This is a genomic window from Pseudomonas sp. NPDC089422 (assembly GCF_044749405.1).
Taxonomy (GTDB): Bacteria; Pseudomonadota; Gammaproteobacteria; order Pseudomonadales; family Pseudomonadaceae; genus Aquipseudomonas.
Window position 1 is genome coordinate 227,251 of the sequence record NZ_JBIVHW010000003.1, and the last position, 56,019, is coordinate 283,269.

The 56,019-nt window shown below is 63.1% G+C and carries 57 protein-coding genes and 1 tRNA gene (2 of these 58 cut by a window edge); 46 read left to right on the forward strand and 12 right to left on the reverse strand.

All coding sequences use genetic code 11. The features are described 5' to 3' along the window. The 10 genes from cyoA to ACIPZ8_RS07205 all read left to right on the forward strand — a co-directional run. On the forward strand, nt 1-169 hold the final stretch of the coding sequence (gene cyoA / locus ACIPZ8_RS07160) for a ubiquinol oxidase subunit II (RefSeq protein ID WP_103445643.1). 767 nt of this gene lie to the left of the window's left edge; only the last 169 of its 936 coding nucleotides appear in the window; the start codon falls outside the window, past its left edge; its stop codon occupies nt 167-169. Between the two features lie 3 nt (nt 170-172). Further along, complete coding sequence (gene cyoB / locus ACIPZ8_RS07165; RefSeq protein WP_027920309.1) at nt 173-2,191, forward strand: cytochrome o ubiquinol oxidase subunit I; 2,019 nt, start codon at nt 173-175, stop codon at nt 2,189-2,191. A gap of 3 nt (nt 2,192-2,194) precedes the next feature. Beyond that, complete coding sequence (cyoC, locus tag ACIPZ8_RS07170) at nt 2,195-2,818, forward strand: cytochrome o ubiquinol oxidase subunit III (RefSeq protein ID WP_027920308.1); 624 nt, start codon at nt 2,195-2,197, stop codon at nt 2,816-2,818. Continuing rightward, nucleotides 2,818-3,150, forward strand: coding sequence for a cytochrome o ubiquinol oxidase subunit IV (gene cyoD, locus ACIPZ8_RS07175; RefSeq protein WP_400720927.1), 333 nt, complete (start codon nt 2,818-2,820; stop codon nt 3,148-3,150). Before cyoC ends, cyoD begins: the two co-directional genes overlap by 1 nt. Before the next feature lie 11 nt (nt 3,151-3,161). Then, complete coding sequence (gene cyoE, locus ACIPZ8_RS07180) at nt 3,162-4,049, forward strand: heme o synthase (protein WP_261942729.1); 888 nt, start codon at nt 3,162-3,164, stop codon at nt 4,047-4,049. 235 nt (nt 4,050-4,284) lie between these two features. Next, nucleotides 4,285-5,493, forward strand: a complete 1,209-nt coding sequence (alaC, locus tag ACIPZ8_RS07185) for an alanine transaminase (RefSeq protein WP_400720930.1) — start codon at nt 4,285-4,287, stop codon at nt 5,491-5,493. A gap of 151 nt (nt 5,494-5,644) precedes the next feature. Next, nucleotides 5,645-6,028: a YkgJ family cysteine cluster protein gene (locus ACIPZ8_RS07190; protein WP_261942732.1), complete on the forward strand. Its 384-nt coding sequence runs from the start codon at nt 5,645-5,647 to the stop codon at nt 6,026-6,028. A 406-nt stretch (nt 6,029-6,434) separates the two neighbouring features. After that, complete coding sequence (locus tag ACIPZ8_RS07195) at nt 6,435-6,998, forward strand: GNAT family N-acetyltransferase (RefSeq protein ID WP_294330841.1); 564 nt, start codon at nt 6,435-6,437, stop codon at nt 6,996-6,998. Continuing rightward, the gene (locus tag ACIPZ8_RS07200) at nt 6,995-7,552 is read left to right on the forward strand and encodes a hypothetical protein (protein ID WP_400720937.1); all 558 of its coding nucleotides are present in this window, start codon (nt 6,995-6,997) and stop codon (nt 7,550-7,552) included. The genes ACIPZ8_RS07195 and ACIPZ8_RS07200 overlap by 4 nt, the downstream gene beginning before the upstream one ends. Before the next feature lie 11 nt (nt 7,553-7,563). Next, nucleotides 7,564-7,944, forward strand: a complete 381-nt coding sequence (locus ACIPZ8_RS07205) for a lysozyme inhibitor LprI family protein (protein ID WP_400720940.1) — start codon at nt 7,564-7,566, stop codon at nt 7,942-7,944. 2 nt (nt 7,945-7,946) lie between these two features. Here the strand turns inward: ACIPZ8_RS07205 and mnmH are convergent, their stop codons facing one another. Further along, the gene (mnmH, locus tag ACIPZ8_RS07210) at nt 7,947-9,068 is read right to left on the reverse strand and encodes a tRNA 2-selenouridine(34) synthase MnmH (protein ID WP_400720943.1); all 1,122 of its coding nucleotides are present in this window, start codon (nt 9,066-9,068) and stop codon (nt 7,947-7,949) included. Further along, entirely contained in the window at nt 9,068-10,102 is a 1,035-nt protein-coding gene (gene selD, locus ACIPZ8_RS07215; protein WP_400720946.1) for a selenide, water dikinase SelD, read from the reverse strand. The genes mnmH and selD overlap by 1 nt, the downstream gene beginning before the upstream one ends. 125 nt (nt 10,103-10,227) lie before the next feature. Between selD and ACIPZ8_RS07220 the strand changes: the two genes are divergently transcribed. The 4 genes from ACIPZ8_RS07220 to phnE are packed head-to-tail and all read left to right on the forward strand — an operon-like array spanning nt 10,228 to nt 13,461. Then, nucleotides 10,228-11,082: a putative selenate ABC transporter substrate-binding protein gene (locus tag ACIPZ8_RS07220; RefSeq protein ID WP_400720949.1), complete on the forward strand. Its 855-nt coding sequence runs from the start codon at nt 10,228-10,230 to the stop codon at nt 11,080-11,082. After that, nucleotides 11,079-11,876: a phosphonate ABC transporter ATP-binding protein gene (locus ACIPZ8_RS07225; RefSeq protein WP_400720951.1), complete on the forward strand. Its 798-nt coding sequence runs from the start codon at nt 11,079-11,081 to the stop codon at nt 11,874-11,876. The genes ACIPZ8_RS07220 and ACIPZ8_RS07225 overlap by 4 nt, the downstream gene beginning before the upstream one ends. Further along, a complete protein-coding gene (locus ACIPZ8_RS07230; protein WP_400720954.1) occupies nt 11,870-12,697 on the forward strand; it encodes a PhnE/PtxC family ABC transporter permease in 828 nt (275 codons plus the stop codon). The genes ACIPZ8_RS07225 and ACIPZ8_RS07230 overlap by 7 nt, the downstream gene beginning before the upstream one ends. Next, complete coding sequence (phnE, locus tag ACIPZ8_RS07235; RefSeq protein ID WP_400720956.1) at nt 12,694-13,461, forward strand: phosphonate ABC transporter, permease protein PhnE; 768 nt, start codon at nt 12,694-12,696, stop codon at nt 13,459-13,461. Before ACIPZ8_RS07230 ends, phnE begins: the two co-directional genes overlap by 4 nt. A 29-nt stretch (nt 13,462-13,490) precedes the next feature. On the opposite strand, the gene ACIPZ8_RS07240 is transcribed toward phnE, so the two are convergent. From ACIPZ8_RS07240 to ACIPZ8_RS07255, 4 genes are all read right to left on the reverse strand, one after another. Next, nucleotides 13,491-14,381 (reverse strand): bestrophin family protein, encoded by an 891-nt coding sequence (locus ACIPZ8_RS07240; RefSeq protein ID WP_400720958.1) that lies wholly within the window; start codon nt 14,379-14,381, stop codon nt 13,491-13,493. Between the two features lie 80 nt (nt 14,382-14,461). After that, entirely contained in the window at nt 14,462-14,941 is a 480-nt protein-coding gene (locus ACIPZ8_RS07245; RefSeq protein WP_400720961.1) for a GNAT family N-acetyltransferase, read from the reverse strand. 80 nt (nt 14,942-15,021) lie between these two features. After that, the gene (locus ACIPZ8_RS07250; protein WP_400721557.1) at nt 15,022-15,669 is read right to left on the reverse strand and encodes a trypsin-like peptidase domain-containing protein; all 648 of its coding nucleotides are present in this window, start codon (nt 15,667-15,669) and stop codon (nt 15,022-15,024) included. Nucleotides 15,670-16,039: 370 nt separating this feature from the next. Beyond that, a tRNA-Leu gene (locus ACIPZ8_RS07255) sits at nt 16,040-16,124 on the reverse strand. Nucleotides 16,125-16,232: 108 nt separating this feature from the next. On the opposite strand from ACIPZ8_RS07255, the gene queA reads away from it, so the two are divergent. From queA to ACIPZ8_RS07285, 6 genes are all read left to right on the forward strand, one after another. After that, the gene (gene queA, locus ACIPZ8_RS07260) at nt 16,233-17,282 is read left to right on the forward strand and encodes a tRNA preQ1(34) S-adenosylmethionine ribosyltransferase-isomerase QueA (RefSeq protein WP_103445630.1); all 1,050 of its coding nucleotides are present in this window, start codon (nt 16,233-16,235) and stop codon (nt 17,280-17,282) included. 14 nt (nt 17,283-17,296) lie between these two features. Beyond that, entirely contained in the window at nt 17,297-18,412 is a 1,116-nt protein-coding gene (tgt, locus tag ACIPZ8_RS07265) for a tRNA guanosine(34) transglycosylase Tgt (protein WP_178120086.1), read from the forward strand. Nucleotides 18,413-18,454: 42 nt separating this feature from the next. Then, nucleotides 18,455-18,790: a preprotein translocase subunit YajC gene (yajC, locus tag ACIPZ8_RS07270; protein WP_027920288.1), complete on the forward strand. Its 336-nt coding sequence runs from the start codon at nt 18,455-18,457 to the stop codon at nt 18,788-18,790. A gap of 64 nt (nt 18,791-18,854) precedes the next feature. Beyond that, on the forward strand, nt 18,855-20,717 hold the full coding sequence (secD, locus tag ACIPZ8_RS07275; RefSeq protein WP_099814287.1) for a protein translocase subunit SecD: 1,863 nt from the start codon (nt 18,855-18,857) through the stop codon (nt 20,715-20,717). A gap of 10 nt (nt 20,718-20,727) precedes the next feature. Then, nucleotides 20,728-21,636, forward strand: coding sequence for a protein translocase subunit SecF (gene secF / locus ACIPZ8_RS07280; protein ID WP_400720963.1), 909 nt, complete (start codon nt 20,728-20,730; stop codon nt 21,634-21,636). A 118-nt stretch (nt 21,637-21,754) separates the two neighbouring features. Then, entirely contained in the window at nt 21,755-22,297 is a 543-nt protein-coding gene (locus tag ACIPZ8_RS07285; protein ID WP_400720966.1) for a glycine zipper 2TM domain-containing protein, read from the forward strand. A 56-nt stretch (nt 22,298-22,353) separates the two neighbouring features. Here ACIPZ8_RS07285 and suhB read toward each other — a convergent pair whose 3' ends face one another. Continuing rightward, a complete protein-coding gene (suhB, locus tag ACIPZ8_RS07290) occupies nt 22,354-23,172 on the reverse strand; it encodes an inositol-phosphate phosphatase (protein ID WP_016393981.1) in 819 nt (272 codons plus the stop codon). A gap of 151 nt (nt 23,173-23,323) precedes the next feature. Here suhB and trmJ point away from each other — a divergent pair, with 151 nt between their 5' ends. From trmJ to ACIPZ8_RS07395, 21 genes are all read left to right on the forward strand, one after another. After that, a complete protein-coding gene (gene trmJ, locus ACIPZ8_RS07295) occupies nt 23,324-24,094 on the forward strand; it encodes a tRNA (cytosine(32)/uridine(32)-2'-O)-methyltransferase TrmJ (RefSeq protein WP_400720969.1) in 771 nt (256 codons plus the stop codon). Between the two features lie 3 nt (nt 24,095-24,097). Continuing rightward, the gene (gene cysE / locus ACIPZ8_RS07300) at nt 24,098-24,886 is read left to right on the forward strand and encodes a serine O-acetyltransferase (protein ID WP_152956691.1); all 789 of its coding nucleotides are present in this window, start codon (nt 24,098-24,100) and stop codon (nt 24,884-24,886) included. A 179-nt stretch (nt 24,887-25,065) separates the two neighbouring features. Next, on the forward strand, nt 25,066-25,557 hold the full coding sequence (gene iscR, locus ACIPZ8_RS07305) for a Fe-S cluster assembly transcriptional regulator IscR (RefSeq protein ID WP_008092572.1): 492 nt from the start codon (nt 25,066-25,068) through the stop codon (nt 25,555-25,557). A gap of 46 nt (nt 25,558-25,603) precedes the next feature. Continuing rightward, nucleotides 25,604-26,818 carry an IscS subfamily cysteine desulfurase gene (locus ACIPZ8_RS07310; protein WP_027920282.1) on the forward strand — a complete coding sequence of 405 codons (1,215 nt, stop codon included), beginning with the start codon at nt 25,604-25,606 and terminating at the stop codon, nt 26,816-26,818. Between the two features lie 46 nt (nt 26,819-26,864). Further along, the gene (iscU, locus tag ACIPZ8_RS07315; protein WP_007929523.1) at nt 26,865-27,251 is read left to right on the forward strand and encodes a Fe-S cluster assembly scaffold IscU; all 387 of its coding nucleotides are present in this window, start codon (nt 26,865-26,867) and stop codon (nt 27,249-27,251) included. A 35-nt stretch (nt 27,252-27,286) separates the two neighbouring features. After that, nucleotides 27,287-27,610, forward strand: a complete 324-nt coding sequence (gene iscA, locus ACIPZ8_RS07320; protein WP_023630636.1) for an iron-sulfur cluster assembly protein IscA — start codon at nt 27,287-27,289, stop codon at nt 27,608-27,610. 8 nt (nt 27,611-27,618) lie between these two features. Next, on the forward strand, nt 27,619-28,140 hold the full coding sequence (hscB, locus tag ACIPZ8_RS07325; RefSeq protein ID WP_400720974.1) for a co-chaperone HscB: 522 nt from the start codon (nt 27,619-27,621) through the stop codon (nt 28,138-28,140). Between the two features lie 42 nt (nt 28,141-28,182). Then, the gene (hscA, locus tag ACIPZ8_RS07330) at nt 28,183-30,045 is read left to right on the forward strand and encodes a Fe-S protein assembly chaperone HscA (RefSeq protein ID WP_400720977.1); all 1,863 of its coding nucleotides are present in this window, start codon (nt 28,183-28,185) and stop codon (nt 30,043-30,045) included. Nucleotides 30,046-30,048: 3 nt separating this feature from the next. Continuing rightward, nucleotides 30,049-30,390, forward strand: coding sequence for an ISC system 2Fe-2S type ferredoxin (gene fdx / locus ACIPZ8_RS07335; protein WP_054887566.1), 342 nt, complete (start codon nt 30,049-30,051; stop codon nt 30,388-30,390). A 10-nt stretch (nt 30,391-30,400) separates the two neighbouring features. After that, nucleotides 30,401-30,601 carry a Fe-S cluster assembly protein IscX gene (iscX, locus tag ACIPZ8_RS07340; RefSeq protein ID WP_027920277.1) on the forward strand — a complete coding sequence of 67 codons (201 nt, stop codon included), beginning with the start codon at nt 30,401-30,403 and terminating at the stop codon, nt 30,599-30,601. 89 nt (nt 30,602-30,690) lie between these two features. Next, nucleotides 30,691-31,116 (forward strand): nucleoside-diphosphate kinase, encoded by a 426-nt coding sequence (ndk, locus tag ACIPZ8_RS07345; protein ID WP_011532343.1) that lies wholly within the window; start codon nt 30,691-30,693, stop codon nt 31,114-31,116. Nucleotides 31,117-31,144: 28 nt separating this feature from the next. Then, nucleotides 31,145-32,290, forward strand: a complete 1,146-nt coding sequence (gene rlmN / locus ACIPZ8_RS07350) for a 23S rRNA (adenine(2503)-C(2))-methyltransferase RlmN (protein ID WP_054887568.1) — start codon at nt 31,145-31,147, stop codon at nt 32,288-32,290. A gap of 13 nt (nt 32,291-32,303) precedes the next feature. Continuing rightward, entirely contained in the window at nt 32,304-33,065 is a 762-nt protein-coding gene (gene pilW / locus ACIPZ8_RS07355; RefSeq protein ID WP_400720982.1) for a type IV pilus biogenesis/stability protein PilW, read from the forward strand. Beyond that, entirely contained in the window at nt 33,062-34,075 is a 1,014-nt protein-coding gene (locus ACIPZ8_RS07360; RefSeq protein ID WP_400720985.1) for a RodZ domain-containing protein, read from the forward strand. The genes pilW and ACIPZ8_RS07360 overlap by 4 nt, the downstream gene beginning before the upstream one ends. Nucleotides 34,076-34,078: 3 nt before the next feature. Next, complete coding sequence (ispG, locus tag ACIPZ8_RS07365; RefSeq protein WP_110637517.1) at nt 34,079-35,188, forward strand: flavodoxin-dependent (E)-4-hydroxy-3-methylbut-2-enyl-diphosphate synthase; 1,110 nt, start codon at nt 34,079-34,081, stop codon at nt 35,186-35,188. Between the two features lie 24 nt (nt 35,189-35,212). Beyond that, nucleotides 35,213-36,502, forward strand: coding sequence for a histidine--tRNA ligase (gene hisS, locus ACIPZ8_RS07370; RefSeq protein WP_085673698.1), 1,290 nt, complete (start codon nt 35,213-35,215; stop codon nt 36,500-36,502). Nucleotides 36,503-36,541: 39 nt separating this feature from the next. Then, nucleotides 36,542-37,180, forward strand: a complete 639-nt coding sequence (locus ACIPZ8_RS07375; protein WP_085673696.1) for a tetratricopeptide repeat protein — start codon at nt 36,542-36,544, stop codon at nt 37,178-37,180. Beyond that, on the forward strand, nt 37,181-38,323 hold the full coding sequence (gene bamB, locus ACIPZ8_RS07380; RefSeq protein WP_400720990.1) for an outer membrane protein assembly factor BamB: 1,143 nt from the start codon (nt 37,181-37,183) through the stop codon (nt 38,321-38,323). Between the two features lie 116 nt (nt 38,324-38,439). After that, entirely contained in the window at nt 38,440-39,903 is a 1,464-nt protein-coding gene (der, locus tag ACIPZ8_RS07385) for a ribosome biogenesis GTPase Der (RefSeq protein WP_110637516.1), read from the forward strand. A gap of 150 nt (nt 39,904-40,053) precedes the next feature. Next, nucleotides 40,054-41,202 carry a pyridoxal phosphate-dependent aminotransferase gene (locus ACIPZ8_RS07390; RefSeq protein WP_400720994.1) on the forward strand — a complete coding sequence of 383 codons (1,149 nt, stop codon included), beginning with the start codon at nt 40,054-40,056 and terminating at the stop codon, nt 41,200-41,202. After that, nucleotides 41,190-41,981, forward strand: coding sequence for an amidohydrolase (locus ACIPZ8_RS07395; protein ID WP_294330355.1), 792 nt, complete (start codon nt 41,190-41,192; stop codon nt 41,979-41,981). Before ACIPZ8_RS07390 ends, ACIPZ8_RS07395 begins: the two co-directional genes overlap by 13 nt. 83 nt (nt 41,982-42,064) lie before the next feature. Here the strand turns inward: ACIPZ8_RS07395 and ACIPZ8_RS07400 are convergent, their stop codons facing one another. Continuing rightward, complete coding sequence (locus ACIPZ8_RS07400; protein WP_400720998.1) at nt 42,065-44,620, reverse strand: PepSY domain-containing protein; 2,556 nt, start codon at nt 44,618-44,620, stop codon at nt 42,065-42,067. 102 nt (nt 44,621-44,722) lie between these two features. Then, on the reverse strand, nt 44,723-47,032 hold the full coding sequence (locus tag ACIPZ8_RS07405; RefSeq protein ID WP_400721001.1) for a TonB-dependent receptor: 2,310 nt from the start codon (nt 47,030-47,032) through the stop codon (nt 44,723-44,725). Nucleotides 47,033-47,251: 219 nt separating this feature from the next. Here ACIPZ8_RS07405 and ACIPZ8_RS07410 point away from each other — a divergent pair, with 219 nt between their 5' ends. Then, nucleotides 47,252-47,932, forward strand: coding sequence for a Fe2+-dependent dioxygenase (locus tag ACIPZ8_RS07410; protein ID WP_400656175.1), 681 nt, complete (start codon nt 47,252-47,254; stop codon nt 47,930-47,932). 3 nt (nt 47,933-47,935) lie between these two features. Further along, nucleotides 47,936-48,703: a tetratricopeptide repeat protein gene (locus ACIPZ8_RS07415; protein WP_400721004.1), complete on the forward strand. Its 768-nt coding sequence runs from the start codon at nt 47,936-47,938 to the stop codon at nt 48,701-48,703. 28 nt (nt 48,704-48,731) lie between these two features. Here the strand turns inward: ACIPZ8_RS07415 and ACIPZ8_RS07420 are convergent, their stop codons facing one another. Beyond that, entirely contained in the window at nt 48,732-49,895 is a 1,164-nt protein-coding gene (locus tag ACIPZ8_RS07420) for a type III PLP-dependent enzyme (protein WP_025337787.1), read from the reverse strand. Nucleotides 49,896-50,400: 505 nt separating this feature from the next. Here ACIPZ8_RS07420 and ACIPZ8_RS07425 point away from each other — a divergent pair. The 3 genes from ACIPZ8_RS07425 (at nt 50,401) to ACIPZ8_RS07435 (ending at nt 54,406) form a co-directional block, all read left to right on the forward strand. Further along, nucleotides 50,401-50,889 (forward strand): sigma-70 family RNA polymerase sigma factor, encoded by a 489-nt coding sequence (locus ACIPZ8_RS07425; protein WP_400721007.1) that lies wholly within the window; start codon nt 50,401-50,403, stop codon nt 50,887-50,889. A 17-nt stretch (nt 50,890-50,906) separates the two neighbouring features. Further along, entirely contained in the window at nt 50,907-51,869 is a 963-nt protein-coding gene (locus tag ACIPZ8_RS07430; RefSeq protein WP_400721010.1) for a FecR family protein, read from the forward strand. Nucleotides 51,870-51,976: 107 nt separating this feature from the next. Further along, nucleotides 51,977-54,406: a TonB-dependent siderophore receptor gene (locus ACIPZ8_RS07435; protein ID WP_400721013.1), complete on the forward strand. Its 2,430-nt coding sequence runs from the start codon at nt 51,977-51,979 to the stop codon at nt 54,404-54,406. 121 nt (nt 54,407-54,527) lie between these two features. On the opposite strand, the gene ACIPZ8_RS07440 is transcribed toward ACIPZ8_RS07435, so the two are convergent. Continuing rightward, nucleotides 54,528-55,685 (reverse strand): betaine/proline/choline family ABC transporter ATP-binding protein, encoded by a 1,158-nt coding sequence (locus ACIPZ8_RS07440; protein ID WP_400721016.1) that lies wholly within the window; start codon nt 55,683-55,685, stop codon nt 54,528-54,530. Then, a protein-coding gene (locus ACIPZ8_RS07445; protein ID WP_400721018.1) for an ABC transporter permease crosses the window boundary here: on the reverse strand, nt 55,682-56,019 show its 3' portion. The gene runs 316 nt beyond the window's last position; 338 of the gene's 654 nt are visible here — the last part of the coding sequence; its start codon lies beyond the right edge, outside the window; it ends in the stop codon at nt 55,682-55,684. Before ACIPZ8_RS07445 ends, ACIPZ8_RS07440 begins: the two co-directional genes overlap by 4 nt.

Below are 56,019 nucleotides of genomic sequence, written 5' to 3' on the forward strand. Positions count from 1 at the left end.
ATACAACCCAGTCGCGCTGTACAGCGAGGCACCTGCTGAGCTGTTCCAGACCATCGTCGACAAGTACGAAGGTATGAACCGCGGCAAGCCGGTCCACGAAGAAGCAGGCAGCAAAGATCTGGCCACCACCGAGTCGAGTGTGCAACCAGCTGCCGGTGCAGAGGAGTAAGAGATGTTCGGTAAATTAACCCTGGAGGCGATACCCTTCCACGAGCCGATAGTCATGGTGACGCTTGCCATGATCGCGCTCGGGGGTATTGCTGTCGTTGGTGCTATCACCTATTTCCGCAAGTGGACCTACTTGTGGACCGAGTGGCTGACTACTGTCGACCACAAAAAGATCGGCGTGATGTACATCGTCGTCGCGATGGTCATGCTGCTGCGCGGCTTTGCCGACGCCATCATGATGCGTACCCAGCTGGCTGCCGCTACCGGTGGCTCCGAAGGCTACCTGCCGCCTGAACACTATGACCAGATCTTCACCGCTCACGGTGTGATCATGATCATCTTCATGGCGATGCCGTTCTTCACCGGCCTGATGAACCTCGCGGTTCCTCTGCAGATCGGTGCACGTGACGTTGCCTTCCCGTTCCTGAACTCCCTGAGCTTCTACCTGCTGCTGGCAGGCGTGCTGCTGGTCAACATCTCGCTGGGCGTTGGTGAATTCGCCAAGACCGGCTGGGTTGCCTATCCGCCGCTCGCGGGCATTCAGTACAGCCCTGGGGTGGGTGTCGACTACTACATCTGGGCGCTACAGCTCTCAGGCTTGGGTACGACACTGACCGGCGTGAACTTCCTCGTCACCGTGATGAAGATGCGCGCACCTGGCATGAAGCTGATGGACATGCCGATCTTCACCTGGACCTGCACCTGGGCCAACGTGCTGATCGTGGCTTCGTTCCCGATCCTGACCGCTGCACTCGCTCTGCTGACTGTTGACCGTTATCTGGACTTCCACATTTTCACCAACGAGCTTGGTGGGAACCCGATGATGTACGTCAACCTGTTCTGGGCGTGGGGTCACCCTGAGGTTTACATCCTGATCCTGCCGGCCTTCGGCGTGTTCTCGGAAGTGACTTCGACCTTCTCCGGCAAGCGTCTGTTCGGCCACCACTCGATGATCTACGCATCGGGCGCCATCGCCGTCCTGGGCTTCGCTGTATGGCTGCACCACTTCTTCACCATGGGTGCCGGCGCCAGCGTCAACACCTTCTTCGGCCTGGCGACGATGCTGATCTCCATCCCGACCGGTGTGAAGCTGTTCAACTGGCTGTTCACCATGTACCAGGGCCGTGTGCGCTTCACCGCACCGATGCTGTGGACCCTGGGCTTCATGATCACTTTCTCGATCGGTGGCATGACTGGCGTTCTGCTGGCTGTTCCAGGTGCTGACTTCGTACTGCACAACAGCCTGTTCGTAATCGCTCACTTCCACAACGTGATCATTGGTGGTGCGGTATTCGGCTACATCGCCGGCTTCGCCTACTGGTGGCCAAAAGCGTTCGGCTTCAAGCTGAACGAGAAGTGGGGCAAAGCTGCCTTCTGGTTCTGGATCTCCGGCTTCTACGTAGCGTTCATGCCGCTGTACGCCCTGGGCTTCATGGGCATGACCCGTCGTCTGAACCACTCCGACAACCCACTGTGGGAACCCTACCTGTACGTAGCCGTTGTCGGCGCCGTGCTGATCCTGTTCGGTATCGCCTGCCAGCTGATCCAGATCGTCGTTTCGATCCGCGATCGCGAGCAGAACCTGGACGTGACCGGCGACCCATGGGGCGGCCGTACCCTGGAATGGTCGACCTCGTCGCCACCTCCGTTCTACAACTTCGCCCACATGCCAGAGAAAGTTGGCCTGGACTGCTGGAACGAAGCCAAGGAAGCCGGTGTTGCCTACAAGGTGCCGGGCAAGTACGAAGCGATCCACATGCCGAACAACACCGCTACCGGTCTGTTCATGGGTATGTTCCTGACTGTCTTCGGCTTCGCTTTCATCTGGCACATCTGGTGGCTGGTTGGCGCGAGCCTGCTGGCAACCATCGCGGTCTTCGTTCGCCACGCTGCGCGTGACGACCAGGGCTACATGGTTCCGGCCGAAGAAGTGGCGCGCATCGAAGGCGAGCGTCTGAAGGCGCTGGCCAAAGCAGGTGCTCTGCCTGCCGGCGCACGTGTCGAATCGTTTGAACGGGTGTAATCAATGTCCAGTCAAGTAATCCACGGTGGCGCGCATGGTCATGACCATGCTCACGATGACCACCACCACGACTCGGGCCAGATGACCGTCCTCGGTTTCTGGCTGTACCTGATGACCGACTGCATCCTGTTTGCGTCGCTCTTCGCCACCTACGCGGTGCTGTCCGGCAGTTTTGCCGGCGGCCCGTCGGGTCATGACATCTTCCAGCTCGACTTCGTAGCTGTAGAAACGCTGTTCCTGCTGCTGTCCTCGATCACCTTCGGTTTCGCCATGCTGAAGATGTTCGACGGCAAGAAAGCGGGCGTACTGGGCTGGTTGGCTGTGACCTTCCTGTTCGGTGCAGGCTTCATCGCGATGGAAATCTATGAATTCCATCACCTGATCGGCGAGGGCTTCGGCCCGACCCGCAGTGGCTTCCTGTCGGGCTTCTTCGCCCTGGTAGGTACCCACGGTCTGCACGTGACCGCCGGCCTGATCTGGATGGCAATCATGATGTACCAGATCAACAAGCACGGCATCACGCCGACCGCCAAGACCCGCATGAGCTGCCTGAGCCTGTTCTGGCACTTCCTGGACGTGGTCTGGATCTGCGTATTCACCGTCGTCTACCTGCTGGGAGTTCTGTAATGGCTAACGCACACGACACTCATCACGAAGGTAACCACGGCAGCGTCAAGTCGTACATGGTCGGCTTCATCCTGTCGATCATCCTGACCGCGATCCCGTTCGGCCTGGCCATGTCGCCAAGCCTGCCGAAGAACCTGACCGTTCTGATCATCGTGGCCATGGCTGTGATTCAGGTAGTGGTACACCTCGTGTACTTCCTGCACATGGACCGCTCGAAAGAGCAACGTTCCAATGTGTCGACGTTCCTGTTCACCGCGTTGGTAATCGCTCTGCTGGTCGGCCTGTCGCTGTGGATCATGTTCAGCATCCACTTCGAAATGATGGCCAAGTGAGGTAAGACTGCATGTCCGTCAAGCACTTTATCCAAATCACCAAACCGGGGATCATTTTCGGTAACGTGCTTTCCGTGGCAGGCGGTTTCTTCCTTGCCTCGAAGGGCCATGTGGACTTCGCCCTGTTCCTGGCGGTGGTGATCGGTACTTCGCTGGTGGTGGCGTCCGGATGCGTGTTCAACAACTGCATCGACCGTGACATCGACCACAAGATGGAGCGCACCAAGAACCGCGTCATGGTGCAGGGCGGCATGTCGCTGACCCTCGCGCTGGTCTACGCCACCCTCCTCGGGGTGGCGGGCTTCAGCCTGCTGTATGTCCAGGCCAACCCGCTGTCGGCGTTCTGCGCAGCGGTAGGCTTCATCGTCTACGTCGGTTTCTACAGCCTCTGGCTGAAGCGCAAATCGGTGCACGGCACCTTGGTCGGCAGCCTGTCTGGTGCCATGCCTCCGGTGATCGGCTACTGCGCCGTGAGCAACAGCTTCGACCTGGCTGCAGTGACCCTGCTGGTGATGTTCAGCCTGTGGCAGATGCCGCACAGCTTTGCCATCGCGATCTTCCGCTTCAAGGATTACAGCGCTGCCAACATTCCGGTCCTGCCGGTGGCGCGCGGCATCCTCGCGGCGAAGAAGCAGATCGTGCTGTACGTGCTGGCGTTCCTGCTCGCCACCTTGATGCTCACCCTCGGCGGATACGCCGGCCTCGGCTACCTGGCCGTGGCAGCCGCCATGGGCCTGTACTGGCTGTACATGGCCTGGGGTGGCTACAAGGCCGAGGACGACAGCAAGTGGGCCCGCAAGGTGTTCGGCTTCTCCATCCTTACCGTCACTGCCCTGAGCGTGATGATGTCGGTGGACAGCCAGACCGCTGCGGACGTGTTGATGACCTACGCGCGCTGATCGAGGCAAGTGCTTCACTAAAAACCCCGGCCATTTTGCCGGGGTTTTTTTATGGGTGCTCTCCTGTACGGGCCCATAAATATCAGATTTTCAAAAAATTTTTCTGAAAGGCTCTAATAAAACAGGAAATTGTCCTTTACAGCTATCCGGTTTCGGCACTATCTTCTGATTTAGGCCGCCGCAGCGGCCAGCGTCGCTCGGACGGTTCCGGGCGCTTACGTCTCCAGAGGAAACCATGGCCAATCCAGGTTCGCCGCGCCGCTTCGCGCGCATCGATCGTCTCCCCCCTTACGTCTTCAACATCACTGCCGAGCTCAAGATGGCTGCCCGCCGCCGTGGCGAGGACATCATCGACCTGAGCATGGGCAACCCCGATGGCGCGACCCCGCCGCACATCGTCGAGAAGCTGGTGCAGGTCGCCCAGCGCGATGACACCCATGGTTATTCCACCTCCCGCGGCATTCCACGCCTGCGCCGGGCCATCTCCAACTGGTACAAGGAACGCTACGAGGTCGACATCGACCCGGAAAGCGAAGCCATCGTCACCATCGGCTCGAAAGAGGGCCTGGCGCACCTGATGCTTGGCACCCTCGACCACGGCGACACCGTGCTGGTGCCCAACCCGAGCTACCCGATCCACATCTACGGTGCCGTGATTGCCGGTGCCCAGGTGCGCTCGGTGCCACTGGTGCCGGGGGTGGATTTCTTCAACGAGCTGGAGCGGGCGATCCGCGAATCGATCCCCAAGCCGAAGATGATGATCCTCGGCTTCCCGTCCAACCCCACCGCCCAGTGCGTGGAGCTGGACTTCTTCGAGCGCGTGGTGGCCCTGGCCAAGCAGTACGACGTGCTGGTGGTGCATGACCTGGCCTACGCCGACATCGTCTACGACGGCTGGAAGGCCCCGTCGATCATGCAGGTACCGGGCGCCAAGGACATTGCGGTGGAGTTCTTCACCTTGTCCAAGAGCTACAACATGGCCGGCTGGCGGATCGGCTTCATGGTCGGCAACCCCGAGCTGGTCAGCGCCTTGGCACGGATCAAGAGCTACCACGACTACGGCACCTTCACCCCGCTGCAGGTGGCTGCCATCGCCGCGCTGGAAGGTGACCAGCAGTGTGTACGCGACATCGCCGAGCAGTACCGTCAGCGCCGCAACCTGCTGGTCAAGGGCCTGCATGAGCTGGGCTGGATGGTCGAAAACCCAAAGGCGTCGATGTACGTGTGGGCGAAGATTCCGGAGCAGTATGCGCACCTGGGTTCACTGGAGTTTTCCAAGAAGCTGCTGGCCGAAGCCAAGGTCTGCGTGTCGCCGGGCATCGGTTTTGGCGACTACGGCGACGACCATGTGCGCTTCGCCCTGATCGAGAACCAGGACCGCATTCGCCAGGCGATTCGCGGTGTCCGCCAGATGTTCCGGGCTGACGGGTTGACCCGGAAGTAACGCTTCACCCGGGCCCGCTTTGGCGGGCTCGGGCTTGCCGGATCAACGGCAAACTATTTTTGCATGCCCCCTCTTCTCAGCCGACCCGGCTTCGATTACAAATGGCGCGCGGGCCTAGCCCCGATAACAACAACCCTCCTTCCGTGCCATCATGTCCGAATACAACCCTTGCCTTGACTGCGGCGCCTGCTGCGGGTACTTCCGTGTGTCCTTCTTCTGGGGCGAATGCCAGTCTGCCGGCGGTGTAGTGCCGGATGACCTGGTGGTACAGATCAACCCCACCCGCGTTGCCATGATCGGCACCGATGCCAAGCCTTGCCGCTGCGTGAGCCTGCAAGGCGAGATCGGTACCGAGGTGGCGTGCACCATCTACGCCAATCGTTCCAGCCCGTGCCGCGAGTTCGAGGCGTCGTGGGAGGGTGGGGTACATAACCCCAGCTGTGACGATGCGCGGGCGGCCTATGGGCTGCCGCCGTTGACGCCGCCAGGGGCCAACGAGCCGCATTGGCCGGATGATGGGGCTGAGGTGGCTTGAGCTGGCCGGGGTTGGATCGTGTCAGGGCCGCCAAGTGCTCGCCATGACATTTTCAGCGCCTATGAAATCGAGCGCCGCCCACGCGGCGCATCGCGGATAAATCCGCTCCTACATTTGTTGCAACGTGACCATGCCTGTCAGGCCATGGTTGTCAGCCTAGTTGGCATGACGGGATTTTGAAGGGGGCATTGATGCCGCCTCACATGACTTGAGGCATTCATCAACGCAGGCAACCATGGCCTGTCAGTTTCGGTACGTTGCAACAAATGTAGGAGCGGATTTATCCGCGATGCGCCGCGCGGGCGGCGCTCGGTTTCTGCCCCACCACACATCCCAAGACATACACCCGCAGCCCCCCACATGAAGTTAAACTGTCATCTCCCCAGCAATGGACAGGAGATCCGGCGTGACCCCACCCCGCAGTTTCCCGACTGACCTCTGCCTCGACAGCCCGCGCCTGCAGCTGCGGCCGATGCGCCATGCCGACGCTGCGCAATGGCTGACGATCATGGCCGACCCCGAGGTCATGCGTTACTGGCACCATGCACCCTGGCAAGACCTGGCCGAAGCCGAAAGCGCCCTGGCCGCCGACCGCGAAGCCTACACCAATGGCGACCAGCTCAAGCTGGGCATGTACCGCCGCGACAATGGCGAACTGATCGGCATGGTCCAGCTGTTCAACATCGATGACGTCTCGCGCCGTGGCGAAATCGGCTATTGCCTGGCCAGTGCAGTGCAGGGCAGGGGCTACATGGACGAAGCGTTGACCTGCTTCATCGACTACATCGCCCACACCCTGCACATGCGCCGCCTCGAAGGTGAAATCGACCCACGCAACCAGGGCTCGGCGCGTACCCTCGAGCGCCAGGGCTTCGTCCTCGAAGGCACGCTGCGGGCGCGCTGGTGCGTGGCGGGTGAGCTGACCGACTCGGGCATCTACGGCCTGCTGCTGGAACCGCCGGTCGCATGACTCTGGGCGCCCGCTTATCGGCCTTCTACCTGACTCTGAGCCTTGCCCTGTACCTGCTCAGCCTGGCTTTCGACGGCGCCCAGATGAGCGCAGGCCGGCACATGCCGGCGCTGCAGATGTTCCTGTATGGGCCCTGGGGTATTCCCTTCGGCATGTTCCAGTGGTTTGCCAACCCGCTGTTGGCAGTCGCCATTCTTTGCCATCGACGCTTTCGTCGGCTGGCGTTGTTGCTTGGGCTGGGCGCGTTGTACCTGGCCGCCAGCAGCATTGGCATCGAGCGGCTGCCTGACAACATCAGCTATGAATTCACCCACCGCACCGGTTTCGGCGCGGGCTTCTACCTGTGGCTGGCGGCGATCGCGGTGTTCTGCGTGGGGCAGGCCTGGCAGTGCTGGACCGCGCGCAGCAGTGACGACGTGCCGGGCTGGAACTGGCTGGATGTCGCCCTGATCGCGGCGCTGGCCGTGACCGCCTATGCGGCGACCCAGATGCCATCGCTGCAATTCGAGCCGGGCAAGGTGCTGATGCCGCCGCAGCCTGTACAAACGCTATGAAGGGATTTGCGATGAACAAGCGATACCTGATGCTATTGGCCTTCTTTGCGCCGGTGGTGCTGGCCGACGACAACTCGCCGGCCTACAGCCAGTGCATGGACAATGCCTCCAGTACGGTGGCCATGAGCAGTTGCATCCAGGCAGAGACCCAACTTCAGGACCAGCGCCTGAACCGGGTCTACAAGCAACTGACGAGCAAGCTTGAATCGGGGCCGCAGAAGAGCCTGCGCGATGTGCAGCGGCAGTGGATCGCTTACCGCGATGCCAACTGCAAGTTCCATGTGCAGGCCAGTGGCGGGACCATGGCGCAGCTCGAAGGCGGCATGTGTGTGCTGGACATGACCCGCGAACGAGCGGCGGAGCTGGAGCGCGTGCTCAGCCCAGGGCAGTGAGGTTACCTGAGCCTTGAGGAATGCTTGCTGTGGGCGCGGGCCTTGAGGTACTCGCGCACCTCCACGCCATCCCCGGCAAACTCGATGCGCTCGGCCTTGGCTTCACGCTGGTAGGCGTACATCGGGTCGTAGTATTCCTTGAGCAGCCCTTCGATCCAGCCCCGGTGCAGATCCACCGCGCCACTGCGCAGCTGCTCTTGCAGCGCCTCAGCGAGAATTGCAGACAAGCGCTGGAAGCGCTCTCCGCCAAGACGCTTGTGGATGTTGCCCATGCTTTGCATCATCCGCCCGGCAAACTTCAGGCGTCCGTCTTCTTCGCCATGCACGTCGACGAACTCGGCGCACAGATTGATCACGTAATCGCGCAGGATGCGCTCCACGCGATTGTCGAAACTGTCCTCCAGCCACACCATCGGGTACTGCTGCATGCCCTGGTACAGTGCCAGCGGCACCGAGCAACTGCCGACGATGCGGCCTTCATCTTCCAGCACGAACTGTTCGATGCCACGGGCACGCTTCTTCAGCACGTCGACGGCCAGCTTGTTCTCGAAGTCGATTTGCGCCGGCTGGCCGGTGGCACGCTTGCCGAAGCTGGAGCCGCGGTGGTTGGCGTGGCCTTCAAGGTCGAGCACGTTGTTCAGCTGGTGCAGCACATCGGTCTTGCCGGTGCCGGTGAGGCCGCCGACCAGCACGAAATCGCATTGCTCCACGGCCTGTTGGGTAGTCTCCAGCAGGAAGGTACGCATGGCCTTGTAGCCGCCCTTGATGCGCGGGTAGTCGATGCCGGCCTCGTCGCGCAGCCATTGCTGAACGATCAGCGAGCGCAGGCCGCCACGGGCGCAGTACAGGTAACCATCAGGGTGCGCCTTGGCAAAGCTGGCCCAGGCATGCAGGCGCTCGCGCTTGGTCGCGCCGCTGACCAGCTGGTGGCCGAGGGTGATGGCAGCGGCCTGGCCTTGCTGCTTGTAGCAGGTGCCGACCTTCTGCCGCTCCTGGTCTGTCATCAGCGGCAGGTTGACGGTGCCGGGGAAGGCACCCTTGGCGAATTCGATCGGTGCGCGCATGTCCATCATCGGCGCGTCGTCGAGGAACAGTTGGCGGAAGTCGGTGCAGTCGGGGCGCATCAGTTCACCTCGACCGCATGGCTCTGTCGCTCGACCAGCAGGCCGATGGGCGACAGGTTCAGCCCCAGTTCGCCTGCCACTGCCAGGAACTCGGCCTCGCCTTCAGGGGCCACGGCAACCAGCAGGCCACCACTGGTCTGCGGGTCGCACAGCAGGTGCTTCTGCTCGTCGGTCAAAGCGCCGAGCTTGTGCCCGTAGCTGTCGTAATTGCGCAGTGTGCCGCCAGGAATGCAGCCTTCGGCCAGGTAATGGTCGACGCTTGGCAGGCGCGGCACTGCGGCGTAGTCCAGTTCCGCCGTCAGGCCGCTGCCTTCGGCCAGTTCCACCAGGTGGCCGAGCAGGCCGAAGCCGGTGACATCGGTCATCGCCTTGACCCCATCGAGCTTGCCGAAGCGGCTGCCCGGGGTGTTCAGCGTGCACATCCAGTCGCGCGCCAGGCCCTGGTCCTGCCCGCGCAGCTTGGCCTTCTTCTCGGCGGTGGTGAGGATACCGATGCCCAGTGGCTTGGTCAGGTACAGGCGGCAGCCGGCGGTGGCGGTGTCGTTGCGCTTGAGGTGGCGCTTGCTGACCACGCCAGTGACCGCCAGGCCGAAGATCGGCTCGGGGGCGTCGATGGAGTGGCCGCCGGCCAGCGGGATGCCGGCTTCGGCGCACACGGCGCGGCCGCCGCGGATCACTTCGCGGGCGACTTCCGGTGGCAGCACGTTGACCGGCCAGCCGAGGATGGCGATGGCCATCAGCGGGTCGCCGCCCATGGCGTAGATGTCGCTGATGGCATTGGTGGCGGCGATGCGCCCGAAGTCGTACGGGTCATCGACGATCGGCATGAAGAAGTCGGTGGTCGATACCACCCCGCGCTCGTCATCCAGGGCGTACACGGCGGCGTCGTCACGCGAGGCATTGCCGACCCACAACTTCGGGTCCAGGGCCTGGGCGCCGCTTTCGGCGAGGATCACGTCCAGCACCTTGGGGGAGATCTTGCAGCCACAGCCGGCACCGTGGCTGTACTGGGTCAGGCGAATCGGCTCGCTCATGTGCACCTCAGGGGATCAATTTGTTGCGCGATTGTAGCAAAGCTGGCCTTTGCGCCTGCGACTCTTATAATTCCCATCGTCGGCGCGTGCCGGCACTTTCCCCGCTATTGAACCGGAGAACTCCCATGCTCAAACGCCCCCTGGCGCTCGCCGCCGGCCTCGTGCTGTCCTGCTGTGCCGTAGTCGCCCAGGCTGCCGATACCTTGCGGGTCAGTGCCATCCCTGACGAAGCACCGACCGAACTGCTGCGCAAGTTCGAGCCATTGGGCAAGTACCTGTCCAAGCAACTGGGCATGGACGTGAAGTTCGTTCCGGTCGCCGACTACCCGGCGGTGGTCGAGTCGCTGGCCAGCAACCGCCTGGACATGGCCTGGCTGGGTGGTTTCACCTTCGTTCAGGTACACCTGAAGGACCCGACCGCCACGCCGCTGGTGCAGCGTGAACAGGACGCCCAGTTCACCTCCAAGTTCATCACCGCCAACCCGGCCGTGAAGAGCCTGGCCGACCTCAAGGGCAAGTCGTTCGCCTTCGGTTCGATCTCGTCCACCTCGGGCAGCCTGATGCCGCGCTACTTCATGCTCAAGGAAGACAACATCAAGCCTGAGAGCTACTTCAGCCGTGTGGCCTATTCCGGTGCCCATGACGCGACCGTGGCCTGGGTACAGGCCGGCAAGGTCGATGGCGGCGTGCTCAATGCCAGCGTCTGGCAGAAGCTGGTTGATGCCGGCAAGGTCGACACCAGCAAGGTCAAGGTGTTCGCCACCACGCCGGCCTACTACGACTACAACTGGACCGTGCGCGGCAACATGGACCCGGCGCTGAAAGCGAAAATCAAGAAGGCCTTCCTCGACCTCGACCCGGCCAACCCGGAGCACAAGGCGATCCTCGACCTGCAGGCGGCCAGCCGCTTCATCGAGACCAAGCCTGAAAACTATGCAGGCACCGAGCAAGCCGCACGTGAGGCCGGCCTGCTCAAGTGACTATTCATGTACACGGCGCCGGCCTGCGCCACGGCCAGGTCCGCGCGCTTGATTCGATCAGCCTGAGCATCGCCAAGGGTGAGCGGGTAGCGATCATCGGCCCCTCGGGGGCCGGCAAGTCCAGCCTGCTGCACCTGATGGCCACCGCCGTGCAGCCCAGCAGCGGGCACCTGGAAGTGTTCGGTGAGCAGCCTTGGGCGTTGTCTGCCGGCGCGCGCCAGCGCCTGCGCGCGCGGATTGGCCTGGTGCACCAGGCGCCGCCGCTGCCGCCACGCCAACGGGTGGTGACGGCCGTACTGGCGGGGCGCCTGGGGCAGTGGGGCCTGCTGCGTGGCCTGCTCAATCTGGTGTATCCGACTGATGTGCCCGGCGCGCGCCAGGTCTTGGCCGAGCTGGGCCTGGCCGACAAGCTGTTCGTCCAGTGCGGGCAGTTGTCCGGCGGGCAGTTGCAGCGGGTCGGCATCGCCCGGGCGTTGTATCAGCGCCCGGAAGTGCTGCTGACTGACGAGCCGGTGTCGGCCATGGACCCGGTGCTGGCCGATCACAGCCTGGCATTGCTCAATCGCCATGCCGTGGCCAATGGCGTGACCCTGGTGGCCAGCCTGCATGCGGTGGACCTTGCGCTGGCGCACTTTCCGCGGGTGATCGGTATTCGCGAAGGGCAGGTGGCGTTCGACTGCCCGGCCGAGGCGGTGACCGAGCAATTGCTGGATGCCCTGTACGCCAACGAGCAACTGGGCTCGCCAGCGCAAGCCCAGGGGCCGACCCTGACCGTGCAGATTCCGCGATGCTGAAGGCCGACGCCCGCGACCCGGCTGCGTTGCCGCGTTTGTTGCTGACCTTTCTGGCGTTGGCCGTGCTGTGGCCTGGGCTGCAATTGAGCGAACTGAACCCGGGCGTCTTGCTGCAGGCGGAGAACCGGCAGCAGATTGCCAGCTTCACCAGTGCCTTCTGGCCGCCGGCGCACAGTGCCGAATTCCTCAGGTTGCTGTACGACTCCACCTTGCAGACCTTGGCCGTGGCGACAGCCGGCATGGCCCTGGCGCTGTTGCTGGCGGTCCCGACCAGCCTGCTGGCCAGCCGTGCGCTGTCACTGCGCGCTGCCTCCCGGGGTGGCCGGGCCGGGCCGTGGTCGCGCTTGTTGCGCCTGCCCGTGCGCGGCTTGCTGATTTTTCTGCGCAGCGTGCCGGAGATCGTCTGGGCGCTGCTGTTCGTGCGGGCCGTGGGCCTGGGGCCGACGGCCGGGGTGCTGGCCATCGCCATCACCTACAGCGGCATGCTCGGCAAGGTCTACGCGGAAATCTTCGAATCGGTCGACCAGCGCCCGGCGCATGCCTTGCTGCAGGCCGGCAGTGGGCGGTTGGCGGCGTTCTTCTACGGTATCCTGCCCAGTGCTTCGGCGGAAGTGGTGTCCTACACCGTCTACCGCTGGGAATGTGCCGTGCGCGCCTCGGTGGTGATGGGCTTTGTCGGTGCTGGCGGACTGGGGCAGCAGATCGACCTGTCGATGCGCATGTTCGCCGGGGGCGAGGTGGCGAGCATGCTGCTGGCGTTCCTCGGCCTGGTGCTGCTGGCCGACCTGCTCAGCCGCTTCCTGCGTGGGAGGCTGGCATGAACCGGGTGATCAACCTGCTGGTGATCGTCGCCATCGGGGTGGCGGTGGTGGCGTCGTTCGGTTATCTGGAACTCGACCTGCAGGCCTTGGTGGGTGATGGCGGCCTGGGGCAGATGGGCGAGTATGCCGGCCGCTTCCTGCATCCGGACTTGTCCGGCGAGCACCTGCAGGCGGTAGGGCGGGGTGCCATGGAGACTCTGGCCATGTCCGGGCTGGGCACCTTGCTGGCGATAGTCCTTGGCATGCTGCTGGCCTTGCCGGCGGCAGGGCGCTTCGGTTGGCCGCTACAGTCGCTGGCACGCTTGCTGCTCAATGCCCTGCGGGCCATTCCGGAGTTGGTGTGGGCGGCCTTGACGGTACTGGCGGCGGGCCTGGGGCCCAATGCCGGTACCTTGGCCCTGGCGCTGCACACCTCCGGCGTGTTGGGGCGCTTGTTCGCCGAGGCACTGGAGAATGCGCCGGCAGAGCCTGCCGCGGCCATTCGCCTGCAGGGCGGAGGGCAGGTGGTCGCGTTCTGTTTCGGGACCTTGCCGAACCTGTGGCCGCAGTTGCTCGCTTACAGCCTGTACCGCTGGGAAAACAACATTCGCATGGCCAGTGTGCTGGGGTTTGTCGGGGCAGGGGGCTTGGGGCAGATGCTCTATACCACCCTGAGCCTGTTCCAGGAGGCCCAGGCCAGTACGGTGATCATGGCCATGTTGCTGCTGGTGCTGCTGGTGGATGCGTTCAGTGATGTGTTGCGCCAGCGGTATGTGCGGGCCTGACAGATAGCCGGGGCCGCGAAGCGGCCCCCTTACTGCACCAACTCCCCACACTGCGCTTCCCGCTGCATCGATTCCAGATTCCGCTCGATGGTTTCGCAGATGGTGTCCATCTGGATCTGATGCTCACTGAAGCGAAACGGGCTCTGCAGATCCGTCCCGATCCGCTCGATCGCCAGCAGCATGAACCCCACCACTGTCGATGCCAGCGGCGTGAACCAGCCCAGCGACTCCACCAGCCCCACCGGCACGATCAGGCAGAACAGGGTGATGAACAGCCGTGGGAAGTACACGTAGGGATAGGGCAGCGGCGTATTGGCAATCCGTTCCATGCCACCCTGGGCGTTGGACAGGTCCACCAGTGTCGACTCCAGCCGCGCCAGGCGAATGCTGTCCAGCCGCCCGGCCTGGTATTCCCGTGCCAGCAACGCGGCCGAGCCACTGAGGATATCGTTGGCGAAGTTGTTCGAGCGGTTGCGCCGCTCGAACTCTGCCGGCGGGATGAACGCCATCAGTTCGTCCGGGCAGGCCTCACCCTTCAGATGCGCCGCCAGGCAGTTCACATAGGCGATGTGCCGGCGCAACAAGGTCGCCTTGGCCGGGTTCAGTCCATCTTCGACGTCATCGATCAGCGTCAGCGTCTGCCGGGCGAAGCTGCGCGAACCGTTCACCAGCGCCCCCCACAAGGTCCGCGCTTCCCACCAGCGGTTGTAGGCGCTGCTGTTGCGAAAGCTCACCAGCACCACCAGCGCCGAACCCAGCAAGGTCAGCGGGATCAGCGGCAGGGTGAACTTGCTGTTGAAGAACAGCATGAAGTCGATGGTGACCAGCACGTCCCAGAGCAGCAGCCAGAACAGCGACCAGCCGATGTAGCCGAAGGTCTTGACGATCAGGCGGTATTTGCGGGCGATGACGTCTTTCACACGAGCTGCCTCGAAAAGCCGGGGATGCAGGATGGGACGTCGAGGGGCGTCTATGGTTCGCAGCTGTTCGTCCAAGGGTGTTACTGGACGTGTAGTTTCATCTGTATCAAGGCTACCCGCCTGCCATCCTGAGCCTGCCGCTCCTCGATGCCAAACGGCACGAAGCCAAGCTGTGGATAAAGCACTAAACCCGCGGTGTTGTGGTTGAAGCACGACACCCACACCTCCCGCGCCGCGAACTGCTCACGGGCCAGGTCGATCATGCTCTGCACCAGGTAACGCGCCACGCCCTGACCGCGAGCGGTGGGGGCTACGACCACGTTGCCGAGGGCGCAGATACCGCCGTGCTCGGCCTTGTAGAAATTGGCGAAACCGAGCACCAGGCCGTCGCCTTCGACCACGGTCGAACCGCTGCGTTGGGCGATGGCGTCGCTCAATTGCGCAGGGGTGAGCGGGTAGGTGGCCTTGGGGAACATGTAGAACAGCTCGTCCGGGCCTTGCGGGAAGCAGCAGATGGCCGGGATGTCACTGGAATGAACGGGGCGGTGGACAAGGTGCATGGCAGGTCCTTTTGCGCGAATGTGCTGGGCACATCATCAGTGTCGACCGCAACCGTATCATGTTGGCCCGCAACGGTGGATCAAGGCTTGCTGGCCACTGCCACATAACCCTTGACCGCAGCAGGCGCGCCGTGCGGCTTGCCTTTGTGCGCCAGGTACTGGAAACGCCGCCATTCCTTGTCGATCTCGCTGTACGACATGAACACGCTGACCCGCGCCTTGTCTGCCAGGTCCGGGCGGTTGCGGGCATCGATCCCGTCCTTGGCGATGTAGGCGACATTCATGCCGACCACCTTGCCGTCATCGGCGAACACCGGGCCGCCAGACATGCCTTTGGTGATTGGGCCATCATGAACCGCGTAGAAAACACTCCCCGGCGTGCCTTCGAGACGCACCAGCGAGTCGAGCGTGTGGCCCTTGCCCTGCACCGGCATCATCAAGCTGTTGAAGCCGACCGCAGTCACCGATTCGCCCGGCACGAACTGGCGCCACTGCGGCACTTTGCTGGCCTTGTGCTTGAAAAACACCACGTCTCCCAGGCCCTCATGCACCACGTTGCGCAGGAACGGGGTGTGCTTGGCAGTGACGGCGTAGTCTTCGTTCCACTGGATGGCACTGGCCATCAGCAGCATCGGGACGGGGGCACCGGAAGTAACGACAAAAGCCTGGTCGTAGACGGGGTCTGAAACGTATGCGGTTGGCATTCCATTGCACCCACTCAGCAGCATCATTGCTGCCAGACAGGGCGCGGTTTTGTTCATGGGGCACGCAGTGATGAAGGATGAAGGGGGTGTCACTATGGCCAAGTGACATCACGGCATCAATACTTTTGGCATATCATCGACGAGTGACAGCTTATGGCCATCACTGGGTTGATAGCCAATAGATTCCCTGGATACCTGTAGGGCCCGCGGTCGTTGGGGTGGCGTCAAAAGGTAGGAGGTTTTGGCTTCTCGGGACGAATGAGCTGGGTTGAGCTGCATTGAGCTGGATAGGGCAGATGGCCTCTTCGTGGATGTACCCACTTCCACCGGAGGCAGTAAACGCTGAATGACAGGCACAAAAAAACCGACCATAAGGTCGTTTTTTTCTGGATCTTGGTGCCCCGAGGGAGACTCGAACTCCCACTCCTTTCGAAAACGGATTTTGAATCCGCCGCGTCTACCAATTCCGCCATCAGGGCTTAGGCGCCGCAGTATAGAGAGGTCGTCCAAGCCGGTCAATCGGCTTTCATGGTCAATTTTCACGCATTGGGCTAAACTTCCCGGCCCTGTCGAACCCGAACATCATCATGCGCGTCGCCGATTTTTCTTTCGAACTCCCCGATTCCCTGATCGCCCGCCACCCTCTGGCCGAGCGCCATGGCAGCCGTCTGCTGGTCCTCGATGGGCCGAGCGGGGCGTTGGCGCACAAGCAATTCCCCGATCTGCTCGACTATCTGCGGCCGGGCGACCTGATGGTGTTCAACAACACCCGGGTGATCCCTGCGCGGCTGTTTGGCCAGAAAGCCTCCGGCGGCAAGCTGGAAGTGCTGGTCGAACGTGTGCTCGACAGCCATCGCGTGCTGGCCCATGTGCGTGCCAGCAAGGCGCCGAAGGAAGGCGCAGTGATCCTCATCGATGGCGGTGGCGAAGCCGAAATGGTCGCCCGCCACGACACGTTGTTCGAGCTGCGCTTCACCGAAGAGGTGCTGCCACTGCTCGATCGCGTCGGCCACATGCCGCTGCCGCCGTACATCGACCGCCCCGACGAAGGCGCCGACCGTGAGCGCTACCAGACCGTCTACGCCGAACGCGCCGGTGCAGTTGCTGCGCCGACTGCCGGCCTGCACTTCGACGAAGCGCTGCTGGAGAAGATCGCCGCCAAGGGCGTCGAGCGTGCCTTCGTCACCCTGCACGTGGGCGCCGGCACCTTCCAGCCGGTGCGGGTCGACAAGATCGAAGACCACCACATGCACAAGGAATGGCTCGAAGTGAGCCAGGATGTGGTCGACGCCATCGAGGCCTGCCGCGCCCGTGGCGGCCGGGTGATCGCGGTCGGCACCACCAGCGTGCGCTCGCTGGAGAGCGCGGCGCGCGATGGCGTGCTCAAGGCCTTCAGTGGTGACACCGACATCTTCATCTACCCGGGCCGGCCATTCCACGTGGTCGATTGCCTGGTCACCAACTTCCACCTGCCGGAGTCCACGCTGCTGATGCTGGTCTCGGCCTTCGCCGGTTACCCCGAGACCATGGCTGCCTATGCGGCGGCGGTCGACAACGGTTACCGCTTCTTCAGTTACGGTGATGCCATGTTCATTACCCGCAATCCGGCGCCACGCGGCCCAGAGGATCAAGCATGAGTCGCACCTGTCGAATGTCGTTCGAACTGCTGGCCACCGACGGCAAGGCCCGTCGTGGTCGGCTGACCTTCCCCCGTGGCACGGTCGAGACCCCGGCGTTCATGCCGGTGGGCACCTATGGCACGGTCAAGGGCATGCTGCCGCGCGACATCGAGGCCATTGGCGCCGAGATCATCCTCGGCAACACCTTCCACCTGTGGCTGCGCCCGGGTACCGAGGTGATCAAGAAGCACAACGGCCTGCATGACTTCATGCAGTGGAAAGGCCCTATCCTCACCGATTCCGGTGGTTTCCAGGTATTCAGCCTGGGCGCCATGCGCAAGATCAAGGAGGAGGGCGTCACCTTCGCCTCGCCGGTCGATGGCTCCAAGGTGTTCATGGGCCCGGAAGAGTCCATGCAGGTGCAGCGCGACCTGGGCTCGGACATCGTGATGATCTTCGACGAGTGCACGCCATACCCGGCCGAGCACGACGTGGCGCGTACCTCCATGGAGCTGTCGCTGCGCTGGGCCCAGCGTTCGAAGAATGCCCACGCCGACAACACCGCGGCGCTGTTCGGTATCGTCCAGGGCGGCATGTACCAGGACCTGCGCATGCGCTCGCTGGAAGCCCTGGAAAACATCGGCTTCGACGGCCTGGCCATCGGCGGCCTGTCGGTCGGCGAGCCGAAGCACGAAATGATCAAGGTGCTCGACTACCTGCCGGACCAGATGCCGGCTGACAAACCTCGTTACCTTATGGGGGTAGGCAAACCGGAAGATCTGGTTGAGGGTGTGCGCCGCGGCGTCGACATGTTCGACTGCGTGATGCCCACGCGCAACGCGCGCAACGGCCACCTGTTTGTCGATACAGGGGTGATCAAGATCCGCAACGCGTTCCATCGCCACGATGATTCGCCGCTGGATCCGACCTGTGACTGCTATACCTGCACCAACTTCTCCCGCGCTTATCTGCACCACCTGGACAAGTGCGGCGAAATGCTGAGCAGCATGCTGAATACCATCCACAACTTGCGCCATTACCAGCGCTTGATGGCCGGTTTACGCGAGGCTATTCAACAGGGTAAATTGGCCGCCTTTGTCGACGCCTTCTACGCCAAACGCGGGCTGCCTGTGCCGCCTTTGGACTGACTGTTCGCATCCATTATTAGAAAATTACATTAGGAGTGCCCAATGAGCTTCTTGATCCCCGCCGCTTACGCGGACGCTGCAGCACCTGCCGCTGGCCCAGCCGGCACCGGTTTCGAATGGATTTTCCTGGTCGGTTTCCTGGTCATCTTCTACCTGATGATCTGGCGCCCGCAGTCCAAGCGCGCCAAAGAACAGAAGAACCTGCTGAGCAACTTGCAGAAAGGTGACGAAGTTGTCACCAACGGCGGCATCGCCGGCAAGATCGTCAAGGTTTCCGATGACTTCGTGGTCCTGGAAGTTTCCGACACCGTCGAACTGAAGTTCCAGAAGGGTGCCATCGCGGCCACCCTGCCAAAAGGTACGCTCAAGGCTATCTGAGTTACCGGTTTCATTTTTCCAGTCGGGGCGCGCAAAGCGCCCCGCGCTTTGAACGGGCGGCGTGATGCTGAACAAATACCCTCTGTGGAAATACGCACTGATCCTGGTGGTACTGGCGATCGGTTTCATTTATTCCGCTCCCAACCTCTACCCGGATGATCCGGCGGTGCAGATCAGCGGTGCCAGTTCGGCGCTGCGGGTCAACCAGGCCGACCTCGACCGCGTCAGCAAAGCGCTGGTCGATGCCGGTATCACCGTCAAGGGCGCGAGCCTGGGTGAGAAGGGCAGTGGGCTGATTCGCCTGACCAACCAGGAAGATCAACTGCCAGCCAAGGATGTAGTGCGCAAGGCACTGGGCGATGATTACGTCGTGGCCCTGAACCTGGCCCAGACTACCCCGCAATGGCTGCGCAACCTGGGTGCAAGCCCGATGAAGCTGGGCCTGGACCTGTCCGGTGGTGTGCACTTCCTGTTGGAAGTGGACATGGACAAGGCCATGAGCGCCCGCATGAAAGTCTACGAAGGCGAGGTCAAGACCTTGCTGCGCAAAGAGCGCATCCGCTACCGCAGCCTGCCGCAGCAGGATGGCGGTGTGATGCTGGGCTTCGCTGACGATGCTACCCGCGAACAGGCACGTGCCCTGATCCGCAAGAATTTCAATGATTTCGACCTGACCACCACCGAGCGCAACGAGCTCGCCGTGCTGCGTCTGGCGCTGACCCAGGCGAAAGTCGCCGAGATCCGCGAATACTCGATCAAGCAGAACCTGACCACCGTCCGCAACCGTGTGAACGAGCTGGGCGTGGCCGAGCCGCTGGTGCAGCGCCAGGGCGCCAACCGCATCGTGGTCGAGCTGCCGGGCGTGCAGGACACTGCCGAAGCCAAGCGTATCCTCGGCAAGACTGCCAACCTGGAGTTCCGCTTCGGTGCCGAGCCGGGCGCTTCCAAGGCCACTACCGAAGTCTTCGAGTTCCGTGAAGGCAACCGTTCCGCTGCTGTCGAGCGCGGCCTGATCATTACCGGTGACCAGGTCACCGATGCCCAGGCCAGCTTCGATGAGCACGGCCGCCCACAGGTGAACATCCGCCTGGATGGCCACGGTGGCGAGCTGATGAGCCGTGCGACCCGCAGCAACGTTGGTCGCAGCATGGCGGTGATCTTCATCGAGCAGAAGCCGGTCACCCGCTACGTCAAGCAGACTGTCGATGGCGTCGAGAAGGACGTTGCCGTACAGAGCTTCCAGGAAGAGAAGAAGATCATCAGCCTGGCGACCATCCAGTCGCCGCTGGGCAGCCAGTTCCGCATCACTGGCCTGAACGGCCAGGGTGAGTCGTCGGAACTGGCCCTGCTGCTGCGTGCCGGTGGTCTGGCTGCGCCGATGTACTTCGCCGAAGAACGTACCATTGGCCCGAGCCTGGGTGCCGACAACATCACCAAGGGTATCGATGCGTCGCTGTGGGGCATGTTGTTCGTCTCGCTGTTCATCATCGCCATCTACCGCGGTTTCGGTGTGATCGCCACCGTCGCCCTGGCGGGCAACATGGTCCTGCTGCTGGCGCTGATGTCGCTGCTGGGCGCGACCCTGACCCTGCCGGGTATCGCCGGTATCGTGTTGACCATGGGTATGGCGGTGGACGCCAACGTGCTGATCTTCTCGCGTATCCGCGAAGAGCTGAATGCCGGCATGTCGGTGCAGCGCGCCATCCACGAAGGTTTCAACCGCGCCTATACCGCGATCATCGACGCCAACCTGACCAGCCTGCTGGTCGGCGGCATCCTGTTCGCCATGGGTACCGGCCCGGTCAAGGGCTTCGCGGTCACCATGTCCCTCGGGATTTTCACCTCGATGTTCACCGCCGTCATGGTGACCCGTGCAATGGTCAACCTGACCTGCGGCGGGCGTGACATCAAGAAGCTGTGGGTTTGAGGGAGCTGCGATGAAAACCATCAACTTCATGGGCGTGCGCAATGTCGCGTTCGCCGTTACCGTGCTCCTCACCGTGCTGGCGCTGTTCAGCTGGTGGCAGAAGGGCCTGAACTTCGGCCTGGACTTCACCGGCGGTACGCTGATCGAGCTGACCTACGAGCGCCCGGCCGACCTCAAGGCAGTACGTGCCGAGCTGGTCGATTCCGGCTTCCACGAGGCCGTGGTGCAGAGCTTCGGCGCCACCACCGACCTGCTGGTGCGCATGCCGGGCGATGACCCGCAGCTGGGTGCCAAGGTTGGCGCGGCCCTGCAGAAGGCTGGCGGCGACAACCCGGCCACCCTCAAGCGCGTCGAGTTCGTCGGCCCGCAGGTCGGTGAAGAGCTGCGTGACCAGGGCGGCCTCGGCATGCTCCTGGCACTGGGCGGCATCCTCATCTACCTGGCCTTCCGCTTCCAGTGGAAGTTCGCCGTGGGCGCGATCGTCTCGCTGATCCACGACGTGGTGGTGACCCTGGGTATCCTGTCGTTCTTCCAGATCACCTTCGACCTGACGGTGCTGGCGGCGGTACTGGCGATCATCGGCTACTCGCTGAACGACACCATCGTCGTCTTCGACCGGGTGCGTGAGAACTTCCGCGTAATGCGCAAGGCCTCGCTGATCGAGAACATCAACGTCTCGACCACCCAGACCCTGCTACGCACCATCGCCACCTCGGTTTCGACCTTGCTGGCGATCGCTGCTCTGCTGTTCTTCGGTGGCGATAACCTGTTCGGCTTCTCGCTGGCGCTGTTCATCGGTGTCATGGCCGGTACCTATTCGTCGATCTACATCGCCAACGTGGTACTGATCTGGCTGAACCTGAACAGTGAAGACCTGATTCCGCCTGCGAAAAACGAAGGTGTGGATGACCGTCCTTAAGGATTAGTCCTACGCCGTTCGGCGACCAAAAAGGCGCGAGTGTTGAACTCGCGCCTTTTTTTTTGCTCCAAGGCTTGGAGAAAGCAGGTTAGCCCTGCAGGTACAACAGGAGGTTCATGTGAACAAATCAATGCTCGTAGGCGCTGTGCTGGGTGCTGTCGGTGTTACTGCCGGAGGTGCTGTTGCCACCTACAGCTTGGTGAACAAGGGGCCTGAGTACGCCCAGGTCACCGACGTGCAACCGATCAAGCAACAGGTCAAGACCCCGCGCGAAGTCTGCAAGGATGTCACCGTGACCCGTCAGGCGCCGGTCAAGGACCAGCACCAGATCGCCGGTACCGTGGTCGGTGCCTTGGCGGGCGGCCTGCTGGGTAACCAGATCGGCGGTGGTACTGGCAAGAAGATCGCCACCGTGGCCGGTGCGGTCGGCGGTGGTTATGCCGGCAACAAGGTGCAGGAAGGCATGCAGGAGCGTGACACCTATACCACCACGCAAACCCGCTGCAACACGGTCAACGATATCAGTGAGAAGGTGGTGGGCTACAACGTGACCTATTCCATTGGTGATCAGGTGGGCAAGGTGAAGATGGACCGCGAGCCGGGTTCGACCATTCCTGTGGACAAGAATGGCAAGCTGATCCTCAGCGAAGCCGGGCAGTAAGCGGCAGGCAAAAAAAAGCACCCTGATGGGTGCTTTTTTTTGCCTGCAATCCGCGCTTAGCGCTTCATGTGTTCTGGCAGGTGTGGCTGGATAGCGGTCAGTACGGCCTTGAAGCACTTGATGTTGCCTGCAACGATATGGCCCTTGTCGAGGAAGTCGTGGCCACCGTTGAAGTCGCTCACCAGGCCACCGGCTTCCTGGATCAGCAGCACGCCTGCTGCCATGTCCCACTCGGACAGGCCCGACTCCCAGAAGGCGTCGAAACGGCCGGCAGCCACGTAGGCCAGGTCCAGGCTGGCGGAGCCGGCGCGGCGGATACCGGCGGTCTGGCCAGTCAGGGCGCGGAACATGCCCAGGTAGTTGTCCATGTCAGCCATCTGGTTGTCACGGAACGGGAAGCCGGTGCCCAGCAGGGCGCCGTCCAGGCTGGTGCGCGAGCTGACGCGCAGGCGACGGCCATTGAGCTGGGCGCCACGGCCACGGCTGGCGGTGAATTCTTCCTGGCGAACCGGGTCGACGATCACGGCGTGCTCGAGGCGGCCACGGTATTTGCAGGCGATGCTGACAGCAAAGTGCGGGATGCCACGCAGGAAGTTGGTGGTGCCGTCCAGTGGATCGATGATCCACAGGTAGTCCTTGCCTTCTTCGCCGGTGCCGGCGTGCAGGCCGGTTTCTTCACCTTGAATGGAGTGGTTCGGGTAGGCCTTGCGCAGGGCGTTGACGATGCTCTGCTCGGCGGCGCGATCCACTTCGGAGACGTAGTCCTTGGCCTCTTTCTCGTCGACCTTGATGCTATCCAGGCGTTCGATGGAGCGGAAAATCAGTTCACTGGCGCTGCGAGCGGCGCGCAGGGCGATATTCAGCATAGGCTGCATGGGCGGGTCACCTGGAGATGTTAAAGAAGAAAGCCGAACATTCTAGCAGAAAAGTTTGGCGGCAGAAGTGTCACATTTGCTTTCATGGCGTTACGCTGGTCGGTTCTGTAAGATCGATTTCCCCCCAACCTGCATCTGTGAGCACAACACCTTGCTGCAAAATATTCGTGTTGTTCTGGTCAATACCAGCCACCCCGGCAACATCGGCGGCGCTGCACGTGCCATGAAAAACATGGGCTTGTCGCGTCTGGTGCTGGTGCAGCCAAAAGAGTTCCCGTCCGGTGACGCTACTGCGCGCGCCTCGGGCGCCGACGACATCCTGGCCAATGCCCAGGTGGTCGACAGCCTTGAAGACGCGCTGGTCGGCTGCAGCCTGGTCATGGGCACCAGTGCCCGTGAGCGCAGCATCCCCTGGCCGTTGATCGACCCGCGCGAATGCGGGGCCAAGGCCGTGGAGCACGCCAGCGGCGGTGAAGAGATCGCCCTGGTGTTCGGGCGCGAACACGCCGGCCTGACCAACGAAGAACTGCAGCGATGTCACTTCCACGTGCACATTCCCTCGAACCCCGACTTCAGTTCGCTGAACCTTGCCGCCGCGGTCCAGGTGCTCTCCTACGAGGTGCGCATGGCCTGGCTGGCAGTCGAAGGCGTGCCCTCTAAAGTCGAGAAGTTCGATGCCAACTCGCTGCGCAGCAACGAGCTGGCGACCATGGACGAAATGGAGCTGTTCTATGAACACCTGGAGAAAACCCTGGTGGACATCGGCTTCCTCGACCCTGAGAAGCCCAAGCACCTGATGCCGCGCCTGCGCCGGCTGTACGGGCGCAGCTCGGTCAATCGTTCGGAAATGAGCATTTTGCGCGGCATCCTCACCGAGACCCAGAAGGTTGTCCGGGGCGAGCCGCATAAACGGAAGGACTGACAGATGTTCGAGCGTCTGCGTGAAGATATCCAGAGCGTATTCCATCGTGACCCGGCGGCGCGCAATGCCTTCGAGGTGCTGACCTGCTACCCCGGCATGCACGCCATCTGGCTGCACCGCCTGGGCAACGCCCTGTGGAAGCGCGATTTCAAGTGGCTGGCCCGCCTGGTGTCGAACTTCGGCCGCTGGCTGACCGGTATCGAGATCCATCCCGGCGCGACCATCGGTCGGCGCTTCTTCATCGACCACGGCATGGGCATCGTCATCGGCGAAACCGCCGAGATCGGCGACGATGTCACCCTTTACCAGGGCGTGACCCTGGGCGGCACCAGCTGGAACAAAGGCAAGCGCCATCCGACCCTGGAAAACGGTGTGGTGGTAGGGGCGGGCGCCAAGGTGCTTGGCCCGTTCACGGTCGGTGCCGGAGCCAAGATCGGCTCCAACGCGGTGGTGACCAAGGCGGTGCCGGCCGGCGCCACTGCAGTCGGCATCCCGGGGCGGATCATCGTCAAGAACAGCGAGGACACCGAGCTCGAGGCCAGGCGCAAGGCCATGGCCGAGAAGATCGGCTTCGATGCGTACGGCGTCAGTGGCGACATGCCGGACCCGGTGGCCCGCGCCATCGGTCAGATGCTCGACCACCTGCAGGCCGTCGACGAGCGCCTGGAGGGCATGTGTGGCGCGCTGACCAAGATGGGTAGCGACTATTGTGCCAAGGAGCTGCCGAAGCTGCCGGAGGATGACTTCGCCGTCGAGACCCAGGCTGCCCAGCGCGACACTCAGTCGCATTGATTACGCCGCAGTGAAGTCACTCTGACATATGGGGCGTGTGCTCACGCCCCATTGCTGCTACACTCGCGCCCGCCTCCCAGATGCAAATCCGACTAAAGCAGTAGGTCTAATAGTTGACTTAAATGCTCGGGAATCGCATACTCGCACACATTCCGTAACTCCCGTGGTACCCATTAGCCATGCGACTGACTACCAAAGGCCGATACGCCGTCACTGCCATGCTCGACCTGGCATTGCACGCGCAGCATGGGCCGGTGTCTTTGGCCGACATTTCCGAGCGCCAGGGCATTTCCCTCTCTTATCTGGAACAGCTGTTCGCCAAGCTGCGCCGCAGCAGCCTGGTCTCCAGTGTGCGCGGTCCGGGCGGTGGCTACCAGCTGTCGCGCGGCATGGAAACCATCCAGGTGGCCCAGGTCATCGACGCGGTCAACGAGTCGGTCGACGCCACCCGTTGCCAGGGCCTCGGGGATTGCCATGCCGGTGACACCTGCCTGACCCACCACCTGTGGTGCGACCTCAGCCAGCAGATCCACGAATTCCTCAGCGGCATCAGCCTGGCCGACCTCGTCATGCGCCGTGAGGTGCAGGAAGTCGCCCAGCGCCAGGACCTGCGGCGTGTCGCAGGCCGTACCGCCCAGCTGGACAAGATTGAGACGTCCGCCGTCGACTGACCTTTTAATAGTGACGAGCGACGCCACCGCCTGATAGGAGATACCCATGAAGTTGCCGATCTACCTCGATTACTCCGCTACCACGCCGGTCGACCCTCGCGTCGCCCAGAAGATGGCCGACTGCCTGCTGGTCGACGGCAACTTCGGCAACCCGGCCTCGCGCTCCCACGTCTTCGGCTGGAAAGCCGAAGAAGCGGTCGAGAACGGCCGCCGTCAGGTTGCCGAACTGATCAACGCCGACCCGCGCGAAATCGTCTGGACCAGCGGTGCCACCGAGTCCGACAACCTCGCCCTGAAAGGCGTGGCGCACTTCTATCAGACCAAGGGCAAGCACATCATCACCTCCAAGATCGAGCACAAGGCGGTCCTGGATACCGCTCGCCAGCTCGAGCGTGAAGGTTTCGAAGTCACCTACCTGGAACCGGGCGAAGACGGCATCGTCACCCCGGCCATGGTCGAAGCCGCCCTGCGCGACGACACCATCCTGGTCTCGCTGATGCACGTGAACAACGAAGTCGGCTCGATCAACGACATCGCCGCCATCGGTGAACTGACCCGTTCGCGTGGCGTGCTGTTCCACGTCGACGCCGCCCAGTCGGCCGGCAAGGTCGAAATCGACTTGCAGAAGCTCAAGGTCGACCTGATGTCGTTCTCGGCGCACAAGGTCTACGGCCCTAAAGGTATCGGCGCACTGTACGTCAGCCGCAAGCCGCGCGTACGCCTGGAAGCCATCATTCACGGCGGTGGCCATGAGCGCGGCATGCGTTCGGGCACCCTGCCGACCCACCAGATCGTCGGTATGGGCGAAGCCTTCGCCATCGCCAAGCAGGAAATGGCCGCCGAGAACGTACGCATCAAGGCCCTGAGCGACCGCTTCTTCAAGCAGGTTTCGGACCTCGAAGAGCTGTACGTCAACGGCAGCAAGACTGCCCGCGTGCCGCACAACCTGAACCTGAGCTTCAACTACGTCGAAGGCGAGTCGCTGCTGATGTCCCTGAAGGACATCGCCGTATCGTCCGGTTCGGCCTGTACCTCCGCTTCGCTCGAGCCGTCGTATGTACTGCGCGCTCTGGGCCGCAACGACGAGCTGGCGCACAGCTCGATCCGCTTCTCCTTCGGCCGCTTCACCACCGAAGAAGAAGTCGACTACGCCGCGCAGCAAGTCTGCATGGCTGTCAACAAACTGCGTGAGCTGTCGCCGCTGTGGGACATGTACAAAGACGGCGTTGACATCTCCAAGATCGAGTGGGCCGCCCACTAAGCAGTCGCCGGCAAGAGCGGCTCCCTGATGAGGAAGGAATTGCACCATGGCATACAGTGAAAAGGTCATCGACCACTACGAAAACCCACGCAACGTCGGCAAGATGAACGCCGAGGACCCGGATGTCGGTACCGGCATGGTCGGCGCTCCAGCGTGCGGTGACGTGATGCGTCTGCAGATCAAGGTCAACGAGCAAGGCATCATCGAAGACGCCAAGTTCAAGACTTACGGCTGCGGTTCGGCCATCGCTTCCAGCTCCCTCGCCACCGAGTGGATGAAGGGCAAGACCCTGGACGAAGCCGAAACCATCAAGAACACCCAGCTGGCGGAAGAACTGGCGTTGCCGCCAGTGAAGATCCACTGCTCGGTACTCGCCGAAGATGCCATCAAGGCAGCCGTTCGCGACTACAAGCAGAAGAAAGGCTTGATCTAAGCCGCCCGTTGCAAGGTAAGACTCAAGGAGTTCCGATGGCTATCAGCATGACAGAAGCCGCCGCCAACCACATTCGCCGCTCCCTCGACGGGCGCGGCAAGGGTGAGGGCATTCGCCTGGGCGTGCGCACCACCGGCTGCTCGGGCCTGGCCTACGTGCTGGAGTTCGTCGACGAGCTGGCCGCAGAGGATCAGGTGTTCGAGAACCATGGCGTCAAGGTGATCATCGATCCCAAGAGCCTGGTGTACCTCGATGGCACCGAGCTGGACTTCGTCAAGGAAGGGTTGAACGAAGGCTTCAAGTTCAACAACCCCAACGTGCGCGGTGAGTGTGGCTGCGGCGAAAGCTTCAACGTCTGAGGCTGGCCGTGGGTACTCCTTGTCATTACGCTCTGTTTGACCTCCAGCCTTCTTTCCGCCTGGATCTCGACAAGCTGGCCACTCGCTATCGCGAGCTGGCCCGCGAGGTCCATCCGGACCGCTTCGCTGACGCCTCCGAGCGCGAGCAGCGGGTAGCGCTGGAAAAGTCCGCGGCTCTCAACGACGCCTACCAGACCCTGCGCAGTGCGCCGCGCCGTGCCCGCTACTTGCTGGCTATCGGTGGCCACGAAGTGCCCCAGGAAGTCACGGTCCATGACCCTGATTTCCTGTTGCAGCAGATGCAGTGGCGCGAAGAGCTCGAAGAGTTGCAGGACGAAGCCGACCTCGATGGCGTGGCCGTGTTCAAGAAGCGCCTGAAGGCCGCCCAGGACACGCTCAACGAGGATTTCGCCGCCTGCTGGGATGTGCCTGCCGAGCGCGACCAGGCCGAACGCCTGATGCGCCGCATGCAGTTCCTCGACAAGCTCGCCCAAGAAGTGCGCCAACTGGAAGAGCGCCTCGACGATTAACCCGGTGTCGCCCGTGATGACGCCTAAGGTATTCAGATAAGCATGGCCCTACTGCAGATCGCCGAACCCGGTCAAAGCCCTCAGCCGCACCAGCGTCGCCTGGCGGTGGGGATCGACCTGGGTACCACCAATTCTCTGGTCGCTGCCGTGCGCAGCGGTCGCAGCGAGCCCCTGCCCGATGCGCAGGGCAACGTCATTCTGCCGTCGGCGGTGCGTTACCTGGCTGGTCACAGCGAAGTCGGCCTGGCCGCGCGCGAGGCGGCGTCCAGTGACCCGCTGAACACCGTGCTGTCGGTCAAGCGCCTGATGGGCCGTGGCCTGGCAGACGTGAAGCAGCTCGGCGAGCAGCTGCCGTACCGCTTTGTCGGCGGTGAATCGCACATGCCGTTCATCGACACCGTCCAGGGGCCGAAAAGCCCGGTGGAAGTGTCCGCCGACATCCTCAAGGTCTTGCGCGAGCGTGCCGAAGCCACCCTGGGTGGTGAACTGGTAGGCGCGGTGATCACCGTGCCGGCCTATTTCGACGACGCCCAGCGCCAGGCCACCAAGGATGCCGCGCGCCTGGCCGGCCTGAGCGTGCTGCGCCTGCTCAACGAGCCGACCGCCGCTGCCGTGGCCTATGGCCTGGACCAGAATGCCGAAGGCCTGGTGGCCATCTATGACCTGGGTGGCGGTACCTTCGATATTTCCATCCTGCGCCTGACCGCCGGTGTGTTCGAAGTGCTGGCTACCGGTGGCGATACCGCCCTGGGCGGCGACGATTTCGACCACGCCATCGCCGGCTGGATCATCGAACAGGCCGGCCTGTCCGCCGATCTCGACCCGGCTACCCAGCGCCAGCTGCTGCAGGCCGCCTGCGCCGCCAAGGAAGCCCTGACCGATGCCGACACAGTCAGCGTCAGCCACGGTGCCTGGAGCGGCGAGCTGAGCCGCGCCGCCTTCGAGGCGATGATCGAGCCGATGATCGCCCGCAGCCTGAAAGCCTGCCGCCGCGCCGTGCGCGACAGCGGTGTCGAGCTGGAAGAAGTGGGGGCAGTGGTGATGGTCGGTGGTTCGACCCGCGTGCCGCGCGTGCGCGAAGCGGTGGGCGCGCTGTTTGGCCGCACCCCGCTGACCTCGATCGACCCGGACCAGGTGGTGGCCATTGGCGCCGCCATCCAGGCCGACACCTTGGCCGGCAACCGCCGCGAAGGTGGCGAACTGCTGCTGCTCGACGTCATCCCGCTGTCCCTGGGCCTTGAGACCATGGGCGGGCTGATGGAGAAGGTGATCCCGCGCAACACCACCATTCCGGTGGCCCGTGCCCAGGAGTTCACCACCTATAAAGATGGCCAGTCGGCCATGATGATCCACGTCCTGCAGGGTGAGCGCGAGCTGATCAGCGACTGCCGCTCCCTGGCGCGCTTCGAGCTACGCGGCATTCCGGCCATGGTTGCCGGCGCCGCCAAGATTCGCGTGACCTTCCAGGTCGATGCCGACGGCCTGCTCAGCGTTGCCGCCCGTGAACTGGGCTCGGGCGTGGAAGCCAGCATCCAGGTCAAGCCGTCCTACGGCCTGACCGACGGCGAGATTGCCCGCATGCTCAAGGACTCCTTCGAGCACGCAGGCTCCGACAAGCAGGCGCGCCAGCTGCGCGAGCACCAGGTCGACGGCGAACGCCTGCTCGAAGCGGTGCAGGGCGCCCTGGACGCCGACGGTGAGCGCCTGCTCAGCGAAGACGAGCGGGTCGCCATCGAGTACCAGATGCAAGAATTGCGTGATTTGCTCAGCGGCACCGATGGCGCGGCCATCGAGCAGCAGACCAAGCGTCTGTCGCAAGTGACCGATGCCTTTGCCGCCCGTCGCCTTGATTCGACGGTCAAAGCCGCACTGGCCGGGCGCAACCTGAATGAGATCGAGGAGTAACCGATGCCCCAGGTGATTTTCCTGCCGCACGAGAAGTTCTGCCCGGACGGGCTGGTGGTCGAGGTGGAGCCAGGCACCAACATCCTGGAGCTGGCCCACGAGCACCACATCGAGATGGAAAGCGCGTGCGGCGGTGTGTGCGCCTGCACCACCTGCCACTGCATCGTGCGCGAAGGCTTCGACTCGCTCGAGGAAGCCGACGAGCTGGAAGAGGATATGCTGGACAAGGCCTGGGGCCTGGAGGCGCAATCGCGCCTGGCCTGCCAGGTGATCGTCGGTGAGGATGACCTCACCATCGAGATTCCGAAGTATTCGCTCAACCACGCTGCCGAAGCGCCGCACTGAGGTTTGCCCCATGAGCCTGAAATGGATTGATGTACTTGAGATCGCCATCCAGCTTGCGGAAAGCAAGCCGGACGTCGATCCTAAATATGTGAATTTCGTCGATCTGCACCGTTGGGTGCTGGCCTTGCCAGAGTTCAGCGACGATCCGTCACGTGGCGGTGAGAAAGTGCTCGAGGCCATCCAGGCGGCCTGGATCGAAGAAGCCGACTAAGCGTGACGCTGCAGGTTAGGCAATCCCCTGGAACCCGCGTATAATTCGCGGGTTTAATTTTTCGTAACACTCATATTCTGGAGTTTTCCATGGCTGTTCAACGTACTTTCTCGATCATCAAGCCTGACGCCGTTGCCAAGAACGTAATCGGCAAGATCACCACCCGCTTCGAAGAAGCTGGCCTGAAAATCGTTGCCTCGAAAATCAAGCAACTGTCCAAAGCCGAAGCCGAAGGCTTCTACGCCGAGCACAGCGCTCGTGGCTTCTTCGGTGACCTGGTTGCCTTCATGACTTCCGGTCCGGTTGTCGTTCAGGTTCTGGAAGGCGAAAACGCCATCGCTCTGAACCGTGAGCTGATGGGCGCTACCAACCCTAAAGAAGCTGCTCCAGGCACCATCCGTGCTGACTTCGCCGAGTCGATCGACGCCAACGCCGTTCACGGTTCGGACTCCGAAGCTGCCGCTGCTCGCGAAATCGCTTACTTCTTCGCTGCTACCGAGGTAACCACTCGCTAAGCGAAAGCTTACGGGTGAGGGTGAATCCATGACGACATCTACTGGCAAAATCAACCTGTTGGGGCTGACCCAGCCGGAAATGGAAAAGTTCTTCGACTCGATAGGGGAGAAGCGCTTCCGTGCCGGTCAGGTGATGAAATGGATTCACCATTTTGGCGTGTCCGACTTTGCGGCCATGACCAACGTTGGCAAGGTCTTGCGCGAAAAGCTCGAGGCCGTTGCCGAGATTCGCCCCCCGGAAGTGGTCAGTGAAGACATTTCCGCCGACGGCACCCGCAAGTGGGTGATCCGCGTTGCCTCCGGCAGCTGCGTCGAAACCGTCTACATCCCCACCGACGACCGCGGTACCCTCTGCGTTTCGTCGCAAGCCGGCTGCGCCCTGGACTGCAGTTTCTGCTCCACCGGCAAGCAAGGCTTCAACAGCAACCTCACTGCCGCCGAAGTCATCGGCCAGGTGTGGCTTGCGAACAAATCCTTCGGGACCGTCCCGGCCAAGATCGACCGCGCGATTACCAACGTGGTCATGATGGGCATGGGCGAGCCCCTGCTGAACTTCGACAACGTCATCGCCGCCATGCACATCATGATGGATGACCTGGGCTATGGCATTTCCAAGCGCCGCGTCACCCTGTCCACCTCGGGTGTGGTGCCGATGATCGACGAACTGGCCAAGCACATCGACGTGTCCCTGGCGCTGTCGCTGCACGCGCCGAACGACGAACTGCGCAACCAGCTGGTGCCGATCAACAAGAAGTACCCGCTGAAGATGCTGCTGGAATCGTGCATGGGCTACATGTCGACCCTGGGCGGCAAGCGCGTGCTGACCATCGAATACACCCTGCTCAAGGACGTCAACGACCAGCCTGAGCATGCGGCGCAGATGATCGAGCTGCTGCGCGACGTACCGTGCAAGATCAACCTGATCCCGTTCAACCCGTTCCCGCATTCGGGCTACGAGCGGCCGAGCAACAACGCGATTCGCCGCTTCCAGGACCTGCTGCACCACGGTGGTTTCAACGTCACCACCCGTACCACCCGTGGCGACGACATCGATGCCGCCTGTGGTCAACTGGTCGGCCAGGTCAACGACCGTACCCGCCGCAGCGAGCGCTACATCGCGGTCCGCCAGCTGTCCGCTGACGCCGAGCTGCAAGACAGCGCCGTGCGTCACTGAGTCCGGCCTTGCCATGAGCCTGCGCGCCGCGCTGTCGATCCTTGCGCTTTCGCTGCTGGCCGGCTGCGTGTCGGGTGGCGCGAGCGATCCCCTGGCCAACCGCCAGGGGCGGGCGGAGGCCGGGCGGGCCTACACTCAGCTTGGCCTGGGATATTTGCAACAAGGTTTGACCCAGCAGGCCAAGGCCCCCTTGGGCAAGGCACTCGCGCTGGATGCCGGGGATGCCGACGCTCACGCGGCCCTGGCCCTGGTGTTCCAGGCCGAAGGTGAGCCAGCCCTTGCCCAGGCGCACTTCGAAAAAGCGCTGGCCGCCCGCCCGGGCGACACGCGAATTCGCAACAACTACGGCAGTTTCCTATATGCTCAGCAGCGTTTTGCCGAAGCCGAGCAGATGTTTCGCCTGGCCAGTGCCGATACCCTGTATCCTGAACGTTCGCGGGTGTACGAGAACCTTGGCCTGACGGCCCTGGAGCTCGACGATCGCGACCAGGCACATGCGTATCTGACCAAGGCCCTGCAACTCAACCGACGCCAGCCCAGAGCGTTGCTGGAAATGGCTGAGTTGTCCTACGAAAACAGGCATTATGTGCCGGCCCGGGATTACTACGATCGTTTCAGCCAGTTGAGCGATCACAGCGCCCGTAGCCTTCTGCTGGGCAGCCGCCTTGCCCGGGTATTCGACGAGCAGGGCACCCTGGCCGATCTGGGCCAGCAATTACAACGACTTTATCCCGGTACGCCGGAATATCAGCAATACCTGTCGGAGCAACGATGAAAGCCGCGCATCCCGAAGTAGCAGCAGCGACTGGCCAGAACCCCGGTGAGCTGTTGCGCCAGGCCCGCGAGAAACGGGAGTGGTCGCAAGCCGAGGTGGCCCGCAAGCTCAACCTCACCGTAAGTTCGCTGAACCACGTGGAAACCGGCGCCTTCGACAAGCTGCCAGGGCATACGTTTGCCCGTGGTTACATCCGCGCCTATGCCAAATTGATGGACATGGACCAGGCATCGCTGGTCGAAGCCTTCGACCAGTACACCGGTACCCACGCCAAGGGCAGCGAAGTGCATTCCCTGGGTCGCATCGAAGAACCGGTGCGCCTGTCGCACAACATCATGCGCGGCGTCACCCTGCTGCTGCTGGTTGCGGTGGTCGGCGGCAGCTTCATCTGGTGGCAGGACCAGGGCAGCATGAAAGGCAAGGACCTGGCCAAGATCGCCCTCGAGCACGTGGAAGTCGAAAGTGCCGACGGCACCACCCAGATTCACCCGCTGGACGAGCCGGAAGACCAGGCCGTGACTGCGGGTCAGCAACCTGAGAGCGCACCGTTGCCACTGGAACAGGCCCCCGCCGAGGCGGCAGCCGAAACCACCAGCGAAGCCGCCCCGGTCGCGACTACGCCTGCACCGGCTCCGGCGCCTGTTCCTGCTCCGGTTCAGCAGGCACCGGTCCATGCTGTCGCACCAGCCCCGGCTCCGGTAGCGCCAGCAGCCAGCGTGCCGGCCGTCGCCGCTGCCGAGCCTGCCGCCGCTGCGGCCGTGCCGGCCGGCAGCGCCAAGGTTGCAATCCAGTTCACCGCCGATTGCTGGACCCAGGTGTCCGATGGCAACGGCAAGGTGCTGTTCAGCGCCGTCAAGCGCAAGGGGGACAACCTCGAACTGACCGGCAAGCCGCCATTCGCGGTACGCCTGGGCTTTGCCCGCGGCGCCCAGGTCAGCTACAACGGCCAGGCCGTCGATGTTGCCCCGTTCACCAGTGGCGAGACCGCTCGCCTGAAGTTGGGACAGTAAGTCATGCACGGCGAATCTCCGATCAAACGTCGCGAATCCCGCAAAATCTGGGTCGGCAATGTGCCGGTGGGTGGTGATGCCCCCATCGCGGTGCAGAGCATGACCAACACCGACACCAACGATGTGATGGCCACCGTGGCGCAGATCCAGCGCCTGGTCGATGCCGGCGTCGACATCGTCCGCGTCTCGGTACCGGACATGGACGCCGCCGAGGCGTTCGGCAAGATCAAGCAGCTGGTCAGCGTGCCGCTGGTTGCCGATATCCATTTCGACTACAAGATCGCCCTGCGCGTGGCCGAGCTTGGCGTTGATTGCCTGCGTATCAACCCCGGCAACATCGGCCGTGAAGACCGCGTGCGCGCGGTGGTCGACGCTGCCCGCGACCGGGGTATCCCGATCCGCATCGGCGTCAACGCCGGTTCCCTGGAAAAGGACCTGCAGAAGAAGTACGGCGAGCCGACCCCGGCCGCGCTGGTCGAATCGGCCCTGCGTCACGTCGAGCACCTCGACCGCCTCGACTTCCAGGACTTCAAGGTCAGCGTGAAGGCCTCCGACGTGTTCATGGCCGTCGAAGCCTACCGCCTGCTGGCCAAGCAGATCATCCAGCCGCTGCACTTAGGGATAACCGAAGCCGGTGGCCTGCGCTCGGGGACGGTGAAATCCGCCGTCGGCCTCGGTATGCTGCTGGCCGAAGGCATCGGCGATACCATCCGTATCTCGCTGGCGGCCGACCCGGTCGAGGAAGTGAAGGTCGGCTACGACATCCTCAAGTCGCTGCACCTGCGTTCGCGTGGCATCAACTTCATCGCCTGCCCGAGCTGCTCGCGGCAGAACTTCGATGTGGTCAAGACCATGAACGAGCTGGAAGGGCGCCTGGAAGACCTGCTGGTGCCGCTGGACGTGGCGGTGATCGGTTGCGTGGTCAACGGCCCTGGCGAAGCCAAGGAAGCCCACGTGGGCCTGACCGGTGGCACGCCGAACCTGATCTACATCGACGGCAAGCCGGCGCAGAAACTGACCAATGACAACCTGGTCGATGAGCTGGAGAAGCTCATCCGCCAGAAAGCGGCCGAAAAGGTCGAGGCTGACGCGGCGCTGATCGCCCGCAGCTGACACACAGATTCGTAAGGACTTTTCGTGAGCAAATCGCTGCAAGCCATCCGTGGCATGAACGACATCCTGCCAGAGCAGTCGCCACTCTGGCGCTACTTCGAAGGCACCGTCGCCGGCCTGCTGGACACCTACGGGTACAGCCAGATCCGCACGCCGATCGTCGAGTTCACCGAGCTGTTCAAACGCTCCATTGGTGAAGTCACCGACATCGTCGAAAAAGAGATGTACACCTTCGAGGACCGCAACGGCGATTCGCTCACCCTGCGCCCTGAGGGCACTGCCGCCTGCGTGCGCGCTGTGCTGGAGCATGGCATCACCGGCAACGGCCAGGTGCAGAAGCTCTGGTACATCGGCCAGATGTTCCGCCACGAGCGGCCGCAGAAGGGCCGCTATCGCCAGTTCCACCAGATCGGCGTGGAAGTGTTCAACCTGGACGGTCCGGACATCGACGCCGAGCTGATCATGCTGACCTGGCGCCTGTGGGGCCTGCTGGGCATCCAGGATGCGGTCAAGCTCGAACTCAACAGCCTGGGCACCAGCGAAGCCCGCGCCCGCTACCGTGACGCGCTGGTCGAGTTCCTCTCGGCGCGCCTGGAGCAGCTCGACGAAGACAGCCAGCGCCGCCTCAAGAGCAACCCGCTGCGCATCCTCGACAGCAAGGACCAGGGCACCCAGGCGGTGCTGGTCGGCGCGCCGAAGCTGGAAGACTACCTGGACGAAGATTCCCGCGTGCACTTCGAGGGCCTCAAGGCGCGCCTCGACGCCGCTGGCATCCCGTTCGTGATCAACACCAAGCTGGTGCGCGGCCTGGACTACTACAGCAAGACCGTGTTCGAGTGGGTCACCGACAAGCTCGGCGCCCAGGGCACCGTCTGCGCCGGTGGCCGTTACGACGGCCTGGTCGAGCAGATGGGCGGCAAGCCGACCACTGGCGTCGGTTTCGCCATGGGCATCGAGCGCCTGATCCTGCTGCTGGAAACCCTCGGCAAGGTCCCCGAGTCGATCAACCGCACCATCGACGTCTACCTGTGCGCCTTCGGCGAGCAGGCGGAACTGGCCGGCCTGCGCCTGTCCGAGGGCCTGCGCGATCGTTTGCCGGGCCTGCGCCTGGCGGTCAACGCCGGTGGTGGCAGCTTCAAGAGCCAGTTCAAGAAAGCCGACAAGAGTGGCGCACTGTTCGCCCTGATCCTCGGCGACGACGAACTGGCCAAGCAAGAGATCGGCTTGAAGCCCCTGCGTGGTCAGGGCGAACAACAGAACATTGCCTGGGATGCTCTGGCTGAGCACCTGGAAACCGCGATCGCTCAGGCGTAACGCGGTTCAACAAGCGAATAGGCGAAAAGGAGTATTGGGGTGTCGAGTACCGATGATGAACTGGCAGGGGTCAAGGACTGGTGGAACCGCAACGGCAAGCCGCTGCTGACCGGTGCCCTGCTGGCTGGCGTGGTGGTGTTGGGCTGGAATACCTGGCACAAGTACCAGAACAACCAGTCGCAAGGTGCCTCGCAGCTGTATCAGGCCCTGCTTGAGACCAGCCTGACGCCGAATGGCCAGCCAGACGCGACCAAGGTCGCGGAGCTGGCCGGCAAGCTCAAGAGCGAGTTCGGCGGTACGGCGTACGCCCAGTACGGCAGCCTGTTCGTGGCCAAGGTCGCGGTCGAGAGCGGCAAGCTCGACGACGCCGCTGCCGAGCTGAAGAGCGTGCTGGACAAGCCGGCCGACGTCACCCTGGGCGAGATCTCGCGCCAGCGCCTGGCGCGCGTGCTCGCCGCCCAGAACAAGGCCGAAGAGGCCCTCAAGCTGCTCGACGGTGATGCTGACAAGGCCTTCCTGGCCAGCCGTGAAGAACTGAAGGGCGACCTGCTGGTGCAGCTGGGTCGCGGCGACGATGCCCACAGTGCCTACGAAAAAGCCAAGGCCGCGCTGTCTGACGAAGCAGCGGTCGGTGGCCTGCAACTGAAGCTGGATGACCTGGCCAAAGGGGACGCGTAAGTGATCGGTTGGAAACAAGCAGCAGTGCTGACCCTGGCCGTGCTGGCCGCAGGTTGCAGCAGCAACAGCAAGAAGGAACTGCCTCCGGCCGAGCTGACCAAGTTCACCGAAGAAGTGGTGCTCAAGAAGCAGTGGAGCCGTTCGATCGGTGACGGCCAGGGTGAAACCTACAACACCCTGGTTCCGGCGATCGAGAACGACCGTATCTACGCCTCCGACGTCAACGGCGAAGTCTTCGCCCTCGACCGCATCACCGGTGACGTGGTGTGGAAGAAAGACCTCGAGCTGCCGGTGTCCGGCGCTGTCGGCGTAGGCTACGGCCTGGTGATGCTCGGCACCCTCAAGGGTGAAGTGGTCGCCCTGGACTCCAGCACCGGTGAGGAGCGCTGGCGCTCGCGTGTGACCAGTGAAGTACTGGCGCCGCCTGCCAACAACGGTGACGTGGTGGTGGTGCAGACCCAGGACGACCGCCTGATTGGCCTCGACGCCAGTACCGGCAACCGCCGCTGGATCTATGAAAGCACTCCGGCCGTGCTGACCCTGCGTGGCACCGGCGCGCCGATCGCCACCAACCGCTTGGCCGTCGCCGGCCTGTCCACCGGCAAGGTGGTAGCGGTGGACATCAACAACGGCGTGCCTGTATGGGAGAGCCGCGTGGCTATCCCGCAGGGCCGTTCCGAGCTGGACCGCGTGGTCGACATCGACGGCGGCCTGCTGCTGTCTGGTGGTACCCTGTACGTCAGCACCTACCAGGGCCGCGTTGCGGGTCTGGATCTGGAAAGCGGCCGCGTGCTGTGGCAGCGCGATGCCTCCAGCTACGTGGGTGTCGCCCAGGGCTACGGCAACGTCTATGTCAGCGAAGCCAGCGGTACCGTTGAAAGTGTCGACGAGCGCTCTTCCAGCGCGCTGTGGACCAACGATTCGATGGCCCGCCGTCAGCTGAGCGCACCAGAAGTGTTCTCCAGCTACGTGGCTGTAGGGGACTTCGAGGGTTACCTGCACCTGCTGAGCCAGGTCGATGGCCGCTTCGTCGGCCGTGAGCGTATCGACAGCGATGGCCTGCGCGCCCGCCCACTTGTGGTCGGCGACACCATCTACGTCTTCGGCAACAGCGGCAAGCTCGAGGCACTGACCATCCGCTGAAGCTATGCTTGAAGCCTTGCCGGCTTCAGGCCGCGGCGTAGGACACGCCGCCCGAACTCCGGCCGCTGCCTTGCAGCGGCCTTTGCATTTTCAAGAATTCAAGAGTGGAGAGCCGCATGGTTCCCGTAATCGCCCTGGTGGGCCGCCCGAACGTCGGCAAATCCACCATGTTCAACCGCCTGACCAAGACCCGCGATGCCATCGTCGGTGATTTGTCGGGCCTGACCCGTGACCGCCAGTATGGTGATGCCACCTGGCAGGGTCGTTCCTTCATCCTCATCGACACCGGCGGTATCACCGGTGACGAAGTGGGCATGGACGAGAAGATGGCCGAGCAGTCGCTCATGGCCATCGAAGAAGCCGACTACGTGCTATTCCTGGTCGACGCCCGCGCCGGCATGACCGCCGCGGACCAGATGATTGCCGAGCACCTGCGCAAGCGCAACAAGTCGGCCATCCTGGTGGCCAACAAGATCGACAACATCGACGCCGACGTCGCCCGCGCCGAGTTCTCGCCGCTGGGCATGGGCAACGCCATTCCGGTGGCCGGCTCCCAGGGCCGAGGCATCAATGCGCTGATGGAGAGCGTACTCGGTCATATTCCTCGTGACGCAGAGGAAGAAGCCCTGGACCAGGAAGTCGCCGAAGGCGAGGAAGCGGTGCGCATCCCCGGCCCGAGCGAGAAAGATGGCATCAAGATCGCCATCATCGGCCGCCCCAACGTGGGCAAGTCGACCCTGGTCAACCGCATGCTCGGCGAAGAGCGTGTGGTGGTGTACGACCAGCCGGGCACTACCCGCGACAGTATCTACATCCCGTTCGAGCGTGATGACGAGAAGTACACCTTCATCGACACCGCCGGTGTGCGCAAGCGCGGCAAGATCCACGAGGAAGTCGAGAAGTTCTCGGTGGTGAAGACGCTGCAGGCGATCAAGGACGCCAACGTGGTGATCTTCGTCATGGACGCCCGCGAAGGCGTGGTCGACCATGACCTCAACCTGTTGGGCTTCGCCCTGGAAGCCGGCCGCGCCATCGTCATCGCCCTGAACAAGTGGGATGGCATGGAATCGGGCGAGCGCGACTACGTCAAGACCGAGCTGGAGCGCCGGCTGTTCTTCGTCGACTTCGCCGACATTCACTTCATCTCCGCCCTGCACGGCACTGGCGTTGGCCACCTGTACAAGTCGGTACAGGCTGCGTTCAAGTCGGCTGTCACCCGCTGGCCTACCAGCCGCCTGACGCAGATCCTCGAAGATGCCGTGAGCGAGCACCAGCCACCGCTGGTCAACGGCCGCCGCATCAAGCTGCGCTATGCCCACCTCGGTGGTGCCAACCCGCCGCTGATCGTGATCCACGGCAACCAGACCGAGAAGATTCCGAAGTCCTACTCGCGTTACCTGGAAAACACCTACCGCCGTGTGCTGAAGCTGGTCGGTACGCCGATCCGCATCGAGTACAAGGGCGGTGAGAACCCGTACGAGGGCAAGAAGAACACCCTCACCGATCGCCAGGTCAACAAGAAGCGCCGCTTGATGTCGCACCACAAGAAGGCCGAGAAGAAGCGCCGCGACAAGCGCTGATTCAGTCTTCTGCCTCTTAGCGGGCTTGCCCGCTAAGAGTCCCCTTGATCCAGCGCAATCTCCCCATTGTTTCAACCTTTTTCCTGACCGCTCGATCCGCTATGCTCGGACTCCACCCCGTGCCGGATACACCCCAGGAAAGAGGGCTCCATGATCCGCAGCAAACTGCCGAATGTCGGCACGACCATCTTCACCACCATGTCCCAGCTCGCCATGCAGACCGGCGCGCTCAACCTGTCCCAGGGTTTTCCCGACTTCAACGGCCCGCAGGCGCTGCTCGATGCAGTTGGCCGGCACGTGGCCGCCGGGCATAACCAGTACTCGCCAATGACCGGCATGCCGGCCTTGCGTCAGCAAGTGGCGGCCAAGGTCGCGCGGTTGTATGGCGCGCAGGTGGATGCCGATCAGGAAGTGACCATCACCCCGGGTGCCACCGAGGCGATCTTCTGCGCCATCCAGGCGGTGATCCACGCGGGTGACGAGGTGATCGTCTTCGATCCTTGCTACGACAGCTACGAGCCCTCCGTGGAGCTGGCGGGCGGGCGCTGTGTGCATGTGCAACTGAGCGACGGTGACTTCCGCATCGACTGGCAGAAATTCAGCGATGCCCTGAGCCCACGCACGCGCATGGTCATTCTCAACTCGCCGCACAACCCCAGCGGCGCGCTGATCAGCCGTGAAGACCTCGACCAGCTCGCCCGGCTGATCGCCGATCGCGATATCTACCTGATCAGCGACGAAGTCTATGAACACCTGGTCTACGACGGCGTGCGCCATGCCAGCGTCCTGGCCCACGAGCAGCTTTACCCACGGGCGTTCGTCATCAGCTCGTTTGGCAAGACCTACCACGTCACTGGCTGGAAAACCGGCTACGTCATCGCGCCGCCGGCCTTGAGCGCCGAGCTGCGCAAGGTGCACCAGTACGTCAACTTCTGCGGCGTGACCCCGCTGCAATGTGCCCTGGCCGATTTCATGGCCGAGCACCCGGAACATGTCGATGAGCTGCCGGCCTTCTACCAGGCCAAGCGCGACCTGTTCTGCGACCTGCTCGAAGGTTCACGCTTCAGCTTTACCCGCACTGCGGGCACCTATTTCCAACTGGTGGACTACTCGCAGATCCGCCCGGACCTGAACGATGTCGACATGGCCCTGTGGCTCACCCGTGAGCACGGCGTGGCGACCATTCCGGTGTCGGTGTTCTACCAGCAACCCATCCCCGAGCAACGCCTGGTGCGCCTGTGCTTTGCCAAACGTGAGGAGACGCTGCGTCAGGCAGCGGAAAAACTATGCGCGATCTGAGTGCACTGCCCAACCTGAAAGTCGCCCTGGTCCAGACCACCCTGGCGTGGCATGACCGTGAGGCCAACTACGCGCATTTCGAGGTGCTGCTGGATCAGGCTCGCGGCAGCGATCTGGTGGTCCTGCCGGAGATGTTCACCACGGGTTTTTCCATGCAGTCGGAAACCCTGTGCGAGCCGGAGAACGGCCCGACCTACAAATGGCTCAAGGCTCAGGCCAAGCGCATCGATGCGGTAATTACCGGCAGCGTGATCATCCAGGCCGCCGACGGCAGCCACCGCAACCGCTTGCTGTGGGCGCGGCCGGATGGCGAGATCCTGCATTACGACAAGCGCCACCTGTTCCGCATGGCGGGCGAGCACAAGCACTACACCCCGGGTGAGCGCCAGGTGCAGTTCGAGGTCAAGGGTTGGCGGGTGCGCCCGCTGATCTGCTACGACCTGCGCTTCCCGGTGTGGAGCTGTGACGCCCAGGACACCGACCTGCTGCTGTACACCGCCAACTGGCCGGCGGCGCGCCGCCAGCACTGGAACCGGCTGTTGCCGGCGCGGGGCATCGAGAACCTGTGCTACGTGGCGGCGGTGAACCGGGTGGGTACCGACGGCAAGGGCTTTGCCTACTCCGGCGACAGCCAGGTGCTGGACTTCCAGGGCGAGAGCCTGCTCAGTGCAGGGGAGGCGGACGGGGTGTTCACTGCGGTGTTGAGCGCCGCAGAGCTGGGCGCTTACCGCACCAAGTTCCCGGCCAACCTGGATGCCGATACCTTCGAGTTGCACTGAACCGACACTGGCCGGTATGGCCTGGATTGGCCCTTGTGGGAGCCGGCAAGCACGGCTCCCCCAAAGTCAGGTGCAGCTAGCAGCTAGTACACATCCCGCCGATACCGCCCATCCTCGATCAGCCGCTGTACAGCCTCTTCCCCCAGCAAGCCATTGAGTGCTGCATCCACGCCCGCAGCCATGCCTTGCAGGCTACCGCAGACATATACACAAGCCCCGTCAGCCACCCAGCGCTTGAACTCATCGGCGTGCTGCAACAGCACATCCTGCACATACACTTTCTCGGCCTGATCCCGCGAAAACGCCAGGTCCAGCCGCGCCAGGTCGCCGCTGTCGAGCCAACCCTGCAGCTCGGCGCCACACAGCAGGTCATGCGCGCGGTTGCGCTCGCCGAACAGCAGCCAGTTGCGCTGTTCGCCGGCATTGACCCGCGCCCGGAGCAGGCTGCGCAGCCCGGCAAGGCCAGTGCCGTTGCCGATCAGGATCATCGGCGCAGCGGCCTCGGGCAGGTGGAAGCCGCTGTTGCGGCGCAGGCGCAGGCTCAAGGTGCCGCCCTGCGGCAGGTACTCGGTGAGCCAGCCGGAACCCAGGCCGAGGTTGCCGTCGGCATGGCGCTCCTGGCGTACGATCAGTTCCAGCACGCCATCGCTGGCGATCGAGGCAATCGAGTATTCGCGGCTGCCGATCGGCACCAGCGCATCGACCAGTGCCTGCGGCTGCAGGCCAAGCAGATGGTCGCGCCGGCTCGGCAACTGGCGGCCCGCCAGCGCCTGGCTCAAGCTTTCCTGCAGGCCTTCGACCTGCACGCTGGCCTTGGCGTCCAGGGCCATGCCGTGCAGGAACGCATCGATCGGTGGCTGCCCGTTGAGCGGCAGGATCTCCACCAGGTCGCCGGCGTCCCAGCTGGCGGGCTGTTCAGGTTGCAAGGCCAGCAGGTAGACCGGCTGGCCTTGGCTGCCTGGGTTGAGCAGATCGCGCTGCACCAGGGTCCAGTTGCCGAAGCGTGGCGGTTGCCAGGCGCTTACCGGTTGAGCACCGGTCAGTTGCGCCAGTTCCTGCTGCCACTGCTGCAGTGCGGCCTGATCGGCGTTATCCACTTCCACCGGGCTGAATGCGCTGCTGGCGCCACGCTCGCCAAGCCACGCCTGCAAGCGCCGGGCGAAGCCGCAGAAGTGCGGGTATTGGCGGTCGCCGAGGGCGAGCAGGGCATAGCTGAGGTTGTTCAGTGCCCACGGCTGGCCGAGGATCTTGCGTTCGAAACGGCGGGCACTGTCGGGCGCCTCGCCATCGCCGAAGGTACTGACCACAAACAGGGCACGGCGGGACTGGCGGAGGTCCTCTTCGCGCAGGTCGCCAAGGGCTCGAACCTGAACCGGCAGACCTGCTGCCTGCAACTGCCCGGCACTCTGCCAGGCCAGTTGCTCGGCGAAACCGCTCTGGCTGGCGAAGCCGATCAGCCAGCTGTCACCGCTGGCCTGGTTGCCGTCGACAGTGCCGCGGGCGGCGCGCACCTGGCGCTTCTTGCGGCGGCGGTCGAGGTACAGCAGCCAGCCGGTGACGAAGAACAACGGCATGGTCAGGCTGGCGAGGGTGACGATGATGCGCCCCGGCAGGCCGAAGTATTCGCCGACGTGCAGGGCGTAGACGCTCTGCAGCAGCTGCGCCTTGAAGGATTTGTCGCTGTAGCGGTCCTGGCTTTTTACCTGGCCAGTGGCCGGGTCGAGCACCAGGGTGTTGAAGGCGCGCGGGTGGGCGGCGTCCTCGAGCAGGTAGAACAGGTTGGCCGGTTGGCCGCCCGCCGGGGGCAGGCGCAGGTTGTACATGGCCAGGCCAGGGCCGGCGGCGCCCTTGAGGCTGGCCCAGATGGCGTCGTAGTCGACCACCAGCGGCGGCGCGTTCTTGTCGACCTTGGGCGGCCCGTGGCGGCCACGGCCTTCGCCGCGCTTCTGTTGCTGGCCGGCGGCGGGTTCGTCAGCCAGCAGTTTGTTCAGGCCGGAGCGGTACCACTCATAGGACCAGAACAGCCCGGTCAGTGCGAACAGGAGGTAGAACAGCAGGCACCAGGTACCGGCCACGGCGTGCAGGTCCCAGTTGAAGGCACGGCCTTTCTTGGCCCAGTCGAGGGTCAGCCAAGTGCGCCAGTTCAGCGCCTTGCGCGGCCAGCGCAGGTACAGGCCGGACAGGCAGAAGAACACCAGCATCAAGGTGCAGGCACCGGTGATCTGCCGGCCGGTGTCGCCCATGGCGAGGAAGCGGTGCAGGGTCAGCATCAGGTTGAAGAAGCCTTGCCCGGCCGCCTCGCCCTTGAGCTCGCCGGTATACGGGTCGGCATAACGCAGCGCGCCACGGCGCTCGCCCGGTAGCGGGGTGAAGAACACCCGCGCGGCATTGCCTTCACGCACGTCCACCCACAGCATCGACACCTTGTCGCCTTGCTCGGCCTCGACCCGGCGCACCAGTTCGGCGGGTGGCAGCACGCCCTCGGCGCGCACCTCGACCTTGAGCACATCGGCGTTGAAGGCGCGCAGCAGCTCTTCCTGGAACGAATACAGCGCACCGGTGATGCCCATCAAGGCCAGCACCAGGCCAGCGGTGATGCCAAAGAACCAGTGCAGTTGGAACAGCGTCTTCTTCACCACATCTCTCACCTTGTGTTGCTGCCACAAACTGCGCGGCGTGCATTATGCCTTGATACGCAAAAGCCCCGCTCAAAGGTATGAACGGGGCTCGGCGGTGTTTCCTTAGAAGTGGACGCTGGTGGTCAGCAATGCCGTCCTGCCCGCTGCCTGGTTGGCGAAGTGGGTGGAGAAGGCCTTGTCGTAGTACACCTCGTTGGTCAGGTTCTGCACGTTCAGCTGCAGGTCGACGTTCTTGGTCAGCTTGTAGGCGGCCATGGCGTCGTAGCGCACGTAGCTGTCGACCATGGTGGTGTTGGCCACGCTGCCGTATACGTCATCCACATAGAACGCACCGCCACCGACAGTCAACTTTGGCGTGATGGAGTAGGTTGTCCACAGGCTGGCGCTGTTGTTCGGTGTGTTCGGCAGCTGGTTGCCGTCGTTGGCCGCGCCCAGCGGGCCGCCGTCGATCTGGCGCGCTTCCATGTAGGTGTAGCCGGCGAATACCTGCCACTTGTCGGTGATCTTGCCACTGGCCGACAGCTCGATGCCTTGCACACGGGTTTCGCCGACGTTTTCGTAGGTAGTGGTGTTTACCTGCACACGAGCGTTTTCTTTCTCGGTACGGAACAGCGCAGCAGCCAGGGACAGGCGCTCGTTGAGCAGGTCCCACTTGGTGCCGATTTCGTAGTTGGTGGTTTCTTCCGGCTCCATGTCGCTGCTCAACAGGTTGCCGCTGCGGTCGGTGGTGTTGCCCAGCGGGTTGCCTTCAGTGCCTTCACCGAGCATCGCACCGGGTGGGGTGGCGGAGGTGGCGTAGGACACATAGATGCTGCCGTTGTCGGCCGGCTTCCATACCAGGCCCAGCTGGCCGGTGACGAACTCGCTGGTGTCCTTGCCCTTGGAGACGATGCCCTTGGTACTTACCGCAGTGCTGCCGTTGGCGTTGTAGCCACGGTACTGGGTATCGAAGTGGTCGTAACGCAGGCCCATGTTCAGCAGCCACTGTGGCGACAGCTCCAGGGTATCGAACACGTAGATGGCCCGGGTGTTGCTCTTGGTATTGATGCCGGCATAGTTGCGCGAGATCGCGCCGTTCCATGGATCATCCGGGTTCGGGTTGCTCAGCGAGGTGCAATTGTAGCCGCTGGTGGCGCCGATCATGCCTGGGGTGCAGTTGGTGTTGGCTGCGCCACCGGCGACGGTGTCGGTGTCGACGTTGTAGGTTTCGCGGTCGCTTTCTTCACGGCTCAATTCAATACCGGTGGAGAAGCTGTTCTTCATGCCACCCAGGTAGAACTCGCCGAACAGGTCGGTCTGGTTGGTGGTCGTGGAAGTATTGCCCACACGCGTGTTGGCGCGGCGCCAGACGCTGCCATTGTTGACGTTGCCCTTGCTGTCGTCAGGCTGGGTCAGGATGTAGTCCTGCATGCTGTTGCCGTGACGGAAGGTGTTCTTGATGGTCAGCGCGTCGGTCAGGTCGTGCTCGATGGCGAAGGTGGCGATATCGACGCGGCTCTTGCGGAAGTCGCGGTCGGTCAGGCCATAGAAGTTATCGCTGTCGCCACCGTCGTTCGGTTTGCTCGGGTGCGCAGAGGTACGCGCGGCGCTGCCACCGGTCGGGATGGTGTACGGAATGCCCGAGTCTGGAAGGTCGTCACTTTCCAGGTGGTAGTAGTCGAGGTTGACGCGGGTGGCGGTGCCCAGGCCGAAGGCCAGCGACGGGGCGATACCCCAGCGGTCGTAGTTGACCTTGTCGCGGCCGGCGACGTTGCTTTCGTGGGTCATCAGATTCAGGCGGCCGGCAACGGTGTCGCTGAACTGGTAGTTGCCATCGAAGGTGTAGCGCTGGGTCTGGTCGCTGCCCCAGGTCCAGGCGCCATCGAGCGAGTTGCCCAGGTGTGCACGCTTGCTCACCAGGTTGATGGTGCCGCCGGCGGCGCCACGGCCACCGATGGCCGAGTTCGGGCCCTTGGCCACTTCGACCGATTCGATGGCGAAGATTTCGCGGGTCTGGGCGCCGGTGTCGCGCACGCCGTCCAGGTAGGTGTCGCCCTGGGCGTCGAAGCCACGGATGAACGGACGGTCACCTTGCGGGTTGCCGCCTTCGCCAGCACCGAAGGTGATGCCGGGTACGGTACGCAGGGCGTCCTGCAGGGTCAGGGCGTTGGTGTCCTTGATCACTTGCTGCGGGATCACGGTGACCGAGCGGGGGGTGTCCACCAGCGGTGCGGTGTACTTCTGCGAGGAGGCCTTTTCGACCTTGTAATCGGTACTGGCCTGCTCAGCCTTGCCATTGACGCTGGTGGCGTCGAGGGTGACGGCATTGCTGGCAGCCGGGTCGGCGGCGTAGGCGCCCGAAGCGCTGAGGGCGACCCCGATGGCCGAGGCGATCAGGCGTGGTGAGCTCACTGCAGATGGTACGTGACGCATTGTTGTAGGCCTTCCCCAAGGTGTGAAGGCCGCGGATGTTAATGTAAGGGATTGTAAGGCACAATTGAGACTCGTTACCATTCGCTAAAAATTTACAATCTTTACATATTCTCTTTACGATTTATGGACGCTGAATCGTCTAAGGCGCAGCCAGGGCTTGTGCAGCGTAAAAGGGAATCAATATCATTGAGCCTTTACAGATCTTGACGGTGCCGCGCCATGCTGCTTCATATCCCAGGGTTGTTCGATGCCGATGAACTGGCCCGTATCCGCGAGGCGCTGGAGCAGACCGACTGGGCTGATGGCAAGGTCACGGCCGGCTACCAGTCGGCCAAGGCCAAGCACAACCTGCAGCTGCCGGAAGGGCACCCGCTGGGCAAGGAAATCGGCAGCGCACTGATCGACCGCTTGTGGCAGACCCCGCGTTTCATGTCGGCAGCGCTGCCACACAAGGTGTTCCCGCCACTGATCAACTGCTACCGCGAGGGCGGCAATTTCGGTTTCCACATCGACAATGCCCTGCGCCAGCCCAAAGGCAGCGCGGAACGGGTGCGCACCGACCTGTCCTCGACCCTGTTCCTCAGCGACCCCGACAGCTATGACGGTGGCGAACTGGTGATCCAGGACACCTACGGCGTGCAGCAGGTGAAGCTGGCCGCCGGCGACCTGGTGCTGTACCCCGGCACCAGCCTGCACAAGGTCAACCCGGTGACCCGTGGCGTGCGCTACGCGGCGTTCTTCTGGACCCAGAGCCTGGTGCGCGAGGACAGCCAGCGGGCATTGCTGTTCGAGATGGACAATGCCATCCAGCAGCTCACCGCCGATGTGCCGGACCACCCATCGCTGCTGCAGCTGACCGGCACCTACCACAACCTGCTGCGCCGTTGGGCCGAGGTCTGAGCCATGTCCTATCAGTTGCGACGTGAAGAAGTGGTGGATGCTGCCGGCCTGCAGGCCATGCTCGAACACAGCCCCGGCAAGGCGGCCCAGGCAATCCTGGCGGCGGCGGGGGAGGGCATGGTCGAGGCGCAATTGCTGCTCGGGCAGATTCTGCTTGATGGCCGTGGCATCGAGCAGGATGCCGGTGTTGCCCGGCGCTGGTTCGGCATTGCGGCACAGGGCGGCAGTGCCATGGCGCACAACATGCTCGGTCGCTGCCTGGAACATGGCTGGGGGGGCGAGGTGAACCTGGCGCAGTCGGCCATTCACTATGCACGGGCGGCCGATGCCGGGCTGGATTGGGGGCTGTACAACCTCGGCAACCTGCTGGCCACCGGGCGTGGCCTGCCGGCCAACCAGGCGCAGGCGCTGAGCTGTTACGAGAAGGCCGCGCAGATGGGCCATGCCAAGTCGATGAACCTGTATGGGCGCTACCTGGAGCATGGTATTGCTACGGCGCCGAGCCCGGTGCGGGCGGTGCGCTGGTATCGGCGATCGGCCGAAGCGGGGGATTTTCGCGGGATGTTCAGCCTGGCGATGGTGCTGATCGAGCGGGGTGAAATGGCGGAGGCCGGGACTTGGCTGGAGCGAGCGCGAGTCGAGGGGAATGAGAACTTCCTGCGCAGCGCCCTGGTGACTTTGCAGGGGGCGGGACCCGTGTTGATGGCCTTTGCCGGGAGCTATGCCGAAGAGCTACAGCGGCGCGAGGCCGGCACAGGAGAGCACAAATGAAAACGGGGCCTTTCGGCCCCGTTCTGCATTACAGGTAGTAAGCCTTCAGCGGCGGGAAGCCGTTGAATTCCACTGCGCTGTAGCTGGTGGTGTAGGCGCCGGTCGACAGCCAGTACAGGCGGTCACCGATGGCCAGGTTCAGCGGCAGGCCGTACTTGTAGTTTTCGTACATGATGTCGGCGCTGTCACAGGTCGGGCCGGCGATGACCACTTCTTCGGCTTCGCCTTTCTTCTCGGTCCAGATCGGGAACTTGATGGCTTCGTCCATGGTTTCGATCAGGCCGGAGAACTTGCCCACATCGGTGTAGATCCAGCGCTCGACGGCGGTGCGCGACTTGCGCGCGACCAGCACCACTTCGCTGACCAGGATACCGGCGTTGGCGATCAGCGAACGGCCTGGCTCGAGGATGATTTCCGGCAGGTCGTCACCGAAGTCTTCCTTCAGGAAGCGGATGATCTCTTCGGCGTAGGTTTCGAGGCTGTTGGTCCGGGTGATGTAGTTGGCCGGGAAGCCGCCACCCATGTTGATCAGCTTCAGCTCGATGCCGTCTTCTTCCTTCAGGCGCTCGAAGATCACCTTGACCTTGGCGATGGCCGCGTCCCACACGCTGATGTCGCGCTGTTGCGAACCAACGTGGAAGGAGATGCCGTAAGGCACCAGGCCCAGGTCACGGGCGAGGATCAGCAGGTCCATGGCCATGTCGGTCTGGCAGCCGAACTTGCGCGACAGTGGCCAGTCGGCCGTGGTCGAGCCCTCGGTGAGGATACGCACGTACACTTTCGAGCCCGGCGCGGCCTTGGCGATGTTGCGCAGGTCGGCTTCCGAGTCGGTGGCGTACAGGCGCACACCCTTCTCGTAGAAGTAGCGGATGTCCTTGGACTTCTTGATGGTGTTGCCGTAGCTGATGCGGTCGGCGCTGACGCCACGGCCCAGGACCTTGTCCAGCTCGTAGATCGAGGCGATGTCGAAGCTCGAACCTTTCTCTTTGAGCAGGTCGATGATCTCGACGGCCGGGTTGGCCTTGACCGCGTAGTACACCTTGGCGAACTCGAAACCAGCACGCAGGTCGTCATAGGCCTGGCTGATCATCTGGGTGTCGATGAGTACGAACGGGGTTTCCTGCTTGTCGGCGAACGCCTTCATTTTCTGGAAGGTGTCACGCGCGAAATAGTCTTCGACCTGGATCGACATGCTCAGGGACTCCATGGGCAAACTGAAAGAATAAGTGGCTGCAAACTGAACGTCCTCCGTATCCCCACTTTGGTTCGCCTACTCAGTACTTGAGCCGGATGGATCGTTTCCAGCATGGACGTTCGGCGCGCACTTTAGGGCGTGAAGAATGCAGAATCAACAGGCAATCCGGGTGCGATCGTCGTGGATCGGCGCCCTACCCGTTGAATAACCGACTCGCGTGACCGCCTGATGTTCCCCAGGGTGTTTCAAGCGTAAAAAATTGTGGAATGGAGCGTTTTGACCCCTGTGCAGGCAAGCCCCTTTTTACAGGCATCACGCGGTTTCTGTGAGAGCAGGCTTGCCCGCGAAGCGGCCCGAGGTGTTCATATTTATGGCCACATTTTCTGGTACTCACGTACATGAAATCAGTCATAAATTTTTTGTTACCGACTGGCGGATTTGCTGGTTTTGATGAGAAACATTACTATTCGCACCCTCATCCGCCTCCCTGACGACCCCGAACGTGTCCGGACACAAAGGCTTCCTCGACCACTACCACGAGCTGATCGGCACCTGGACGCGCAAGCTGCGCAGTCGTCAGCAGGCCGAGGACCTCACCCACGATGCCTTTGTAAGGGTGCTGGAAAACCCGCGCGAACAGGTCGAGCAGCCACGTGCCTACCTGCACCAGACCGCCCGCAACATCGCCGTGGATGGTTTTCGCCGCGAAGACCGGCGCCAGGCTCTGGCGCTGGCGGCTTTCGATGAATGCAGCAGCGCCAGCGACGAACCGGAAGCCTACATGCATGCCCTGGAACTGGCCGACAGCGTCGAGCGTGCACTGGCCGAGTTGCCGCTGAATTGCCGCCGGGTGTTCATCTGGCAGAAACTTGAAGGCCTGAGCCAGGCCGAGATCGCCGAGCGCATGGGTTTGACCAGGAACATGGTCGAAAAGTATATGATTCGCACGCTCCGGCATCTGCGTGAGCACCTGGATGTGTCAGCACGATGAGTCAGGAGACCTTTCCCATGAAACAGCACGGTTTCGAGACCGTCCGCGAGCAGGCGGCCGCGTGGTTCGTCCGCATGCAGGACGCGCCGCACGATGCCGCGCTGCACAAGCAACTGCGTGCCTGGCTGGCCGCCGACCCCAGCCATCGTGCCGAGTACGATGCCCTGGCCACGGTCTGGAGCGCGGCGGAACTGATCCCGCGCCAGCGCCTGCAAGCACTGTGCGAGCCGGACCCGGTACGCCAGCTGCCGCAACGGCGCCTGCTGCGCCAAGCACTGGCGGCGAGTGTGGCGGTGGTGGCGCTGGGGCTGGGCTGGACGGGCTGGCACTACCAGCAGCTCAATCACCAGGATCAGTTGCAGACCGCCTTTGGCGAGCGCCGCCAGGTCGAGCTGCCCGATGGTTCCCGCCTTGAACTCAACGGTGCCACCCAACTGCACGTCGATTTCAGCCCAGGCCGCCGGCACATTCAATTGAACGCAGGTGAGGCGATGTTCATCGTCGCCCACGACAGCAGCCGCCCGTTCGTGGTCGATACCGCCCAGGGCAGCGTGACCGTGACTGGCACCCGTTTCGATGTGCGCCTGGACCCGGCCGCTACCCGAGTGGCCGTCGAGCAGGGCTCGGTGCGCGTGCAGGGCAGCGACGCCTCGCTGACACAACTGGGCGCGGGCCAGGGCTCGTGGATCGATGCCCATGGCCAGGTCGCCGCGCCCCACGCGGTCAACGCCGCCGCCCTGACTGCCTGGCGCCAGGGCAAGCTGGTGTTCGACAACGCCACCCTCGCCGAGGTGGTGGCCGAAGTGTCGCGCTACCGTGCCCAGCCACTGCGCGTGGCACCCGGCAAGGTTGCCCGGTTACGCCTCTCCAGCACCTTCAGCACCGATGACACGGATGCGCTGCTGCGCGCCTTGCCGAGCATCCTGCCGGTGGCGATCAAGGCCCATGAAGACGGCTCTCGCGAAATAATCGCGAAATAGATTCAGGTTTTTTTCCGCTCGTTCGTCTTCCCCGCCAGCTGCAACTGCCAAGCATTTCCATTCGCATGCGGTTGGCGTTTATTCCTTCTTCAGGATGTTTCGACGACGTGAACAACAACAAACCTTTTCCACGCCTGAGCGCTCTGGCGCTGGCCCTGGCGGTCAGCACTGCGGCCATCAATGCCCAAGCCGAGCAGGCCGGCAGCGCGATCCAGATCCAGGCGCAGCCTTTGGCCTCGGCACTGAGCCAGTTGGGCCAGCAGACCAACCTGCAGCTGTTCTTCAGCCCTGAACTGGTGGCGGGCAAGCAGGCCCCGGCCGTGTCCGGCAACCTGGTGCCCGAGCAGGCGCTGCAGCAACTGCTGCAGGGTAGCGGGCTGACCTATGAGATGTCCGAAGACACGGTGGTGGTGAAGCCTGCCCAGCCTGCCGGCACGCTCACCACCGGCAGCCTGGAGCTGGCACCCACCGACGTGAAAGTGGTCGGTGACTGGCTGGGCGATGCCGACCAGGCCGTGGTGCAGAACCACCCTGGCGCACGCACCGTGGTCCGCCGCGAGGCGATGGTGGAGAAGGGCGCGATGAACGTGCGCGATGTGCTGCGCGGCATCCCTGGCGTGCAGGTACAGGACAGCAACGGCACCGGCGGCAGTGACCTGTCGCTGAACGTGGGTGTGCGTGGCCTGACCTCGCGCCTGTCGCCACGCTCGACCGTGCTGATCGACGGCATCCCGGCGGCCTTTGCGCCCTATGGCCAGCCACAACTGTCGATGGCACCGATCTCCTCGGGCAACCTCGACAGCATCGACGTGGTACGCGGTGCGGGCTCTGTTCGTTATGGCCCGCAGAACGTCGGCGGGGTGATCAACTTCGTTACCCGGGCAATTCCCGAAAAGGCTTCGGCTGAACTGTCCACCACGTTGGAAACCTCCCAGCATGGTGGCTGGAAACACACCGAGTCGGCGTTCGCCGGTGGCACCGCCGACAACGGCATGGGCGTGGCCTTGCTGTACACCGGCGTCAACGGCAACGGCTACCGCGAGAGCAACAACGGCAATGACATCGATGACGTCATCCTCAAGACCCATTGGGCGCCGACCGACGTCGACGAGTTCTGGCTCAACTTTCACTACTACGATGGCCGTGCCGACATGCCCGGTGGCCTGACCCAGGCCCAGTACGACAGCAACCCGTACCAGTCACTGCGCGACTACGACTACTTCGCCGGCCGGCGCAAGGATGTGTCGTTCAAGTGGCAGCGCCAGCTCGACGATGCCACTCAGTTCGAAGTGCTGACCTACTACACCGACAGCTTCCGCGGCAGCGCCATCGCCGCGCGTGACATGAAGACCCTGTCGTCGTACCCGCGCAATTACCACACCTTCGCCATCGAGCCACGGGTGTCGCGTATCTTCTTCGCCGGCCCTACCACCCAGGAAGTCAGCGTCGGTTATCGCTACCTGAAAGAGGCCATGCGCGAGCAGTCGACCCGCCTGGCGCTGATCGACAACGTGCCGACGCCCACACCGACTTCAGACGGCCATGTGTTCCAGGACCGCAGCGGCGGTACCGAGGCCAGCGCCTACTACATCGACGACAAGATCGATGTCGGCAACTGGACCATCACCCCGGGCATCCGTTTCGAGCACATCAACACCGACTGGCGCGACCGCCCGGTGCTGGGTGCCAATGGCCAGCCGGTGCCGGAGAAGAAGCGCAGCATCACCAGCAACGAGCCGCTGCCGGCACTGAGCGTGATGTACCACATCTCGGATGCCTGGAAGCTGTTCGCCAACTACGAGACCTCGTTCGGCAGCCTGCAGTACTTCCAGCTGGGCCAGGGCGGCACCGGCAACAGCACGGCCAACGGCCTGGAACCGGAAAAAGCCAAGACCTACGAGCTCGGTACCCGTTATGACAACGGCGGTTTCGCCGGTGAGCTGACCGCGTTCTACATCGACTTCGATGACGAGCTGCAGTACATCAGCAACGACGTGGGCTGGACCAACCTCGGGGCGACCAAGCACCAGGGGATCGAGGCTTCGGTGCGCTATGACCTGGCCGGGTTGGACCCGCGCCTGGACGGCCTGTCGGTGAGCGGTGGCTACACCTATACCCGCGCGACGTATGAAGGGGATATTCCGGGCTTCAAGGGCCGTGACCTGCCGTTCTATTCACGCCAGGTGGCCACGGCAGGGGTGCGCTATGCGATCAACCGCTGGACCTGGAATCTGGATGCCTACGCCCAGTCCAGGCAGCGTGCGCCGGGGACCGGGATCAATGCCGATGGCAGCTTCAACGGTGACTACATCACCGAGCCGAGTGCCGATGGGCAGTATGGCGATATTCCGGGGTATGTGACCTGGCATGCCCGTGGTGGGTATGAGTTCGGGGCGGACTTGTCCAACCTGAAGCTGGCGGCGGGGGTGAAGAACCTGTTCGACAAGCAGTACTTCACGCGTTCGAGCGACAACAATGCCGGCATCTATGTAGGTGAGCCGCGGACCTTCTATGTGCAGGCCAGTGTAGGATTCTGATCCTAGATTGCCGGGGCCGCTTTGCGGCCCTTTCGCGACACAAGGCCGCTCCTACAGGAAACCGCGCTCCCCTGTAGGAGCGGCCTTGTGTCGCGAAAGGGGCGCAAAGCGCCCCCGGCGATTACGAAGCCACCACCTCGGCCGGCGAAACGATGCTGGTCTTCGCCCCCCGCGAGCGCCCCGAACTCAGGTATGCCGCAATCGACTCCTGCGTCACCTCACCCAGGAACACCTGCTCCGCATCCAGCACCGGCAACCAGGCCCGGTTGAACTCATACATCCGCGACAACAGGATGCGCAGATGTTCGTCATGGGACGCGGTGGCATTGAACGGCCGCAGAAACTCGCCACAGGTGCCTTGCTGGCGGTGCATGTCACGCCGACGCACATACCCCAGTGCCTTGTTCTGCCCGTCGGTCACCACCACATAGCGGCGGTCATGCTCGTCGAGCAGTTCCAGCGCATCGCTCACCGGCGTCTGCGGGCTCACCGACGGCGCGTTGTCCGCCGCGTCCTCGGCACGCACCAGCAGCAGGCGCTTGAGCGTGCTGTCCTGGCCGACGAAGTGGCTCACGAAGTCATCCACCGGGTGCGCCAGCAAGGTGTCCGGGTGGTCCAGCTGCAGCAGCTTGCCGGCGCGGAAGATGGCGATCTTGTCGCCCAGCTTGATCGCCTCGTCGATGTCATGGCTGACCATGATCACGGTCTTGTTCAGCGCCCGCTGCATCTCGAAGAACTCGTTCTGGATCATCTCGCGGTTGATCGGGTCGACCGCGCCGAACGGCTCGTCCATCAGCAGTACCGGCGCTTCTGCCGCCAGTGCGCGGATCACGCCGATACGCTGCTGCTGGCCACCGGACAGCTCACGGGGGTAGCGCTGCAGGTACTGCTTGGGTTCGAGCTTGATCATGTGCATCAGCTCGCGGGCGCGCTCGTGGCACTTGTGCTTGTCCCAGCCGAGCAAGCGCGGGACCACGGTGATGTTTTCCTCGATGGTCATGTTGGGGAACAGGCCGATCTGCTGGATCACATAGCCGATGTGCCGGCGCAGGGTCACTTCGTCCAGCGCGCTGGTGTCTTCGCCATTGATGAACACCTGGCCGGAGGTCGGCGTGATCAGGCGGTTGATCATTTTCAGCGTGGTGCTCTTGCCGCAGCCCGAGGGGCCGAGGAACACGCAGATTTCGCCTTCGTTGACGGTGAGGCTGACCGCGTCGACGGCTTTGACGTCCTTGCCGTTGACGTTGAAGGTCTTGCTGAGGTTCTGGAGTTCGATCATGAGCGCAGTCCTTCTGGAGTCAGGGCACGTTGCAGGGTTTGCAGGAGCAGGTCGGCGATGATCGCCAGCAGGCTGACCAGCACGGCGCCGACCAGCAGCATCGACATGTCGCTGCGGCTGATGGAGGTGAGTATGAGCACGCCAAGGCCGCCGGCGCCGATGGTGGCGGCGATGGTCATGACGCCGATGTTCATGACCACGGCGGTGCGCACGCCGGCGAGGATCACCGGCACCGCAATCGGCAGCTCGACCATGCGCAGGCGTTGGCCGAAGGTCATGCCGATGCCGCGCGCCGCCTCACGGATGCCGGGTTCGACGTTGGTCAGGGCGAGGT

Bases quoted from the DNA above. Each gene is read 5' to 3' on its own strand.
- ispG (WP_110637517.1), top strand. From the start codon at position 34,079: ATGCACGGCGAATCTCCGATCAAACGTCGCGAATCCCGCAAAATCTGG.
- ACIPZ8_RS07310 (WP_027920282.1), top strand. From the start codon at position 25,604: ATGAAGTTGCCGATCTACCTCGATTACTCCGCTACCACGCCGGTCGAC.
- cyoD (WP_400720927.1), top strand. From the start codon at position 2,818: ATGGCTAACGCACACGACACTCATCACGAAGGTAACCACGGCAGCGTC.
- secD (WP_099814287.1), top strand. From the start codon at position 18,855: ATGCTGAACAAATACCCTCTGTGGAAATACGCACTGATCCTGGTGGTA.
- queA (WP_103445630.1), top strand. From the start codon at position 16,233: ATGCGCGTCGCCGATTTTTCTTTCGAACTCCCCGATTCCCTGATCGCC.
- phnE (WP_400720956.1), top strand. From the start codon at position 12,694: ATGAACCGGGTGATCAACCTGCTGGTGATCGTCGCCATCGGGGTGGCG.
- ACIPZ8_RS07360 (WP_400720985.1), top strand. From the start codon at position 33,062: ATGAAAGCCGCGCATCCCGAAGTAGCAGCAGCGACTGGCCAGAACCCC.
- ACIPZ8_RS07415 (WP_400721004.1), top strand. From the start codon at position 47,936: ATGTCCTATCAGTTGCGACGTGAAGAAGTGGTGGATGCTGCCGGCCTG.
- iscA (WP_023630636.1), top strand. From the start codon at position 27,287: ATGGCTATCAGCATGACAGAAGCCGCCGCCAACCACATTCGCCGCTCC.
- cyoC (WP_027920308.1), top strand. From the start codon at position 2,195: ATGTCCAGTCAAGTAATCCACGGTGGCGCGCATGGTCATGACCATGCT.
- iscU (WP_007929523.1), top strand. From the start codon at position 26,865: ATGGCATACAGTGAAAAGGTCATCGACCACTACGAAAACCCACGCAAC.
- yajC (WP_027920288.1), top strand. From the start codon at position 18,455: ATGAGCTTCTTGATCCCCGCCGCTTACGCGGACGCTGCAGCACCTGCC.
- ACIPZ8_RS07410 (WP_400656175.1), top strand. From the start codon at position 47,252: ATGCTGCTTCATATCCCAGGGTTGTTCGATGCCGATGAACTGGCCCGT.
- alaC (WP_400720930.1), top strand. From the start codon at position 4,285: ATGGCCAATCCAGGTTCGCCGCGCCGCTTCGCGCGCATCGATCGTCTC.
- selD (WP_400720946.1), bottom strand. From the start codon at position 10,102: ATGAGCGAGCCGATTCGCCTGACCCAGTACAGCCACGGTGCCGGCTGT.
- mnmH (WP_400720943.1), bottom strand. From the start codon at position 9,068: ATGCGCCCCGACTGCACCGACTTCCGCCAACTGTTCCTCGACGACGCG.
- pilW (WP_400720982.1), top strand. From the start codon at position 32,304: ATGAGCCTGCGCGCCGCGCTGTCGATCCTTGCGCTTTCGCTGCTGGCC.
- cyoE (WP_261942729.1), top strand. From the start codon at position 3,162: ATGTCCGTCAAGCACTTTATCCAAATCACCAAACCGGGGATCATTTTC.
- der (WP_110637516.1), top strand. From the start codon at position 38,440: ATGGTTCCCGTAATCGCCCTGGTGGGCCGCCCGAACGTCGGCAAATCC.
- hscA (WP_400720977.1), top strand. From the start codon at position 28,183: ATGGCCCTACTGCAGATCGCCGAACCCGGTCAAAGCCCTCAGCCGCAC.
- ACIPZ8_RS07390 (WP_400720994.1), top strand. From the start codon at position 40,054: ATGATCCGCAGCAAACTGCCGAATGTCGGCACGACCATCTTCACCACC.
- ACIPZ8_RS07190 (WP_261942732.1), top strand. From the start codon at position 5,645: ATGTCCGAATACAACCCTTGCCTTGACTGCGGCGCCTGCTGCGGGTAC.
- ACIPZ8_RS07230 (WP_400720954.1), top strand. From the start codon at position 11,870: ATGCTGAAGGCCGACGCCCGCGACCCGGCTGCGTTGCCGCGTTTGTTG.
- ndk (WP_011532343.1), top strand. From the start codon at position 30,691: ATGGCTGTTCAACGTACTTTCTCGATCATCAAGCCTGACGCCGTTGCC.
- cysE (WP_152956691.1), top strand. From the start codon at position 24,098: ATGTTCGAGCGTCTGCGTGAAGATATCCAGAGCGTATTCCATCGTGAC.
- iscR (WP_008092572.1), top strand. From the start codon at position 25,066: ATGCGACTGACTACCAAAGGCCGATACGCCGTCACTGCCATGCTCGAC.
- cyoB (WP_027920309.1), top strand. From the start codon at position 173: ATGTTCGGTAAATTAACCCTGGAGGCGATACCCTTCCACGAGCCGATA.
- iscX (WP_027920277.1), top strand. From the start codon at position 30,401: ATGAGCCTGAAATGGATTGATGTACTTGAGATCGCCATCCAGCTTGCG.
- suhB (WP_016393981.1), bottom strand. From the start codon at position 23,172: ATGCAGCCTATGCTGAATATCGCCCTGCGCGCCGCTCGCAGCGCCAGT.
- ACIPZ8_RS07220 (WP_400720949.1), top strand. From the start codon at position 10,228: ATGCTCAAACGCCCCCTGGCGCTCGCCGCCGGCCTCGTGCTGTCCTGC.
- rlmN (WP_054887568.1), top strand. From the start codon at position 31,145: ATGACGACATCTACTGGCAAAATCAACCTGTTGGGGCTGACCCAGCCG.
- ACIPZ8_RS07245 (WP_400720961.1), bottom strand. From the start codon at position 14,941: ATGCACCTTGTCCACCGCCCCGTTCATTCCAGTGACATCCCGGCCATC.
- ACIPZ8_RS07405 (WP_400721001.1), bottom strand. From the start codon at position 47,032: ATGCGTCACGTACCATCTGCAGTGAGCTCACCACGCCTGATCGCCTCG.
- ACIPZ8_RS07440 (WP_400721016.1), bottom strand. From the start codon at position 55,685: ATGATCGAACTCCAGAACCTCAGCAAGACCTTCAACGTCAACGGCAAG.
- ACIPZ8_RS07250 (WP_400721557.1), bottom strand. From the start codon at position 15,669: ATGCTGCTGAGTGGGTGCAATGGAATGCCAACCGCATACGTTTCAGAC.
- ACIPZ8_RS07200 (WP_400720937.1), top strand. From the start codon at position 6,995: ATGACTCTGGGCGCCCGCTTATCGGCCTTCTACCTGACTCTGAGCCTT.
- ACIPZ8_RS07430 (WP_400721010.1), top strand. From the start codon at position 50,907: ATGAAACAGCACGGTTTCGAGACCGTCCGCGAGCAGGCGGCCGCGTGG.
- ACIPZ8_RS07395 (WP_294330355.1), top strand. From the start codon at position 41,190: ATGCGCGATCTGAGTGCACTGCCCAACCTGAAAGTCGCCCTGGTCCAG.
- tgt (WP_178120086.1), top strand. From the start codon at position 17,297: ATGTCGTTCGAACTGCTGGCCACCGACGGCAAGGCCCGTCGTGGTCGG.
- ACIPZ8_RS07420 (WP_025337787.1), bottom strand. From the start codon at position 49,895: ATGTCGATCCAGGTCGAAGACTATTTCGCGCGTGACACCTTCCAGAAA.
- secF (WP_400720963.1), top strand. From the start codon at position 20,728: ATGAAAACCATCAACTTCATGGGCGTGCGCAATGTCGCGTTCGCCGTT.
- fdx (WP_054887566.1), top strand. From the start codon at position 30,049: ATGCCCCAGGTGATTTTCCTGCCGCACGAGAAGTTCTGCCCGGACGGG.
- ACIPZ8_RS07205 (WP_400720940.1), top strand. From the start codon at position 7,564: ATGAACAAGCGATACCTGATGCTATTGGCCTTCTTTGCGCCGGTGGTG.